56 protein-coding genes (1 of these 56 running past the window's edge) are annotated in these 57,134 nt (G+C 59.1%); 14 read left to right on the top strand and 42 right to left on the bottom strand.

Annotated elements, in window-relative coordinates:
* On the top strand, positions 1-204 hold the 3' end of the coding sequence (gene tsaA, locus BSF44_RS13400) for a tRNA (N6-threonylcarbamoyladenosine(37)-N6)-methyltransferase TrmO (protein WP_095943902.1). Its footprint begins 495 nt before the window's first position; only the last 204 of its 699 coding nucleotides appear in the window; its start codon lies beyond the left edge, outside the window; the stop codon is at positions 202-204.
* A 183-nt stretch (positions 205-387) separates the two neighbouring features.
* On the opposite strand, the gene fpr is transcribed toward tsaA, so the two are convergent.
* A complete protein-coding gene (gene fpr / locus BSF44_RS13395) occupies positions 388-1,167 on the bottom strand; it encodes a ferredoxin-NADP reductase (protein ID WP_008054100.1) in 780 nt (259 codons plus the stop codon).
* Positions 1,168-1,315: 148 nt separating this feature from the next.
* Here fpr and BSF44_RS13390 point away from each other — a divergent pair, with 148 nt between their 5' ends.
* The gene (locus BSF44_RS13390; RefSeq protein ID WP_046041182.1) at positions 1,316-2,242 is read left to right on the top strand and encodes a LysR family transcriptional regulator; all 927 of its coding nucleotides are present in this window, start codon (positions 1,316-1,318) and stop codon (positions 2,240-2,242) included.
* Here BSF44_RS13390 and BSF44_RS13385 read toward each other — a convergent pair.
* From BSF44_RS13385 to BSF44_RS13375, 3 genes are all read right to left on the bottom strand, one after another.
* Positions 2,239-2,601, bottom strand: coding sequence for a diacylglycerol kinase (locus BSF44_RS13385; protein WP_007996906.1), 363 nt, complete (start codon positions 2,599-2,601; stop codon positions 2,239-2,241). The genes BSF44_RS13390 and BSF44_RS13385 overlap by 4 nt on opposite strands.
* Before the next feature lie 75 nt (positions 2,602-2,676).
* Positions 2,677-3,327, bottom strand: coding sequence for a response regulator transcription factor ErdR (gene erdR, locus BSF44_RS13380; RefSeq protein ID WP_095943901.1), 651 nt, complete (start codon positions 3,325-3,327; stop codon positions 2,677-2,679).
* 218 nt (positions 3,328-3,545) lie between these two features.
* On the bottom strand, positions 3,546-4,304 hold the full coding sequence (locus tag BSF44_RS13375; RefSeq protein ID WP_095943900.1) for a tRNA-uridine aminocarboxypropyltransferase: 759 nt from the start codon (positions 4,302-4,304) through the stop codon (positions 3,546-3,548).
* 189 nt (positions 4,305-4,493) lie between these two features.
* Here BSF44_RS13375 and BSF44_RS13370 point away from each other — a divergent pair, with 189 nt between their 5' ends.
* Positions 4,494-4,916, top strand: a complete 423-nt coding sequence (locus BSF44_RS13370; RefSeq protein WP_095943899.1) for a PA3611 family quorum-sensing-regulated virulence factor — start codon at positions 4,494-4,496, stop codon at positions 4,914-4,916.
* Here the strand turns inward: BSF44_RS13370 and BSF44_RS13365 are convergent, their stop codons facing one another.
* Positions 4,917-5,111 (bottom strand): hypothetical protein, encoded by a 195-nt coding sequence (locus tag BSF44_RS13365; protein WP_057716151.1) that lies wholly within the window; start codon positions 5,109-5,111, stop codon positions 4,917-4,919.
* A 479-nt stretch (positions 5,112-5,590) separates the two neighbouring features.
* Between BSF44_RS13365 and BSF44_RS13360 the strand changes: the two genes are divergently transcribed.
* The gene (locus BSF44_RS13360; RefSeq protein ID WP_095943898.1) at positions 5,591-6,709 is read left to right on the top strand and encodes a TIGR00730 family Rossman fold protein; all 1,119 of its coding nucleotides are present in this window, start codon (positions 5,591-5,593) and stop codon (positions 6,707-6,709) included.
* 44 nt (positions 6,710-6,753) lie between these two features.
* On the opposite strand, the gene recX is transcribed toward BSF44_RS13360, so the two are convergent.
* The 5 genes from recX to BSF44_RS13335 form a co-directional block, all read right to left on the bottom strand.
* The gene (recX, locus tag BSF44_RS13355; protein ID WP_095943897.1) at positions 6,754-7,221 is read right to left on the bottom strand and encodes a recombination regulator RecX; all 468 of its coding nucleotides are present in this window, start codon (positions 7,219-7,221) and stop codon (positions 6,754-6,756) included.
* 8 nt (positions 7,222-7,229) lie between these two features.
* Positions 7,230-8,288 carry a recombinase RecA gene (recA, locus tag BSF44_RS13350; RefSeq protein ID WP_046041172.1) on the bottom strand — a complete coding sequence of 353 codons (1,059 nt, stop codon included), beginning with the start codon at positions 8,286-8,288 and terminating at the stop codon, positions 7,230-7,232.
* Positions 8,289-8,371: 83 nt separating this feature from the next.
* Complete coding sequence (locus tag BSF44_RS13345) at positions 8,372-8,872, bottom strand: CinA family protein (RefSeq protein WP_095943939.1); 501 nt, start codon at positions 8,870-8,872, stop codon at positions 8,372-8,374.
* Between the two features lie 118 nt (positions 8,873-8,990).
* Positions 8,991-9,332, bottom strand: coding sequence for a phage holin family protein (locus BSF44_RS13340; protein WP_095943896.1), 342 nt, complete (start codon positions 9,330-9,332; stop codon positions 8,991-8,993).
* 173 nt (positions 9,333-9,505) lie between these two features.
* Entirely contained in the window at positions 9,506-10,240 is a 735-nt protein-coding gene (locus BSF44_RS13335) for an XRE family transcriptional regulator (protein WP_095943938.1), read from the bottom strand.
* 209 nt (positions 10,241-10,449) lie between these two features.
* On the opposite strand from BSF44_RS13335, the gene mutS reads away from it, so the two are divergent.
* Positions 10,450-13,029, top strand: a complete 2,580-nt coding sequence (mutS, locus tag BSF44_RS13330) for a DNA mismatch repair protein MutS (protein ID WP_095943895.1) — start codon at positions 10,450-10,452, stop codon at positions 13,027-13,029.
* A 142-nt stretch (positions 13,030-13,171) separates the two neighbouring features.
* On the top strand, positions 13,172-13,495 hold the full coding sequence (gene fdxA, locus BSF44_RS13325) for a ferredoxin FdxA (protein WP_095943894.1): 324 nt from the start codon (positions 13,172-13,174) through the stop codon (positions 13,493-13,495).
* A 472-nt stretch (positions 13,496-13,967) separates the two neighbouring features.
* Here fdxA and rpoS read toward each other — a convergent pair whose 3' ends face one another.
* From rpoS to BSF44_RS13285, 8 genes are all read right to left on the bottom strand, one after another.
* The gene (rpoS, locus tag BSF44_RS13320) at positions 13,968-14,975 is read right to left on the bottom strand and encodes an RNA polymerase sigma factor RpoS (RefSeq protein WP_007990225.1); all 1,008 of its coding nucleotides are present in this window, start codon (positions 14,973-14,975) and stop codon (positions 13,968-13,970) included.
* A gap of 105 nt (positions 14,976-15,080) precedes the next feature.
* Positions 15,081-15,938: a peptidoglycan DD-metalloendopeptidase family protein gene (locus BSF44_RS13315; protein WP_095943893.1), complete on the bottom strand. Its 858-nt coding sequence runs from the start codon at positions 15,936-15,938 to the stop codon at positions 15,081-15,083.
* Positions 15,939-16,150: 212 nt separating this feature from the next.
* Positions 16,151-16,786: a protein-L-isoaspartate(D-aspartate) O-methyltransferase gene (locus BSF44_RS13310; protein ID WP_172435346.1), complete on the bottom strand. Its 636-nt coding sequence runs from the start codon at positions 16,784-16,786 to the stop codon at positions 16,151-16,153.
* Between the two features lie 41 nt (positions 16,787-16,827).
* Positions 16,828-17,577 (bottom strand): 5'/3'-nucleotidase SurE, encoded by a 750-nt coding sequence (gene surE / locus BSF44_RS13305; protein WP_095943892.1) that lies wholly within the window; start codon positions 17,575-17,577, stop codon positions 16,828-16,830.
* Positions 17,565-18,623 (bottom strand): tRNA pseudouridine(13) synthase TruD, encoded by a 1,059-nt coding sequence (truD, locus tag BSF44_RS13300; RefSeq protein ID WP_095943891.1) that lies wholly within the window; start codon positions 18,621-18,623, stop codon positions 17,565-17,567. The genes surE and truD overlap by 13 nt, the downstream gene beginning before the upstream one ends.
* Positions 18,620-19,093 carry a 2-C-methyl-D-erythritol 2,4-cyclodiphosphate synthase gene (gene ispF / locus BSF44_RS13295; protein ID WP_056720941.1) on the bottom strand — a complete coding sequence of 158 codons (474 nt, stop codon included), beginning with the start codon at positions 19,091-19,093 and terminating at the stop codon, positions 18,620-18,622. The genes truD and ispF overlap by 4 nt, the downstream gene beginning before the upstream one ends.
* Positions 19,094-19,136: 43 nt before the next feature.
* Entirely contained in the window at positions 19,137-19,982 is an 846-nt protein-coding gene (gene fghA, locus BSF44_RS13290) for an S-formylglutathione hydrolase (RefSeq protein ID WP_095943890.1), read from the bottom strand.
* 8 nt (positions 19,983-19,990) lie between these two features.
* Positions 19,991-21,103 (bottom strand): S-(hydroxymethyl)glutathione dehydrogenase/class III alcohol dehydrogenase, encoded by a 1,113-nt coding sequence (locus BSF44_RS13285; RefSeq protein ID WP_095943889.1) that lies wholly within the window; start codon positions 21,101-21,103, stop codon positions 19,991-19,993.
* Between the two features lie 107 nt (positions 21,104-21,210).
* Here BSF44_RS13285 and BSF44_RS13280 point away from each other — a divergent pair, with 107 nt between their 5' ends.
* Positions 21,211-22,107, top strand: a complete 897-nt coding sequence (locus BSF44_RS13280; RefSeq protein ID WP_095943888.1) for a LysR substrate-binding domain-containing protein — start codon at positions 21,211-21,213, stop codon at positions 22,105-22,107.
* Between the two features lie 6 nt (positions 22,108-22,113).
* Here BSF44_RS13280 and ispD read toward each other — a convergent pair whose 3' ends face one another.
* From ispD to rpsB, 23 genes are all read right to left on the bottom strand, one after another.
* Complete coding sequence (gene ispD / locus BSF44_RS13275) at positions 22,114-22,821, bottom strand: 2-C-methyl-D-erythritol 4-phosphate cytidylyltransferase (protein ID WP_095943887.1); 708 nt, start codon at positions 22,819-22,821, stop codon at positions 22,114-22,116.
* Entirely contained in the window at positions 22,818-23,096 is a 279-nt protein-coding gene (gene ftsB, locus BSF44_RS13270; protein ID WP_007970710.1) for a cell division protein FtsB, read from the bottom strand. Before ftsB ends, ispD begins: the two co-directional genes overlap by 4 nt.
* 170 nt (positions 23,097-23,266) lie before the next feature.
* A complete protein-coding gene (gene eno / locus BSF44_RS13265) occupies positions 23,267-24,556 on the bottom strand; it encodes a phosphopyruvate hydratase (RefSeq protein ID WP_056720952.1) in 1,290 nt (429 codons plus the stop codon).
* A 156-nt stretch (positions 24,557-24,712) separates the two neighbouring features.
* Positions 24,713-25,558 carry a 3-deoxy-8-phosphooctulonate synthase gene (kdsA, locus tag BSF44_RS13260; RefSeq protein WP_056720954.1) on the bottom strand — a complete coding sequence of 282 codons (846 nt, stop codon included), beginning with the start codon at positions 25,556-25,558 and terminating at the stop codon, positions 24,713-24,715.
* 5 nt (positions 25,559-25,563) lie between these two features.
* Positions 25,564-27,195: a CTP synthase gene (locus BSF44_RS13255; RefSeq protein WP_095943886.1), complete on the bottom strand. Its 1,632-nt coding sequence runs from the start codon at positions 27,193-27,195 to the stop codon at positions 25,564-25,566.
* Positions 27,196-27,469: 274 nt separating this feature from the next.
* A complete protein-coding gene (gene tilS, locus BSF44_RS13250) occupies positions 27,470-28,798 on the bottom strand; it encodes a tRNA lysidine(34) synthetase TilS (RefSeq protein WP_095943885.1) in 1,329 nt (442 codons plus the stop codon).
* A gap of 133 nt (positions 28,799-28,931) precedes the next feature.
* The gene (locus BSF44_RS13245) at positions 28,932-29,879 is read right to left on the bottom strand and encodes an acetyl-CoA carboxylase carboxyltransferase subunit alpha (RefSeq protein WP_095943884.1); all 948 of its coding nucleotides are present in this window, start codon (positions 29,877-29,879) and stop codon (positions 28,932-28,934) included.
* Positions 29,880-30,018: 139 nt separating this feature from the next.
* Positions 30,019-33,540: a DNA polymerase III subunit alpha gene (dnaE, locus tag BSF44_RS13240; RefSeq protein WP_095943883.1), complete on the bottom strand. Its 3,522-nt coding sequence runs from the start codon at positions 33,538-33,540 to the stop codon at positions 30,019-30,021.
* A gap of 77 nt (positions 33,541-33,617) precedes the next feature.
* Positions 33,618-34,244, bottom strand: coding sequence for a ribonuclease HII (rnhB, locus tag BSF44_RS13235; protein WP_095943882.1), 627 nt, complete (start codon positions 34,242-34,244; stop codon positions 33,618-33,620).
* Positions 34,245-34,255: 11 nt separating this feature from the next.
* Positions 34,256-35,386 (bottom strand): lipid-A-disaccharide synthase, encoded by a 1,131-nt coding sequence (lpxB, locus tag BSF44_RS13230; protein ID WP_095943881.1) that lies wholly within the window; start codon positions 35,384-35,386, stop codon positions 34,256-34,258.
* Between the two features lie 2 nt (positions 35,387-35,388).
* Positions 35,389-36,165, bottom strand: a complete 777-nt coding sequence (lpxA, locus tag BSF44_RS13225; protein ID WP_095943880.1) for an acyl-ACP--UDP-N-acetylglucosamine O-acyltransferase — start codon at positions 36,163-36,165, stop codon at positions 35,389-35,391.
* Positions 36,162-36,602: a 3-hydroxyacyl-ACP dehydratase FabZ gene (gene fabZ, locus BSF44_RS13220; RefSeq protein WP_007978374.1), complete on the bottom strand. Its 441-nt coding sequence runs from the start codon at positions 36,600-36,602 to the stop codon at positions 36,162-36,164. The genes lpxA and fabZ overlap by 4 nt, the downstream gene beginning before the upstream one ends.
* Before the next feature lie 108 nt (positions 36,603-36,710).
* Positions 36,711-37,766, bottom strand: coding sequence for a UDP-3-O-(3-hydroxymyristoyl)glucosamine N-acyltransferase (gene lpxD / locus BSF44_RS13215; RefSeq protein WP_095943879.1), 1,056 nt, complete (start codon positions 37,764-37,766; stop codon positions 36,711-36,713).
* Between the two features lie 3 nt (positions 37,767-37,769).
* Complete coding sequence (locus tag BSF44_RS13210) at positions 37,770-38,273, bottom strand: OmpH family outer membrane protein (protein ID WP_007990260.1); 504 nt, start codon at positions 38,271-38,273, stop codon at positions 37,770-37,772.
* Between the two features lie 45 nt (positions 38,274-38,318).
* Positions 38,319-40,709 (bottom strand): outer membrane protein assembly factor BamA, encoded by a 2,391-nt coding sequence (bamA, locus tag BSF44_RS13205; protein ID WP_095943878.1) that lies wholly within the window; start codon positions 40,707-40,709, stop codon positions 38,319-38,321.
* Between the two features lie 74 nt (positions 40,710-40,783).
* Entirely contained in the window at positions 40,784-42,136 is a 1,353-nt protein-coding gene (gene rseP / locus BSF44_RS13200; RefSeq protein WP_095943877.1) for a sigma E protease regulator RseP, read from the bottom strand.
* Positions 42,137-42,189: 53 nt separating this feature from the next.
* Positions 42,190-43,380 (bottom strand): 1-deoxy-D-xylulose-5-phosphate reductoisomerase, encoded by a 1,191-nt coding sequence (gene ispC / locus BSF44_RS13195; protein ID WP_095943876.1) that lies wholly within the window; start codon positions 43,378-43,380, stop codon positions 42,190-42,192.
* The gene (locus BSF44_RS13190; RefSeq protein WP_095943875.1) at positions 43,377-44,183 is read right to left on the bottom strand and encodes a phosphatidate cytidylyltransferase; all 807 of its coding nucleotides are present in this window, start codon (positions 44,181-44,183) and stop codon (positions 43,377-43,379) included. Before BSF44_RS13190 ends, ispC begins: the two co-directional genes overlap by 4 nt.
* Positions 44,183-44,938 (bottom strand): polyprenyl diphosphate synthase, encoded by a 756-nt coding sequence (uppS, locus tag BSF44_RS13185; RefSeq protein ID WP_095943874.1) that lies wholly within the window; start codon positions 44,936-44,938, stop codon positions 44,183-44,185. Before uppS ends, BSF44_RS13190 begins: the two co-directional genes overlap by 1 nt.
* Positions 44,939-44,952: 14 nt before the next feature.
* Positions 44,953-45,510 (bottom strand): ribosome recycling factor, encoded by a 558-nt coding sequence (gene frr / locus BSF44_RS13180; protein ID WP_042557876.1) that lies wholly within the window; start codon positions 45,508-45,510, stop codon positions 44,953-44,955.
* Positions 45,507-46,250 (bottom strand): UMP kinase, encoded by a 744-nt coding sequence (pyrH, locus tag BSF44_RS13175; protein ID WP_003222124.1) that lies wholly within the window; start codon positions 46,248-46,250, stop codon positions 45,507-45,509. Before pyrH ends, frr begins: the two co-directional genes overlap by 4 nt.
* Before the next feature lie 210 nt (positions 46,251-46,460).
* Complete coding sequence (gene tsf, locus BSF44_RS13170) at positions 46,461-47,324, bottom strand: translation elongation factor Ts (protein ID WP_095943873.1); 864 nt, start codon at positions 47,322-47,324, stop codon at positions 46,461-46,463.
* 189 nt (positions 47,325-47,513) lie between these two features.
* The gene (rpsB, locus tag BSF44_RS13165) at positions 47,514-48,251 is read right to left on the bottom strand and encodes a 30S ribosomal protein S2 (RefSeq protein WP_008052780.1); all 738 of its coding nucleotides are present in this window, start codon (positions 48,249-48,251) and stop codon (positions 47,514-47,516) included.
* A 371-nt stretch (positions 48,252-48,622) separates the two neighbouring features.
* On the opposite strand from rpsB, the gene map reads away from it, so the two are divergent.
* The 7 genes from map (at position 48,623) to BSF44_RS13130 (ending at position 56,828) form a co-directional block, all read left to right on the top strand.
* Positions 48,623-49,405 (top strand): type I methionyl aminopeptidase, encoded by a 783-nt coding sequence (gene map / locus BSF44_RS13160; protein WP_008057306.1) that lies wholly within the window; start codon positions 48,623-48,625, stop codon positions 49,403-49,405.
* A 41-nt stretch (positions 49,406-49,446) separates the two neighbouring features.
* A complete protein-coding gene (locus BSF44_RS13155) occupies positions 49,447-52,149 on the top strand; it encodes a [protein-PII] uridylyltransferase (RefSeq protein WP_095943872.1) in 2,703 nt (900 codons plus the stop codon).
* A gap of 180 nt (positions 52,150-52,329) precedes the next feature.
* A complete protein-coding gene (dapC, locus tag BSF44_RS13150) occupies positions 52,330-53,529 on the top strand; it encodes a succinyldiaminopimelate transaminase (protein WP_095943871.1) in 1,200 nt (399 codons plus the stop codon).
* 102 nt (positions 53,530-53,631) lie between these two features.
* Positions 53,632-53,994 carry an ArsC family reductase gene (locus BSF44_RS13145; protein ID WP_007978403.1) on the top strand — a complete coding sequence of 121 codons (363 nt, stop codon included), beginning with the start codon at positions 53,632-53,634 and terminating at the stop codon, positions 53,992-53,994.
* A 32-nt stretch (positions 53,995-54,026) separates the two neighbouring features.
* Complete coding sequence (gene dapD, locus BSF44_RS13140; protein ID WP_095943870.1) at positions 54,027-55,061, top strand: 2,3,4,5-tetrahydropyridine-2,6-dicarboxylate N-succinyltransferase; 1,035 nt, start codon at positions 54,027-54,029, stop codon at positions 55,059-55,061.
* A 160-nt stretch (positions 55,062-55,221) separates the two neighbouring features.
* A complete protein-coding gene (locus tag BSF44_RS13135) occupies positions 55,222-56,427 on the top strand; it encodes an aminotransferase class V-fold PLP-dependent enzyme (protein ID WP_095943869.1) in 1,206 nt (401 codons plus the stop codon).
* Positions 56,424-56,828: a SufE family protein gene (locus tag BSF44_RS13130; RefSeq protein WP_095943868.1), complete on the top strand. Its 405-nt coding sequence runs from the start codon at positions 56,424-56,426 to the stop codon at positions 56,826-56,828. Before BSF44_RS13135 ends, BSF44_RS13130 begins: the two co-directional genes overlap by 4 nt.
* A 71-nt stretch (positions 56,829-56,899) precedes the next feature.
* Here BSF44_RS13130 and BSF44_RS13125 read toward each other — a convergent pair.
* Positions 56,900-57,134 (bottom strand): transposase (locus BSF44_RS13125; protein WP_141250027.1); only part of this gene is annotated, 235 nt, incomplete at its 5' end.

Here is a 57,134-nt window from a genome sequence, read left to right as displayed (position 1 = left end):
CAGGCTCACGAGCATGCCCAACGCCTTGCAGAGCCTTTGGTCGAGTTGATCGAGCAGTGCCTGGCGCAGGATCCGCGCCCGGCCTATCAAACCCCTGCGCCCGAGCGGGAGTACGGCGCACAGTTCTGGGATGTCGATGTGCGCTGGCATTACCCGACACCGGAACTGATACGCGTGCTGGAAGTCATTCCCGCAAAAGGCTGAACGCCGGAAACGAATAAGCCCGCATGACCTTCCCAAGTCATGCGGGCTTTTCAGTTGCGCTGCAAATCTACTGTAGGAGCGAGCCTGCCCGCGAAAAACCTGAGGACGCCGCTGGGTATCAAGCTTCCCGCGTTATCGTTGACCTCCATCGCGAGCAGGCTCGCTCCTACAAGTGACCTGCGGTCACTTCTCGACGAACGCTCGCTCGATCAGGTAATCACCCGGCTCGCGCATCCGCGGCGAAACCTTCAGGCCGAAGCTGTTCAGCACTTCGCTGGTCTCGTCGAGCATGCTCGGGCTGCCGCACAGCATGGCGCGGTCGTCCTGCGGGTTGATCGGTGGCAGACCGATGTCGCTGAACAGCTTGCCGCTGCGCATCAGGTCGGTCAGGCGACCTTCGTTCTCGAACGGCTCGCGGGTCACGGTCGGGTAGTAGATCAACTTGTCACGCAGCGCGTCACCGAAGAACTCGTTCTGCGGCAGGTGCTCGGTGATGAACTCGCGGTAAGCGACTTCGTTGACGTAACGCACGCCGTGGCACAGGATCACTTTTTCGAAACGCTCGTAGGTTTCCGGGTCCTGGATAACGCTCATGAACGGCGCCAGGCCGGTACCGGTGCTGAGCAGGTACAAATGTTTGCCAGGCTTCAAGTCATCCAGTACCAGCGTGCCGGTAGGCTTCTTGCTGATGATGATCTCGTCGCCTTCCTTCAGATGCTGCAACTGCGAAGTCAGCGGACCATCAGGCACCTTGATGCTGAAGAACTCGAGATGCTCTTCCCAGTTCGGGCTGGCAATCGAGTAAGCGCGCATAAGCGGGCGGCCGTTGGGCTGTTGCAGGCCGATCATCACGAACTGACCGTTCTCGAAGCGCAGGCCCGGATCACGGGTGCACTTGAAGCTGAACAGAGTGTCGTTCCAGTGGTGAACACTGAGGACACGCTCGTGGTTCATGTTGCTCATGTACGTGGGACTCCTGGAGATTGGTCTGCGCGTGTTCGGCGCCTGCTCTGCAAAAAAAGCCAGCTCTGCGCAATTGCATCGCATTCTAAAGGCAGAGACAATATCTGTTAAATGGATTATTAAGATAAGGGTTATCGGTTATATCGATATGCGATTTACTCTCCGTCAACTTCAAGTATTCGTCGCCGTCGCCCAGCAGGAAAGTGTGTCCCGTGCCGCGGGCCTGCTCAACCTCTCGCAATCGGCGGCGAGCACCTCGATCACCGAACTGGAGCGCCAGTGCAGCTGCCAGTTGTTCGACCGTGCCGGCAAACGCCTGAGCCTCAACGCCCTCGGTAAACAGCTGTTACCGCAAGCGGTGGCGCTGCTGGACCAGGCCAAGGAAATCGAAGACCTGCTCAATGGCAAGTCCGGGTTCGGCTCGCTGGCCGTGGGCGCCACCCTGACCATCGGCAATTACCTGGCCACATTGTTGATCGGCAGTTTCATGCAGCGCCACCCGGAAAGCCAGGTGAAGCTGCATGTGCAGAACACTGCCAATATCGTGCAGCAAGTGGCCCACTATGAAATTGATCTGGGTCTAATCGAAGGCGACTGCAGCCACCCGGACATCGAAGTGCAAAGCTGGGTCGAGGACGAACTGGTGGTGTTTTGCGCGCCCCAGCATCCGTTGGCCAAGCGCGGCACGGCCACCATGGACGAGTTGAGCCACGAAGCCTGGATCTTGCGCGAACAGGGCTCGGGCACGCGGTTGACCTTCGACCAAGCCATGCGCCATCACCGCACTTCGTTAAACATCCGCCTCGAGCTTGAGCACACCGAAGCGATCAAACGCGCGGTGGAATCAGGCTTGGGGATTGGCTGCATTTCCAGGCTGGCTTTGCGCGACGCATTCCGCCGCGGCAGCCTGGTGCCTGTCGAGACGCCGGATCTGGATCTGGCGCGACAGTTTTATTTCATCTGGCATAAACAGAAATATCAGACCTCGGCGATGCGCGAGTTCCTCGATCTGTGCCGCGCTTTCACCGCCGGGGTTCAGCGCAGCGACGAGATCGTGCTGCCGACGATCGCTTAAAGCAGGATCACCGCCCACACCAGGGCAATCATGCTCAATGCCACGAACTGGGCGGCACTGCCCATGTCCTTGGCATTCTTGGACAGCGGGTGCCGTTCGAGGGAAATGCGGTCGATGGCCGCTTCCACGGCCGAGTTGAGCAACTCGACGATCAACGCCAGCAGGCAGACCGCGATCAACAACGCCCGTTCGACCCGGCTGACATTCAGGAAGAATGACAAAGGAATCAGGATGACATTGAGCAATACCAATTGCCGAAAGGCGGCTTCACCGGTGAAGGCTGCGCGCAGGCCGTCCAGCGAATAACCGGAAGCATTGAGAATACGTTTCAGGCCGGTCTGGCCTTTGAAAGGTGACATAGAGTGGGCAACTGGCAAAAAAGAAGTGGGAAAGCTAGTTCAACCAAAGTCAAAAAAGCGTGAATTTGCCAGCCTTTAATGGCTGGAAATTGACTCAAGTTGTTGCAGGAGCAGCGCAGCCTGGGTTCGGGTCCGCACATTCAGTTTACGGAAAATCGCGGTCACGTGCGCCTTGATAGTAGCCTCGGAAACGCTCAGTTCGTAGGCGATCTGCTTGTTCAGCAAGCCTTCACAGACCATGGTCAGCACCCGGAATTGTTGCGGGGTGAGGCTGGCAAGACCTTCGCTGGCCGCTTTGGCCTCATCCGAGACACTGACCGCTTCGAACGCCTGCGGCGGCCAGAACACGTCGCCATCGAGGACTGCACGCACGGCCTTCTGGATCACACTCAAGTCGCTGGATTTGGGAATGAAGCCACTGGCGCCGAACTCACGAGACTTGACCATGATGGTCGCCTCTTCCTGGGCCGAGACCATGACCACCGGAATCTGCGGGTACTGGCCGCGCAGCAGGACCAGCCCGGAAAAACCGTAGGCCCCTGGCATGTTCAGGTCCAGCAACACCAGATCCCAATCGGACTTTTCGGTCAGGCGGACTTCCAGTTCGGCGATGCTCGCCACTTCCACCAGACGGACGCCCGGGCCAAGGCCCAGGGTCAGCGCTTGATGCAAGGCACTACGGAAAAGTGGGTGGTCATCGGCAATCAGGATTTCGTATGTGGCCATTTTTCAAATGATCCTGTTTTTCATGGGACGCCCGATGCATTCGGACCTCGCCAAAGCAAGTCAAGACACAGCCACGGAGCTGTACTGACAAGGCGCGCTCAACGCAAAAAACGGCGTCGAAAATTCCGGCCGCACCCTAATCGGCGCCAAGCATGCCCAGCGAAGCCGGGGTGGTCAAGCAGCATGGCCGGTACACTTTATTGCAGTATGCGCGACAATCAGTCCATCAATGGGGTGGCCGGCTGAACATAGGGCATCAACTCGGCGTGCGCCGGGGTCGAAACGTTCATCTCCAACTGGTGTTTGGCGTCGAGGTAATGCTGGCTGAACACATCGAAGTAGGCATCCAGCGCCGACGCCGCGGCGACATCGCCTGCAAGGTCGAGGCACAGCGCCGCCACTTCCGCCGTGCACAAATGCTCACTGCGGGTGGAGCGGCGCAACCTGTAGCGGGAGAGTTTCTCCGGAAGCAGGCTGAGGATCGGCAGTCGGTCGAAATAGGGGCTCTTGCGAAAGATCTTCCGTGCTTCGGTCCAGGTCGCATCCAACAGAATGAACAGCGGGCGCTTCGTGCCATCGACATCCACGCTGTTTGTCACGCGCTCAGGTTCGACGTACTCACCCGGAAACACCAGGTAAGGCTGCCATTGCGGGTCGGACAACAGCGCCAGCAACTTCGGATCGATTTCGGTACGGGACCAGATGAAGGCGTGGTTGTCAGGTACCACGTCGGCGATCAGCCAACCAGTGTTGCTCGGCTTGAACACTTCCTTGTTGGTCATGATCAGGCACACGCCGGAGCGGGTAGCGACCTGCGGACGCCACGCGCACAGGCAGTGACTCTCGATCACCCGGCAGTCACGGCAGCGCGGCGCGCGCCAGCCACGGGCCTGAATCGGCTTGATGCCCTCCTCCTCACGCTGATCGCGCAAGCGGGCTACGGCATTCAAGGCAAAGCGCGCGGGGGTATGACTCATAGTGGGCAACGCCCACACAGAAGGGAAATCGACACGAAAAACACTCGACAGGGTAAAAAGTGCCAGCAGTTTACCAGAGCGCCCGGCGCAAGCCTGTACCGTCCAGCCCGGCTCCCCTATAATTCGCCGCCACTGAACGCACAGCCACGTGACGGGTCCAACCCCGCATCACTGAACCAGGAGAGTTTCATGCTGCGCCTTATCGTTCCTACCGCGGCCATTTTGCTGGCGTCGTCCTTCAGCGCCCAGGCTGCGTCCTTGAAAGACACGGAACTGAACAAAATGCTGCAAAACGTCGCCACCCAGAGCAGCGTCGGCACTCCTCGAGCGATCAACGAAGACATTCTCGATCAAGGCTACACCGTTGACGGCAAACAGCTGATCAACCACCTGAGCGTGCAGAGCAGCCATGCCGACAAAATGCGTGCAGACCCGAAAGCCGTGTACTTCCAGTTGGGGGCTTCTGTCTGCCGAAACGAAGGGTTTCGCAAGCTGATGGCCAAGGGCGCAATCATGCGTTACGACTTCACCGAGGTGAAGACCAACCGCCCGGTCGGCTCCGCAAGCTTCCAGGAATCGGATTGCCTGCAACCGACCAAGAAGAAAAAGTAATCACCTGGAATTGGCGCGCCGCTGTTCATCTTCGGCGCGCAGTTCCGCCAGCAGCGCCTGCAAGTAATGTGAACGACGCTCGCCACCGCGCAAACGTCGGCAGCACTCCTCTTCGAGACTCAAATGATGGGTCTCGGCTGATGACTTCAGCAATCGATACAGTTGCGTATCGATCTCCAGAACGACTCTGGCCATGGTTTCCCGCCTCCCTGCACTTCACTCATGTCTGAGTGATAAATCCTTGAATCGCTTGTACCGTGCGCCTTGCCGTTGACGCAAAGTTGTCGTGTTGCACCTGTAACTTAGTAAATCAGAGTGCAGCACATACGACGTACGTTCAGACGAGCGGTGAAAGCACCTTGCAAATCGTCAATAAGCGGTTGCCAGGAAAGACTTTGTGGCGCAATGATCAAGACAGCGCAAATCACTGTAAGAGTCTGGATTTCAGGGTATCCACATTCACTTTTTCAGGGCTGGAAAGGGGCTGGCCGTCGCTTGTCATGCAGTGCGAACTTTTTTCATCCAAGGGAAAACAGAGCCTGTTTGGATGATCCGATGCCTTTCGGGTCAAGTAGATCGCCCTGGCATGGGCCTGGGCAGACGGCGACACATGAAGTGTCGTGGCACCGGCTTACGTTGTCGGGCCGAGGGTTCTGTGCAGAAGGAGAAGCTGAATGCCTTACCAACCGAATGACCTCCTGAGCCGTCATTTCGAAGAAAGCGGCCACGACCTCATCAGCAAGGTTGAAGAACAACTCAAGCTGATTTCACCCAACAGCCCGAACACCCCGATCTACCGCGACATGATCCTGACCGTGCTGCGCATGGCCCAGGAAGACCACAACCGCTGGAATGCCAAAATCACCCTTCAAGCCCTGCGCGAACTGGAACAGGCTTTCCGCGTGCTCGAACAATTCAAGGGGCGGCGCAAGGTCACTGTTTTCGGCTCGGCCCGTACCCCCGTGGAACATCCGCTCTACAGCATGGCCCGGGAACTCGGCGCTGCGCTGGTGCGCTCGGACATGATGGTCATTACCGGTGCCGGTGGCGGCATCATGGCCGCCGCCCACGAGGGTGCCGGCCTGACACATAGCCTGGGCTTCAACATCACCCTGCCCTTCGAGCAGCATGCCAATCCCACTGTCGACGGCACGACCAACCTGCTGCCCTTCCACTTCTTCTTCACCCGCAAGTTGTTCTTCGTCAAGGAAGCCGATGCCCTGGTGCTGTGCCCGGGTGGTTTCGGTACGCTGGATGAAGCGCTGGAAGTGCTGACGTTGATCCAGACCGGCAAGAGTCCATTGGTGCCCGTGGTGCTGCTCGACGCGCCGGGCGGCAAATTCTGGAAAGGCGCACTGGACTTCATTCACCAGCAACTGGAGGAAAACCACTACATCCTGCCCACTGACATGAAGTTGGTGAAACTGGTCTACAACGTCGAAGAAGCGGTAGAGCACATCAACCAGTTCTACAGCAACTTCCACTCCAGTCGCTGGCTCAAGCATCAGTTCCTGATTCGCATGAATCACACACTCAGCGACCACGCACTCGAACACATGCAGGAGGCTTTCGCCGACCTGTGCCTGAGTGATCATTTCCATCAGTGCACTTACAGCGGCGAGGAACACGACGAAGCCGAATTCAGCCATCTGGCGCGGCTGGTCTTCAACTTCAACGCCCGCAATCATGGCCGTCTGCGCGAGCTTGTGGACTACATCAACCTGCCGGAAAACTGGGCACATTCAACCCCCCAAGTGCAGCAACGCACGCGGGAGCCGTCAAAGGTTACGTGAGGCATAAAAAACGGCCCGTTATCGAAATAGCAGGCCGTTTCAGTTCAATCGTCCATCCCTCGACCGCTGAACAGGCGGTTGATCATTTCCATGGAGTATCCCCGATACGCCAGGAACCGGCCTTGTTTGGCTCGCTCCCGGGCGTCTGCCGGCAATTGCCCAGAGAACTTGCGCCGCCAGGTATCGATCAATTGCTCCTGCCAGTCGATACCACTCTCACGAAGGGCGAGTTCAATATCGGCACGCTGCAGACCACGCTGGCCCAACTCTTCACGAATGCGTAAAGGGCCATAACCGGAACGGGCGCGGTAGGAAACGAAACTTTCGAGATAACGGGTTTCGGACAACAACCCCTCTTCCGTCAATCGGTCGAGGGCTGTTTCGATCATTTCAGGGAGGGCGCCGCGCTGACGCAGTTTACGTGTCAGCTCGACACGACCGTGCTCGCGTCGTGCGAGCAGGTCCATTGCGGTTCGCCGCACCGCGACGAGTGTATCTAGTACGGCGGTCATTGCTTCGATCAGATATCAGCGTCAGCCAGGTCGTCTTCGGTCTCTTTGACCGCAGAAGCTTTGGCGTCGGCTACCGACGAAGGGGACAGCAGCTTGTCACGCAGTTGCTTCTCCAGCTTTGCCGCGACTTCCGGGTTGTCTGCCAGGAACTTGGCCGAGTTGGCCTTGCCCTGACCGATCTTGGTGCCTTCATAGGCATACCAGGCACCGGACTTCTCGACGAAACCGTGCAGAACACCCAGGTCGATCATCTCACCGTTGAGGTAGATGCCCTTGCCGTAAAGAATCTGGAACTCGGCCTGACGGAACGGCGAAGCCACCTTGTTCTTCACAACCTTGACGCGGGTTTCGCTACCGACGACCTCATCACCTTCTTTCACCGCGCCGGTACGACGGATGTCCAGACGAACCGATGCGTAGAACTTCAGTGCGTTACCACCGGTGGTGGTTTCCGGGCTACCGAACATCACACCGATTTTCATACGGATCTGGTTGATGAAGATCACCAGGCAGTTGGCGTTCTTGATGTTACCGGTGATTTTACGCAGCGCCTGGGACATCAGACGGGCTTGCAGGCCCACGTGCATATCACCCATTTCACCTTCGATTTCAGCCTTTGGTACCAGGGCGGCCACGGAGTCGACAATGATCACGTCAACCGCGTTGGAACGCACCAGCATGTCGGTGATTTCCAGAGCCTGTTCACCGGTGTCCGGCTGGGAAACCAGCAGGTCGTCGACGTTGACGCCCAGCTTGCCGGCGTATTCAGGGTCGAGGGCGTGCTCGGCGTCGACGAATGCGCAGGTCGCACCGGCTTTTTGAGCCTGGGCGATCACGGACAAGGTCAGCGTGGTTTTACCGGAAGATTCAGGACCGTAGATTTCAACAATACGGCCTTTTGGCAGGCCGCCGATGCCAAGAGCGATGTCCAGACCCAGAGAGCCAGTGGAGATGGCCGGGATCGCCTGACGATCCTGATCGCCCATACGCATTACGGCACCCTTGCCGAATTGACGTTCGATCTGACCCAGGGCCGCAGCCAAGGCTTTCTTCTTGTTGTCGTCCATTAAAGTCCTCACGTAATCAATAAGGCCTGACGGCCAACACCTGTATAAGTAGCCAGTATTATTCCACAGCGATTCCGGATCGCCTACCCCTGATTTGAGATTTCTGCCGCGGCATACCGCAGCAGCCCCTCTAGCGCGGCCTTCACCGTTTGTCGGCGGACGTCGTCGCGATTACCCGGGAAGTGCTGCTGCTCACAGAACACTTGGTCTCCAACGCCCCAGGCCAGCCAGACCGTGCCAACCGGCTTGTTCGCCGTTCCACCATCCGGCCCGGCGATACCACTGACCGCCACGGAGAAATACGCGCTGTTTTTCTTCTGTGCCCCCCGGACCATGGCCTCGACCACCTCGCGGCTGACCGCGCCCACGGTGGTGAACAACTCCACCGGGACATCCAGTTGCAGGGTTTTCTGCCGGTTGGAGTAGGTGACATAACCGGCCTCGAACCAGGCCGAACTCCCCGGGATACGGGTGATTGCCTCGGCGATGCCACCGCCGGTGCAGGACTCCGCCGTGGTGACATGGGCATTGAGAACCTGCAGGCGTCTGCCAAGTTCGGCGGCGAGCTGGGTGATTTCGTTCACGGTCATCTCCTGATCGGGCGGGATGAGGTTAAACGTACACGAGCAGACCGCACTTGCAAGCGACAGGAGCGATCAAAATGTAAGGAATCGAAGGCTCTGGAAAGGGACTGTCGGAGAATCAATCGTCCACGTCACCAGACGGAACATGACCGATCCCCATACGCTTGGCCACCCAACGCTCATACAACCCTAAAACGACGTCTGTCCCGGCCATCGCCGCCAAGCAACCACCCGCACAGGCAGCCCAGATGGAAACATTGGCGGCGTGCAGCAGCATGATGACCGAAGCGCCACAGATCATGCTGGAGCCAGACCGCAGGCCCAGGCGCCGGACAAGGGGCCAGCCGCGAACGCCCTCTTTATCGGCACGCCACATTTCACCGGTAACGCCACCGAGTATCGGCAAGCTGATGACCAGCCACAGAGGCATGTCCAGCAACGCATATTGCTCAGCGGTCATTTCATGCCTCCTTGAGTGAACGATCACACCGCGCTCTTGAATGGACAGGCAATCAGATTATGCATTAATGCATATACAGTCAATGCATTAACGCATTGAATAGGTGATCCAATGTTTTCAGCACGCGAAAAAAACCCGCTCCGGAAAGCTGGTTTTATCTGAGCGCAGGGGTGTTAACGGGCGTACATGCCCCACCAAAAGACATGCCCGAGGATAACGATCGGCTCCTCCTGGACTTCCTGAAAGGTGTAATCCTCGTCTGGATGCTCGTCTCGATTGAAGCTACGCAAACGAATCCCGGACGGCAGCCGATACAACTGCTTCACCCGCAACTGGCCGTTGTGATTGATTGCATAAAGGTCGCCGTCAACGATATCGCCAATACCGCATTTGCCGGCATTGACCCCGACCGTGGCGCCGTCGCGCAGCACCGGCAACATACTGTTGCCCCGTACTGTCACGCATTTGGCCTGGTCGAACTGCACACCGTTATGGCGCAGGCTTCGCTTGCCGAAACGCAGGCTAGAGCGCTCGCTTTCTTCGATGACGAATCTTCCTGATCCAGCAGCCAATTCAACCTCGCGAAGAAAGGGGACCGACACCTCGTCGTCATCGACAGGGGTATCGTCATCCCACAGACTTATATCCTTGAGTTCCGAATGCACGGGAGCCCGCCCGGCATTAGCGGCAGACGAGACGTCCGTGCGGCCACGCAACTGGTCGGTGCTCAAGGAAAAATACTCGGCGATCTTCGAAATATGTTTATCCGAAGGATCGACGATCTTCCCGCTGAGAATGCGCGAGAGCGTGGATTGAGGCACGCCGGTTCGACGGTGAAGCTCCGTGGGGGAGATCCCGTGCTGATCGAGCAATGCCCTTAATACGGTAGATACGTTGCGTTTATGCATAACCCACATACTGCTTGCTCTTCTCGAAGAAGACAATGCCGATTTGCATAATCGATGCATAACACGATTTTTGCATCGTAAAAGATGTCACCCGGCCGTGGTGCCTGCGTCGGGCAGACCGCCCATGGTAACCTTGCGCCCATCGCGGAAAAGCCCGGCCATTGCCTCGCTTTTGCCCCACCTCTTTCAATGAGCTTCCTGACAATCCGATGAATAAAGCCGTCTCCGACCTGTCCTCCCACACCCCGATGATGCAGCAGTACTGGCGCCTGAAAAACCAGCACCCGGACCAGCTGATGTTCTACCGCATGGGCGACTTCTACGAAATCTTCTATGAAGACGCGAAGAAGGCCGCCAAGTTGCTGGACATCACCCTGACGGCCCGAGGGCAGTCGGCTGGCCAGGCGATTCCGATGTGCGGGATTCCTTACCACGCCGCCGAGGGTTACCTGGCAAAGCTGGTGAAGCTTGGCGAATCGGTGGTGATCTGCGAGCAGGTCGGCGACCCGGCCACCAGCAAAGGGCCGGTGGAGCGGCAGGTTGTGCGCATCATCACGCCGGGGACGGTGAGTGACGAGGCGCTGCTGGATGAGCGCCGGGACAATCTGATCGCTGCCGTTCTGGGTGATGAACGCCTGTTCGGCCTGGCAGTGCTGGACATCACCAGTGGCAACTTCAGTGTGCTGGAGATCAAGGGTTGGGAAAACCTGCTCGCGGAACTGGAGCGGGTCAACCCGGTGGAACTGCTGATTCCGGATGACTGGCCCAAGGACTTGCCGGCGGAAAAACGCCGTGGCGTGCGTCGTCGTGCGCCGTGGGATTTCGAGCGCGATTCGGCGCTCAAAAGCCTGTGCCAGCAATTCTCGACCCAGGATCTGAAGGGCTTTGGTTGCGAAAACCTGACCCTGGCGATTGGCGCCGCCGGTTGCCTGCTGGCCTACGCCAAGGAAACCCAGCGCACCGCCCTACCCCATTTGCGCAGCCTGCGTCATGAACGCCTGGACGACACCGTGGTGCTCGATGGCGCCAGCCGTCGCAACCTGGAGCTCGACACCAACCTGGCCGGGGGCCGCGACAACACCCTGCAATCGGTGGTGGACCGCTGCCAGACCGCCATGGGCAGCCGCTTGCTGACCCGCTGGCTGAATCGCCCGTTGCGCGATCTGACGGTGCTGTTGGCGCGTCAGACTTCGATCACTTGCCTGCTCGACGGCTACCGATTCGAAAGACTGCAACCGCAGCTCAAGGAAATTGGCGACATCGAGCGGATTCTTGCGCGGATCGGCCTGCGCAATGCCCGCCCCCGCGACCTCGCCCGCCTGCGTGACGCCCTCGGCGCCCTGCCGGAACTGCAAGTGGCAATGACGGAGCTCGAAGCCCCGCACCTCCAGCAACTCGCCACCATCACCAGCACCTACCCGGAACTGGCGGCACTCCTGGAAAAAGCCATCATCGACAACCCGCCCGCCGTCATTCGTGATGGCGGCGTGCTGAAAACCGGCTACGACAGCGAACTGGACGAACTGCAGTCGCTGAGCGAAAACGCCGGGCAATTCCTGATCGACCTCGAGACGCGGGAAAAGGCCCGCACCGGCCTGTCGCACCTGAAGGTCGGTTACAACCGCATTCACGGTTACTTCATCGAGCTGCCAAGCAAGCAGGCGGAATCGGCACCGGCCGACTATATCCGCCGCCAGACCCTCAAAGGCGCCGAGCGTTTCATTACGCCGGAACTCAAGGCATTCGAAGACAAGGCATTGTCAGCCAAGAGCCGCGCCCTGGCCCGCGAGAAGATGCTGTACGAAGCGCTGCTCGAAGACCTGATCAGCCAGCTGCCACCGCTGCAGGACACCGCCGGCGCCCTGGCCGAGCTGGACGTCTTGAGCAACCTGGCCGAACGCGCGCTGAACCTCGACCTGAACTGCCCGCGCTTCGTCAGCGAGCCGTGCATGCGCATCACCCAGGGTCGTCACCCGGTGGTCGAACAAGTGCTGACCACGCCATTCGTGGCCAACGACCTGAGCCTGGACGACAACACCCGCATGCTGGTGATCACCGGTCCGAACATGGGCGGTAAATCCACCTACATGCGTCAGACCGCCTTGATCGTCCTCCTGGCGCACATCGGCAGCTTCGTGCCGGCAGCCAGTTGCGAACTGTCGCTGGTCGACCGCATCTTCACCCGGATCGGCTCCAGCGATGACCTGGCCGGCGGGCGCTCGACCTTCATGGTGGAAATGAGCGAAACCGCGAACATCCTGCACAACGCCACCGAGCGCAGCCTGGTACTGATGGACGAAGTCGGGCGCGGTACCAGCACCTTCGACGGCCTGTCCCTGGCATGGGCGGCGGCAGAACGCCTGGCGCATTTGCGTGCCTACACGCTGTTCGCCACCCACTACTTTGAACTGACCGTCCTGCCGGAAGCCCAGCCGCTGGTGGCCAACGTGCACCTCAATGCTACCGAGCACAACGAGCGCATCGTGTTCCTGCACCATGTGCTGCCCGGGCCGGCCAGCCAGAGTTATGGCCTGGCCGTTGCGCAGCTGGCAGGCGTTCCGAGCGAAGTCATCACCCGTGCTCGCGAGCACTTGAGCCGTCTGGAAGACACCGCCCTGCCCCATGAAACACCGGCACCGGCCAAAGGCAAACCGGCCGCACCACAGCAAAGCGACCTGTTCGCCAGCCTGCCGCATCCGGTGCTGGATGACCTGGCCAAGCTCGACCTGGACAACATGACACCACGTCGTGCGCTCGAAATGCTCTATACACTAAAGACACGGATCTAACGCAGCGGCTTGCAAGCTGTTAGAATCTCGCGCGGTTTGGGATGCTGCTGGCTAATAGCCTGGCCAGCAGACTATCGCTCCCAAACCTGGCGACCCCTACGAGAAGGGGCGCAGCAAGCCGCGCCTGAGGAGAAAATTAGAAATGACCTTCGTCGTCACCGACAACTGCATCAAGTGCAAGTACACCGACTGCGTAGAAGTCTGTCCGGTGGACTGCTTTTACGAAGGCCCGAATTTCCTGGTGATTCACCCGGATGAGTGCATCGATTGCGCGCTGTGCGAACCTGAATGCCCTGCCGTGGCTATCTTCTCCGAAGATGAAGTTCCGGCCGGCATGGAAAACTTCATCGCGCTGAACGCTGAGCTGGCCGATATCTGGCCGAACATCACCGAGAAGAAAGATTCGATGCCCGACGCTGAAGAGTGGGACGGCAAGCCAGGCAAGATCGCAGAACTCGAACGCTGATTACCCCCGCGTTCGCGAAAAAGGCCCCACAAGGGCCTTTTTGCTTTTCTGCAGGCGAAAAAAGGGGCGGTTTGACCCGCCCACATTTTTTCCCTATTCCCTGTGTTCCTTTTCATCGTCCTGATGAATCGCGTCCTGCGATATCCCTATCCCCTCATCCTTGAAGGACGTGTCTGTCCGTCGACACAACCTCAATACTAGAGTGTTCCCCTGCGGGATCAATCGCCCCTTGGCGCTAAACCCAGCTGTCACACGTCATTAATAATAAAAAATAGTTATATAAATCAAAACGATAGAGGCAAGAAGCGTTCAGCATGGACAATTGCCAGGGTGTAAAAATAACGAACACTTACGCAAGTGTAAGCCTGGACTTACAGCACGAAACCAAAATTCCGAGGGGATTCGGTCTGCTGGCCAGGCAATAAAAAACCCCGAGCCAGTCGGGGTTTTTCATGCCATCGCAGTGAGTGCTTTATTGGAACAGCGACTCGCTCGACAGACCATTTTTTTCCAGGATCTCGCGCAGCCGCTTCAAGCCTTCCACCTGAATCTGTCTGACCCGTTCCCGGGTCAGGCCGATTTCCAGGCCTACGTCTTCAAGGGTGCTGCTTTCATGGCCGCGCAGGCCGAAGCGGCGTACAACCACTTCGCGTTGCTTGTCGGTCAGTTCCGAGAGCCATTGATCGATGCTTTGGGACAGGTCATCGTCCTGCAACAGTTCGCATGGATCGGTTGGACGGTCGTCAGTCAGAGTATCGAGCAGGGTTTTATCCGAATCCGGACCCAGCGAGACGTCGACCGACGAAACCCGTTCGTTAAGGCCGAGCATGCGCTTGACCTCTCCCACCGGTTTTTCCAGCAGGTTGGCGATTTCTTCGGGTGAGGGTTCATGGTCGAGTTTTTGCGTCAGCTCCCGCGCGGCCCGCAGGTACACATTCAGCTCCTTGACCACATGGATCGGCAGCCGGATGGTCCGGGTCTGATTCATGATTGCGCGTTCGATGGTCTGGCGAATCCACCAGGTCGCGTAGGTCGAGAAGCGGAAACCGCGCTCCGGATCGAACTTCTCCACCGCCCGGATCAAGCCGAGGTTACCCTCTTCGATCAGGTCCAGCAGCGACAGCCCACGATTGACGTAACGCCGAGCGATTTTCACCACCAGCCGCAGGTTACTTTCAATCATGCGTTTGCGCCCGGCCGGATCGCCACTTTGCGACAGGCGCGCAAAATGAACTTCTTCTTCGGGTGAAAGCAGGGGAGAGAAACCAATTTCATTGAGATACAGCTGCGTGGCATCGAGTGCCCGCGTGTAGTCAATGTACTTGTGCTGTTTCAAGGATGCGGAGTGTTTGGATTTGGCACGAACGGAAGGTGGAGCCGCCCCTTCATCATTCGACATCGAATCCGTATCGATGCTGCTCTCCATCAGGAGAACCTCATCGTCGATGTCAAACTCCGGCACTTCTTTACTGAGAGCCATTGTTATAGTCCTTTGGTGAGTTCGACCTCAAGCTCAAGCGGCGCCTTTATCCCTGGCAACGCTGGAGCCTGTCCCCTCTACGCGACGGAACAGGCTGGTTAGCGATCAACGACGCGGCAGGAATTGCAGCGGATCTACAGGTTTACCCTGGCGGCGAATCTCAAAATGCAGTTTCACCCGGTCTGTACCCGTTGACCCCATTTCGGCAATTGTCTGTCCGACCTTGACCTGCTGCCCCTCCCGAACCAACAGCCTGCGGTTGTGTCCGTAGGCGCTTACGTAGGTTTCACTGTGTTTGATGATTACTAATTCGCCGTAGCCCCTTAAGCCACTCCCGGCGTATACCACCGTCCCATCAGACGCAGCTAAAACAGGCTGTCCCAAATCTCCGGCGATATCAATTCCTTTATTCAAACTACCGTTTGAAGAGAATTTCCCAATCAGAATGCCATTAGATGGCCATCCCCAGCCGGTCGGGGCTGGCCCGGGAGGGGGCAATGGAGCGGGTGCAGACTTGCTCGCGACGGACGGTACAACTGTCGTTGTGCTGGTGGTCGTACCGTTTGCCGAACGACGAATGACCGTGGTTTTACTCGACGACGAAGGCGTTGAACTGGACGAACTGACCACCGCCGTCGACGTTGAATCGGTACGACCATCAAAGCGAATCGTCTGACCCGGACGAATGGTGTAAGGCGCAGGAATGTTGTTGCGTGCCGCCAGGGCCTTGTAGTCCCAGCCGTAACGGAAGGCGATGGAGAACAGGGTGTCCTTGGGTCGAACGACGTATTGCCCGGTGGTCACGGCTGGACGCTGAGCCGCGGCATTGTTGCGGTCCACGACGCGAACATCGCTGGACTTGTTGCTGGAACAACCGACCAGCAAGGTGCTCAAGACAAGGCCAGTCACCAGGCGCTGAAAGCTCGTTTTACTCATACGCTGCGCAATGACTGTGAGACTCACCCGCCGCTCCCTCTGTGGTGGCTGAAAATGTGAAATACCGGAGTCCGGCAATGAACTGTCGCAAGTATAACGGGGTGTGCACGCTTTACCTTTAATGTGGCGAATCGGTGTCGCGCACACGTTTGCTGCCTGACGATGAATCCCGTTCAACCAAACGATGCCGCTGTAAGACAAAGGCAATCGAAGAGAATTCAGCGTCCCGAAACAAATGCTCAGGCCAGTGGCCCATTGAGCAACGGTACGAAGCGCACAGCCCCAAGGACATGCCTGGAAAAACCTTGCTCCTCGCGGATGATCAGCATCAATTGCTGGACTTCGCCGGCCCCGACCGGAATCACCATTCGGCCTCCCGGTGCCAACTGGTCAAGCAGTGCCTGGGGTACGTCGGTCGCCACTGCGGTGACGATAATCCCGTTATACGGCGCCAGTGCCGGCCAGCCTTCCCAGCCATCGCCCCAGCGGAACACCACGTTGCGCAGGTTCAGTTCGACCAGACGCTCCTTTGCCCGATCCTGCAGAACCTTGATGCGTTCGACCGAGAACACACGCTCGACCAGTTGCGACAGCACCGCCGTCTGATAACCCGACCCGGTGCCGATCTCCAGCACCTTGTCGAGGGGACCGGCCTCCAGCAGCAGCTCGCTCATGCGTGCCACCATATAAGGCTGGGAGATGGTCTGGTTGTTACCTATCGGCAGCGCAGTGTCTTCATAGGCACGGTGTGCCAGCGCTTCGTCGACGAACAGGTGGCGCGGGGTCCGGCGAATGACCTCCAGCACCCTGGCGTTGGAGATGCCTTCTTCGTACAGGCGCTGGATCAGCCGCTCCCGGGTTCGCTGGGAGGTCATGCCAATGCCGCGGCGCAGCATATCGTCTTGTTCGCGACCCATCAGCGCAGCCCCTCCAGCCAGCCGTCCAGACTTCTGAAGGCATCATTGAAGGTGCGATCCAGTTGCAGCGGCGTGATCGAAACATAACCCTGCATCACTGCATGGAAATCGGTACCCGGGCCACCGTCTTCGGCATCCCCGGCCGCCGCGATCCAGTAACCGGACTTGCCCCGCGGATCCACCACTTTCATCGGTGCCGCGGCCCGGGCGCGATGGCCCAGGCGGGTCAACTGAATACCGCGGATACGATCCAGCGGCAAATTGGGAATGTTCACGTTCAGTACCGTACGCGGTGGCAGATCCAGGTCAGCATGGGCTTCAACCAGTTTGCGCGCGAAATGGGCAGCTGTGGGAAGGTTATCTATCTGGCGTGAGACCAGCGAAAAGGCAAACGAAGGGTGTTTCAGGAAACGCCCCTCGAGGGCCGCCGCCACCGTACCGGAATACAGGACATCGTCCCCCAGGTTCGCCCCCAGGTTGATCCCGGAAACAACCATGTCCGCTTCGCGCTCCAGCAGGCCATTGAGGCCCAGGTGCACACAATCGGTTGGCGTGCCGTTGAGGCTGATAAAGCCGTTGGCCAGGGTTTGCGGGTGCAGCGGACGGTCGAGCGTCAGCGAACTGCTGGCGCCGCTCTTGTCCTGGTCCGGGGCGATAACCACGCACTCGGTGTAATCCGCCAGCGCAGCATAAAGCGCGGCGAGACCGGGTGCTGTTACCCCATCGTCGTTAGAAATCAGAATACGCATGGGCTGTCCGTCTGTCCCACCGGCACCAGATCAACAAGCTCGCGCACCAATACGGTGGCGAAGCATCCGGCCGGCAGGACGAATTCCAGTTGCAGAATGTCCAGCGAGGGATAATGCCACGTCAACCCGGCAATGGGCAGCCGCAGGATGCGACGTTCGTGGCTCATTCCGGCGTTGATCAACCAATCGCGAAGGTCTGCTTCGCGCGCGGCAATCGCCTGCTCCAGTTCATGGACAGCGCCCGTGGCCGGCGAGTCACCTTCGCCCCACTGCGGACCGGTCGGGTGCAGATCGAGAATCGCCAGGCGCGGGTCGCTGCACTCGGCTTCGCCTGCCGGGAAAAAGCTGCGGCTGTCGGTGAACGCCAGCAGATCGCCCACCTGGGCACGCTGCCAGGTGCCATCGGCGACACGTGCGGCCAATACCTGATTGAACAGAAAACTGCGCGCCGTGGAGAGCAAACGCGAGCGCACGTTTCGCTGCTCCGGCAGCGCCTTGCGCGCGGCCCAGGCACGAGCATCAACGACGTTGCCGCCGTCATGACCGAAACGCTGGGCACCGAAATAATTGGGGACGCCTTGTTTGGCGATCAGTTGCAGACGCTCTTCAAGCGCAGCCTTGTCGCCGGCGAATTGCGTCAGGCGCAACGTAAAACCGTTGGCCGAGTGGGCACCGCGTTGCAGTTTGCGCTTGTGGCGGGCGGTCTTGAGGATCTTCAGCGTATCGTTTTGCGCAGCCGACAGATCAGGGTCTGCCTTGCCCGGCAATTGCACGCTGAACCATTGGCGAGTCAACGCCTGACGGTCCTTGAGCCCGGCATAACTGACGGTGCGCAATGGCACGCCGGCAGCCTTGGCAATCCGTCGCGCCGCTTCTTCAGTATTCAGGCCGCGCTTTTCCACCCAGATCCACAGGTGCTCGCCTTCGCCGCTGAGGGGAATGTCGAGGACTTCGTCGACCTGGAAATCTTCCGCGATCGCTTTCAGGACCGCCGTGCCGAGGGCTTCACCGTAAGCCCGCGGGCCGAGCAATTGCGCCTCGTTCATGCGCGCAGCAACAAGGCAACGGAGTGCACGGCAATGCCTTCTTCGCGACCGACAAAGCCGAGCTTTTCGGTGGTGGTAGCTTTCACGTTCACTTGATCCAACTCTACTTGAAGATCCGCGGCAATCAGCGCGCGCATCGATTCGATATGCGGGGCCATTTTCGGCGCCTGGGCGACGATGGTGTTATCGACGTTGCCGACTTTCCAGCCTTTGGCATGGACCAGTGCGACGACGTGACGCAACAGCGCACGGCTGTCGGCGCCCTTGAATTTCGGGTCGGTGTCCGGGAAATGCTTGCCGATGTCTCCCAGCGCCGCGGCGCCGAGCAAGGCATCGCTCAAGGCGTGCAAGAGGACGTCACCGTCAGAGTGAGCGAGCAACCCGAAGCTGTGCGCAATGCGCACGCCGCCCAGAGTGATGAAATCGCCTTCAGCGAAACGGTGCACATCATAGCCGTGGCCAATACGCATAAAAAAACGCCCCGATTTTTGTCAGGGCGTGATTCTACCTGCATTAGCCAACCAGAGCATGCGCGTGATGCCGCAAGTGCTCATCGATGAAACTGGCTATGAAGAAATAGCTGTGGTCGTAGCCCGGTTGCAGGCGCAACGTCAGCGGATGACCGGCCAGTTTGGCCGCCTGCTGCAAGGCTTCGGGCTTGAGCTGGTTGGCGAGGAAATCGTCGCGATCACCCTGGTCGACCAGCAGCGGCAGCTTTTCATCGGCCTCGGCAATCAACGCGCAGGCATCCCATTCGCGCCATTTCGAACGGTCCTCTCCCAGATAGCGGGAGAAGGCTTTCTGCCCCCACGGGCAATCCATCGGATTGTTGATCGGCGAGAACGCCGACACCGACAGATAACACCCCGGATTGCGCAAGGCGCAGACCAGCGCACCGTGGCCACCCATGGAATGGCCACTGATGCCGCGCTTGTCCGACGCAGGGAAATGGGCTTCGACCAACGCCGGTAATTCCTGCACGACATAGTCATGCATCCGATAGTGCCGCGACCAAGGCTCCTGGGTGGCATTCAGGTAAAACCCGGCACCGAGGCCGAAGTCCCAGGCGCCATCTGGATCGCCCGGCACTTCAGGGCCGCGAGGGCTGGTGTCCGGGGCGACGATGATCAGCCCCAGTTCGGCGGCCATGCGCATGGCGCCGGCCTTTTGCATGAAATTCTCATCGGTGCAGGTCAGGCCGGACAACCAGTACAACACCGGCAGCTTGCCGCCCTGCTCCGCCTGCGGCGGCAGGTACACGGCGAACACCATGTCGCAGCCAAGCACTTCCGAGCGATGGCGATAGCGTTTGTGCCAGCCGCCGAAGCTTTTCTGGCAGGAGATGTTTTCCAGGCTCATGGCGGACCTCAGAAATGGATGACGGAACGGATGCTTTTTCCTTCATGCATCAGGTCAAACGCCTTGTTGATATCTTCCAGGCCCATTGTGTGGGTGATGAAGGTATCCAGCGGAATCTCACCGGTCTCGGCCATTTCCACATAGCTTGGCAACTCGGTACGGCCGCGCACGCCGCCGAACGCCGAACCCCGCCAGACGCGGCCGGTGACCAACTGGAACGGACGGGTCGAGATTTCCTGGCCGGCACCGGCAACGCCGATGATGACCGACTCGCCCCAGCCCTTGTGGCAGCACTCCAGCGCCGCACGCATCAGTTGCACATTGCCGATGCACTCGAAGGAAAAATCTACGCCGCCATCGGTCATGTCGACGATGACTTCCTGGATCGGGCGATCGAAGTCTTTCGGGTTCACGCAGTCGGTTGCACCCAACTGTTTGGCGATTTCAAATTTCGCCGGGTTGATGTCGATCGCGATGATGCGGGCAGCCTTGGCTTTGACAGCCCCGATGACAGCCGACAGACCGATGCCGCCGAGGCCGAAAATGGCCACGGTGTCACCCGGCTTCACCTTGGCGGTGTTGAGTACCGCGCCGATGCCGGTGGTGACACCGCAGCCCAGCAGGCAGACCTTTTCCAGTGGCGCTTCCTTGGCGATCTTCGCCACGGAAATCTCCGGAAGCACGGTGTACTCGGAGAAGGTGGAAGTACCCATGTAGTGGAAAATCGTTTCGCCCTTGTAGGAAAAACGCGAAGTACCGTCGGGCATCAAGCCTTTGCCCTGGGTCGCGCGAATCGCCTGGCAGAGGTTGGTTTTACCCGACAGGCAGAATTTGCACTGACGGCATTCCGGGGTGTACAGCGGGATCACATGATCGCCGACTGCAACGGAGGTCACGCCCTCGCCAATCGCTTCCACGATCGCACCGCCTTCGTGGCCGAGGATCGACGGGAAGATGCCTTCCGGATCTGCGCCGGACAGTGTGTAGGCATCGGTATGACAAACACCGGAGGCCACCACGCGCAGCAAGACTTCGCCGGCCTTGGGCATGGCGACATCGACTTCAACGATTTCGAGGGGCTTCCTGGCCTCGAAGGCAACGGCGGCGCGCGACTTGATCATGGTGACTCTCCGGTGAATTTAAACGAGACAGGGAGTGTAATACATGGCTCAACGATGAATAATCGATACAAATGCAAAATATTATTGCCGCACAGGGATAATCATCAATGTCCGAAAATCGCTGGGAAGGAATCGACGAGTTTGTCGCCGTCGCCGAATGCAGCCAATTCACCGCTGCTGCGGAGCGCCTGGGGGTTTCTTCCTCCCACATCAGTCGACAAATCGTACGCCTCGAAGAACGCCTGCAAACCCGCCTGCTCTACCGCAGTACTCGCCGGGTCGCGCTGACCGAAGCCGGGCAAACCTTCCTGCAACATTGTCAGCGTTTGCAGGATGGTCGCGAAGAAGCGTTGCGCGCAGTCGGTGACTTGACCAGCGAACCCAAGGGCATGCTGCGCATGACCTGTGCCGTGGCTTACGGTGAGCGCTTCATCGTGCCGCTGGTGACCCGCTTCATGGGGCTGTATCCGCAACTGCGTATCGACATCGAACTTAGCAATCGCCAGCTTGACCTCGTGCACGAAGGCCTGGATCTGGCGATTCGCCTCGGGCGCTTGCAGGACTCACGGCTGGTCGCCACCCGCCTCGCGCCGCGACGCATGTTTCTCTGTGCATCGCCCTCCTACCTTGAACGCTACGGTCGCCCGCACAGCCTGTCGGAGCTGAACCGCCACAACTGCCTCATCGGCAGTTCGGACCTCTGGCAACTGGAACAGAACGGACGGGAATTTTCGCAAAGGGTTCAGGGAAACTGGCGCTGCAACAGTGGGCAAGCGGTATTGGACGCTGCACTGCAAGGCGTCGGGCTGTGTCAGTTGCCGGACTATTACGTGCTGGAACACTTGAAAAGCGGTGCGTTGATTTCGTTGCTGGAGGCGCATCAACCGCCGAACACAGCGGTTTGGGCGCTGTATCCGCAACAGCGGCATTTGTCGCCGAAGGTGCGCAAGTTGGTGGATTTTTTAAAGGAGGGGTTGGCTCAAAGGCCGGAGTACAGGATTTAAGATCTTTTAGCGACGATTGGCCCAACGCTGCCTCAACCATTCAAGGTCTTCAGGACGCGTAACCTTGAGGTTGTCGGACCGCCCTTCGATCAGCCGTGGTGACGAACCGGCCCACTCCATGGCCGAAGCTTCGTCGGTAATAACGGCATCGGCCACCAGGCTGTCAGCCAGTGCCCGATGCAACGCCCCAAGGCGAAACATCTGCGGCGTGTAGGCCTGCCAGATCACACTGCGATCCACGGTTTCGACCACACGACCGTGCTTGTCGACCCGCTTGAGCGTATCCCGCGCCGGAACCGCCAACAGCCCGCCAACAGGATCGTCAGCCAGTTCAGCCAGCAGCTTGTCCAGATCGTCACGACTGAGGTTCGGCCGTGCGGCATCGTGAACCAGTACCCAATCCTCATCGTCGGCACCCTGCGCATGCAAGTGCAGCAAGGCATTGAGCACCGACCCGGAACGTTCGGCACCGCCCTCGACCCGCGCAATACGCGGATCACTGGCACACGCCAGGTTCGGCCAATAAGGATCGTCAACAGCAACGCTGACCACCAGGCCTTTGAGGCATGGATGATCAAGGAAACAGCCAAGGCTGTGTTCGAGAATAGTGCGCCCGCCCAATTGCAAGTATTGCTTGGGACGGTCCGCGGCCATACGGGCACCGACGCCCGCGGCAGGAATCACGGCCCAGAAGGCCGGTAACGAATTAATCATTGGGCCAACTGGTAAAGGGTTTCACCGTCCTTGACCATGCCCAACTCATGACGAGCCCGCTCTTCAACGGTCTCCATGCCTTTTTTCAACTCACTGACTTCGGCGTCCATCACCCGGTTGCGTTCCAGCAATGCCTGGTTCTCAGCCTGCTGATCGGCAATCTGCTGAGTCAACTCGGCCACTTGCGCCAGACTGCCGTTTCCCACCCACAGGCGGTACTGCAAGCCAGCCAGCAGCAAAAGCAGGATGAGGAACAACCAATTGGGACTGCGCATCGAATATCAGGTATCCAGTGAAAAAAGACAGCCATGCCAAAACGTGAAGCTTCTGATAGCACGAAGCCTGGAAGAACCAGGCTTGTGCATATAAGGCATCAGATTAGTGGCAAAAACGTCGCTGTAGCGATTTTTTCGACACAATCCGGTGTCTTTTTATCGATTTCCGCTTAACCGCGGAACTCGCTACGACCGTTGTACTTGGCTTTGCCGTTCAACTGCTCTTCGATACGCAGCAGTTGGTTGTACTTGGAAACGCGGTCGGAACGGCACAGGGAGCCGGTCTTGATCTGGCCAGCCGAAGTGCCCACGGCCAGGTCGGCAATGGTCGAATCTTCGGTTTCGCCGGAGCGGTGCGAGATCACGGCAGTGTAACCGGCAGCCTTGGCCATCTGGATGGCTTCCAGGGTTTCGGTCAGGGTGCCGATCTGGTTGAACTTGATCAGGATCGAGTTGGCGATCTTCTTGTCGATGCCTTCTTTCAGGATCTTGGTGTTGGTCACGAACAGGTCGTCGCCCACCAGCTGGGTCTTCTCGCCGATCTTGTCGGTGAGGATCTTCCAGCCAGCCCAGTCGGACTCGTCCAGGCCATCTTCGATGGAGATGATCGGGTAACGCTCGGTCAGACCTTTCAGGTAATCAGCGAAACCTTCAGCGGTGAACACCTGGCCTTCGCCGGACAGGTTGTACTTGCCGTCTTCGTAGAATTCACTGGCCGCGCAGTCCAGGGCCAGGGTCACGTCGGTGCCCAGCTTGTAACCGGCGTTGGCCACGGCTTCGGAGATCACTTTCAAAGCGTCTTCGTTGGAAGCCAGGTTCGGCGCGAAACCACCTTCGTCACCGACGGCAGTGCTCAGGCCACGGGCCTTCAGCACAGCTTTGAGGTGGTGGAAAATCTCGGTGCCCATGCGCAGGCCTTCCGAGAAAGACTTGGCGCCAACCGGCTGAACCATGAATTCCTGGATGTCGACGTTGTTGTCGGCGTGTTCGCCACCGTTGATGATGTTCATCATCGGAACCGGCATCGAGTAGACACCCGGAGTGCCGTTCAGGTTGGCGATGTGAGCGTACAGCGGCAGGTCCTGGTCCTGTGCTGCTGCCTTGGCCGCGGCCAGGGAAACGGCGAGGATCGCGTTGGCGCCCAGGGAACCTTTGTTTTCAGTACCGTCGAGCTTGATCATTGCCAGATCAAGCGCTTTCTGGTCGCTTGGGTCCATGCCTTTCAACAGGTCGCGGATTGGACCGTTGATGTTGGCTACGGCCTTCAGAACGCCCTTGCCCAGGTAACGGCTCTTGTCGCCATCACGCAGCTCGAGCGCTTCACGCGAGCCAGTGGAAGCACCGGACGGCGCGCAGGCACTGCCGATGATGCCGTTGTCGAGAAGCACGTCCGCTTCCACGGTGGGATTGCCACGGGAGTCGAGAACTTCACGACCTTTGATGTCGACGATTTTAGCCATTGTTGTAAACACTCCAAAGTTGACGAAAACGACGCAGCTGTAGGAAATCTATGATCGTCGGCAAGTGAGGTGCAGCGGGCAGTCTTGCAGACGACAAGGCTCAGGCCCGAGGGCCTGAGCGTTAAATCGTGCGGTACTTTACCGGAGAATTGAGGATTACGCGGTTTCTACCGTCGGAAAACTCTTCACCAGTTCGTCCAAAGCCTTGAGCTGGGCCAGGAATGGCTCCAGTTTGTCCAGGCGCAAGGCGCAAGGACCGTCGCATTTGGCGTTGTCCGGATCCGGGTGGGCTTCCAGGAACAGGCCGGCCAGCGACTGGCTCATGCCGGCCTTCGCCAGATCGAGGACCTGGGCGCGACGACCGCCGGCGGAATCGGAGCGACCACCCGGCATTTGCAGCGCGTGGGTCACGTCGAAGAACACCGGGTATTCGAACTGCTTCATGATGCCGAAGCCGAGCATGTCGACGACCAGGTTGTTGTAGCCGAAGCTCGAACCACGCTCGCAGAGGATCAACTGATCGTTACCCGCTTCCACGCACTTGTTCAGGATGTGCTTCATTTCCTGAGGGGCGAGGAACTGGGCTTTCTTGATGTTGATCACGGCGCCGGTCTTTGCCATTGCGACCACGAGGTCGGTCTGGCGCGACAGGAAGGCCGGCAACTGGATGATGTCGCAGACTTCAGCGACGACCGCGGCCTGATCAGGTTCGTGGACGTCGGTGATGATCGGCACGCCGAAGGCTTGCTTGATGTCCTGGAAGATGCGCATGCCCTCTTCCAGGCCAGGACCACGATAGGAGGTCACAGAAGACCGGTTGGCCTTGTCGAAACTGGCCTTGAACACATAAGGGATACCGAGCTTTTCGGTGACCTTCACATACTCTTCGCAAACCTGCATGGCCATGTCACGGCTTTCCAGCACGTTCATGCCGCCGAACAGCACCATGGGCTTGTCGTTGGCAATCTCGATGTCGCCGACGCGGATGATCTTCTGTGCCATCGGGGTTACGCCTTCTTCTGGTGTTGAGTCAACGCTGCCTTGACGAAACCGCTGAACAGAGGGTGACCGTCGCGTGGCGTCGAGGTGAACTCAGGGTGGAACTGGCAAGCGACGAACCATGGGTGATCCGGCGCTTCAACCACTTCAACCAGTGCGCCATCACCGGAACGACCGGAGATTTTCAAACCGGCTTCCATGATTTGCGGCAGCAGGTTGTTGTTCACTTCATAGCGATGACGATGACGCTCGACAATCACGTCCTTGCCGTAGCAACCGTGGACCAGGGAGCCTGGCTCCAGCAGGCAATCCTGCGCGCCCAGGCGCATGGTGCCGCCCAGGTCGGAGGTTTCGGTACGGGTTTCGACGGCGCCGGTGGCATCTTCCCACTCGGTGATCAGGCCCACGACCGGGTGACCGCTTGCACGATCGAACTCGGTGGAGTTGGCGTCTTTCCAGCCCATCACGTTACGTGCGAACTCGATGACGGCCACTTGCATGCCCAGGCAGATACCCAGGTACGGAACCTTGTTTTCGCGAGCGTATTGAACCGCGGTGATCTTGCCTTCAACGCCACGCAAACCGAAGCCGCCAGGCACAAGGATGGCGTCGACGCCTTCGAGCAGCGCAGTGCCCTGGTTCTCGATGTCTTCGGAATCGATGTAGCGCAGGTTGACCTTGGTACGGTTGCTGATGCCGGCGTGACTCATCGCTTCGATCAGCGACTTGTAGGCGTCCAGCAGCTCCATGTACTTGCCGACCATGGCGATGGTGACTTCGTGCTCAGGGTTGAGCTTGGCGTCGACCACGGCTTCCCACTCGGACAGATCGGCACCGCCGCATTGCAGGCCGAAACGCTCGACGACGAAATCGTCCAGGCCCTGGGAGTGCAGGATGCCCGGGATCTTGTAGATGGTATCGGCGTCTTCCAGGCCGATCACCGCACGCTCTTCAACGTTGGTGAACTGCGCGATCTTGCGACGCGAGGAAATATCGATCGGGTGGTCGGAGCGGCAGACCAGCACGTCCGGTTGCAGGCCGATGGAACGCAGTTCCTTCACCGAGTGCTGGGTTGGCTTGGTCTTGGTTTCGCCGGCAGTGGCGATGTACGGCACCAGTGTCAGGTGCATCAGCATCGCACGCTTGGCGCCGACTTCGAAACGCAACTGGCGGATGGCTTCGAGGAACGGTTGCGATTCGATGTCACCCACGGTGCCACCGATCTCGACCATTGCCACGTCGGCATCGCCTGCACCCTTGATGATGCGGCGCTTGATTTCGTCGGTGATGTGCGGGATCACCTGGATGGTTGCGCCCAGGTAGTCACCACGGCGCTCCTTGCGCAGGACATGCTCGTAAACACGGCCGGTGGTGAAGTTGTTGTTCTGGGTCATGGTCGTGCGGATGAACCGCTCGTAGTGACCCAGGTCCAGGTCGGTCTCGGCGCCGTCGTGGGTGACGAACACTTCACCGTGCTGGAACGGGCTCATGGTGCCCGGGTCGACGTTGATGTACGGGTCCAGCTTCAGCATGGTGACCTTAAGTCCCCGCGCCTCCAGGATGGCCGCCAATGATGCCGATGCAATGCCTTTCCCCAATGAAGAAACAACACCGCCCGTGACGAATATGTAGCGCGTCATGAAAAACCCTAGAAGTCTGCGTTAAAGCGGTCCGAGCCGCCGGGGAAAGCGAAGGAAGGCCGAAGCCCCCGATCACCTGCATTAATCACAGTGCACCTTTCAAAAAAACCGCCGCGTTGGGACAGACCGGAAGATGAAACACCGGTTCGTTGCTCGCTACACATTTTTTGGAATCGCCCAGCAAAGACTGCTTGGTAATCGGCAACTCCTGCAATTCAGGCGAATCCACAGAAGTTGTATCAAGAAGGGAGCGTAGTCTACCGGAAAGCCCCTTTCAGCTCAAACCTTGATCTTCGTTCAGTGGCTGCCAATGCAAATGCCAGTCGCCGAGCGCACTACCATCGAGCCCCTTGAGGTTCGCTACCGCCAGCAGTTGCCCGTCTTTGTAGAGCAGCGGCAATCTGCCGCGTACGAAGGACGGTACAGCGCTTTCATTGAGCAAACGTTTCAGGTCCCGATGGCCCCGGCCTGGCAAGGCCATGATCTCTCCCCCTTCACGATAGCGGATATGCAGCGGGCCATCGGGGATTTGACCGGTGAGCGAAAGCACGCCGTTGCCCGCAATAGCCAGCGCAGAAGCCGGATCCAGCCACACCCCGGCGCCGGGCAAAGGCCGCAGCCAGTGGCCGGACAGCCACCAGATCCGCCCCCCCGCCCGATGCAGTTCGCCATCGGCCAGCCGCCACACCGGGCAGGCATCACCGGTGGCGTCGCGCAAATCCTTCCAACCCGACCAATGGTCAGTGTCCGGCAAACGGGTCAGCGGTTCGAGCCAATGACTCAAGGCATTGCGCTGCCGGGCATCAGACAGTTGCGCAAGAGGCGCCAGTTCAAGAGATCGCAATCCCAGCCAGGCGAATTCGCCGGCAGAGCTGGCCTCACGCAAATCCATGTCCGCCAGCTCTTCGAGCAACCCCTGCGCTTCAGTCAAATGCGCCGCGCTGCGGGCCATGGTCGCCACCGCTTGTGGCCAGCGCTGGATCAGCACGGGCAAGACTTGATGCCTGAGGTAATTGCGCGAGTACTGCCGGTCCTGGTTCGAGGGATCTTCTATCCAGCTCAAGCCATGCGCACTGGCATAAGCCTCCAGTTCAGCCCGCGTGACATCAAGCAATGGCCGCAGTAAGTGCCCCTTGCCCAACGGGCGCTGACGCGGCATGGCAGACAATCCGCGCACGCCCGCGCCGCGCAACAAGCGAAACAGCAGGGTTTCCGCCTGATCGTCGCGGTGCTGGGCCGTCAGCAGCACTTCGTTGGCCTGAACGGTTTGAGTGAAGGCCTGATAACGCGCATCCCGGGCTGCACGTTCAAGGCTGGCACCCGGCTGCACCTGCACGCGAACCACTTGCAGTTGCACGCCCAGCGCAGCGCACACGGCACGACAACGTTCCGGCCACGCATCGGCCACGGCTTGAAGGCCGTGATGGACATGGATGGCGCTCAGGGCGGGGAGGGATTCGGTTTTTGCGAGGTGTGCAAGAAGGTGCAGCAGGACGGTGGAGTCCAGGCCGCCGGAGAAGGCGATGTGCCAATGGGCCGCATTGCGCCACGAGGCAAGATTCAACAAGAGTCTGGCGGGCAGATCAATATTGGACCGACTCATATCCATCACCTTGCACAAATCAAATGTGGGAGCGAGCCTGCTCGCGAAGACGGTGCAACATTCAACACATTCGTTGGTTGTCATACCGCTTTCGCGAGCAGGCTCGCTCCCACATGGGCACTGCGTGTTCGACTTAGAGACCGTAGCTCATCAGTCGATCGTAGCGGCGCTTGAGCAGCGCATCGTTGTCGAACTTCTTCAGCATCGACAGTTGCGAGCTCAGCTCGGCGCGGATCGATGCGGCGGCGGCGGCCGGGTCACGGTGCGCGCCACCCAGTGGCTCGCCAATCACCTTGTCCACGATGCCCAGGCCTTTAAGGCGCTCGGCGGTGATGCCCATCGCTTCTGCGGCATCCGGTGCTTTCTCGGCGGTTTTCCACAGAATCGAAGCGCAACCTTCCGGCGAGATCACCGCGTAGGTCGAGTATTGCAGCATGTTCAACTGGTCGCAGACACCGATCGCCAGTGCACCACCGGAACCACCCTCACCGATCACGGTGGCGATGATTGGGGTTTTCAGGCGAGCCATGACACGCAGGTTCCAGGCAATCGCCTCGCTCTGGTTGCGCTCTTCAGCGTCGATGCCAGGGTAAGCGCCCGGGGTGTCGATGAAGGTCAGGATCGGCATTTTGAAACGCTCGGCCATTTCCATCAAGCGGCAAGCCTTGCGGTAGCCTTCCGGACGCGGCATGCCGAAGTTGCGGCGAACCTTCTCGCGCACTTCACGGCCTTTCTGGTGACCGATGATCATCACCGGCTTGTCGTCCAGACGGGCAATACCGCCAACGATCGCGGCGTCGTCCGAGAAGTGACGGTCACCGTGCAGTTCGTCGAACTCGGTGAAGATGTGTTCGATGTAGTCCAGGGTATACGGACGTTTCGGGTGACGCGCCAGACGTGCGATCTGCCAGCTGGTCAGCTTGCCGAAGATGTCTTCGGTCAGCGTTTTGCTCTTGTCCTGCAGGCGGGAGATCTCATCGCCGATATTCAGCGAATTGTCATTACCGACCAAGCGCAACTCTTCGATCTTGGCTTGCAGGTCGGCGATCGGCTGTTCGAAATCTAGAAAATTCGGGTTCATAGGCGTCCGTCTTGGGTCGAGTCCCAAGGGTTCTTGGGCCGGCCGGTTGTCTATTCGCGCCCTACCTTAAGGGACAGGCGCGTTGAGGTCGAGATTAAAAATTCAGGTCAAGGTCAGGGCATTCTGATAGCACTGACCGTCAACGGTATTGGAGGAAGACGTTGTCTCGCCCGAACTGGTCACGCAGGGCTTGAATCAACGCGTCCGCCGGATCGATTCGCCAGCCTTCGCCGAACTGCAACATGGCCTTCGCATCGGGGCTGGTGTAGTCCATGGTGACCGGGCACGCGCCGCGGTGACGCTTCAACAGCTCACCCAGCCAGCGTAGCTGATCGCCCTTGAGGTCCTTGGCATGCAACTTCAGGCGCAGGCTTTCGGCCAGATTGGTGCGAGCATCCTCCATGCTCATCACCCGCTTGACCCGCAACTTCAGGCCACCGGAGAAGTCGTCGTTGCTGACCTCGCCTTCGACCACCACCATCGCGTCGGTCTGCAACAGCGACTGCGCGGAATGGAACGCCTCGGAAAACAGCGAGGCCTCGATCCGCCCGGAGCGGTCGTCGAGGGTGATGAACCCCATCTTGTCGCCCTTTTTGTTCTTCATCACCCGCAAGGCGATGATCATCCCTGCAACCGTCTGGGTATCACGCGCCGGTTTCAGATCGATGATGCGCTGGCGGGCGAAGCGACGGATTTCACCTTCGTATTCGTCAATCGGGTGACCGGTCAGGTACAGGCCGAGGGTATCTTTCTCCCCTTTCAGGCGCTCCTTGAGGGTCAGCTCCTTGGCCTTGCGGTGGTTGGCGTAGACGTCGGCGTCCTCTTCGACAAACAGACCGCCAAACAGGTCGGAGTGACCGCTGTCCTGAGTGCGCGCGGTCTGTTCGGCCGCCTTGATCGCTTCTTCCATGGCCGTCAGCAGCACCGCGCGATTGCGGTCGATGTTGGCCTGGTAGGCTTTCTGCTCATCGTGGAAATACGGCCCGAGGCGATCCAGGGCACCGCTGCGGATCAAACCGTCGAGGGTGCGCTTGTTGATGCGCTTGAGGTCGACCCGGGCGCAGAAATCGAACAGATCCTTGAACGGACCGGCCAGACGCGCTTCGGTGATCGCCTCGACCGGCCCCTCGCCCACGCCCTTGATGGCGCCCAGGCCGTAAATGATCCGGCCTTCGTCGTTCACCGTGAACTTGAATTCGGACGTGTTCACGTCCGGCGCGTCGAGACGCAGCTTCATGGTCCGCACTTCTTCGATCAAGGTCACGACCTTGTCGGTGTTGTGCATATCCGCCGAGAGTACCGCCGCCATGAACGGCGCCGGGTAGTGTGCCTTCAGCCATGCGGTCTGGTACGACACCAGGCCATAGGCGGCGGAGTGGGATTTGTTGAAGCCGTAACCGGCGAATTTTTCCACCAGGTCGAAAATGTTACCGGCGAGGTCCGCATCGATGTTGTTGGTGGCGCAACCTTCAATGAAGCCACCGCGCTGCTTGGCCATTTCCTCGGGTTTTTTCTTACCCATGGCTCGACGCAGCATGTCCGCACCACCGAGGGTGTAACCGGCCATGACCTGGGCAATCTGCATCACCTGTTCCTGATACAGGATGATGCCGTAAGTCGGTGCCAGTACGGGCTTGAGGCCCTCGTACTGGTAGTCCGAGTGCGGATACGCCAGCTCGGCGCGACCGTGCTTGCGGTTGATGAAGTCGTCCACCATGCCCGATTGCAGCGGACCCGGACGGAACAGCGCCACCAGTGCAATCAAGTCTTCCAGGCAGTCGGGCTTGAGCTTTTTGATCAGCTCCTTCATGCCCCGGGATTCAAGCTGGAACACCGCCGTGGTTTCGGCTTTTTGCAGCAAGGTGTAGGTCGGCTTGTCATCCAGCGGAATGAACGCGATATCCAGCGGCGGCTCGTTGACCTTGGCACGGTCACGGTTGATGGTTTTCAGCGCCCAGTCGATGATCGTCAGGGTCCGTAGACCGAGGAAGTCGAACTTCACCAGGCCCGCCGCCTCGACGTCATCCTTGTCGAACTGGGTTACCAGGCCGTCACCGGCCTCGTCGCAATAGATCGGCGAGAAGTCGGTCAGCTTGGTCGGGGCGATAACCACACCACCGGCGTGCTTGCCGACGTTACGCACAACGCCTTCGAGCTTGCGGGCCATCTCCCAGATTTCCGCGGCCTCTTCATCGACCTTGATGAAGTCGCGCAGGATCTCTTCTTGCTCGTAGGCCTTTTCCAGGGTCATGCCGACTTCGAACGGAATCATCTTCGACAGACGATCCGCCAGGCCATAGGACTTGCCCTGCACCCGCGCCACGTCGCGGACCACAGCCTTTGCCGCCATGGAACCGAAGGTGATGATCTGGCTCACGGCGTTGCGGCCGTACTTCTCGGCTACGTAGTCGATGACCCGGTCACGACCGTCCATGCAGAAGTCGACGTCGAAGTCGGGCATCGATACCCGTTCCGGGTTGAGGAAACGTTCGAACAGCAGGTCATATTCCAGCGGGTCGAGGTCGGTGATCTTCTGTACGTAGGCCACCAGCGACCCGGCACCCGATCCACGGCCAGGGCCCACTGGTACGCCGTTGTTCTTGGCCCACTGGATAAAGTCCATCACGATCAGGAAGTAACCGGGGAACCCCATCTGGATGATGATATCCAGTTCGAAATTCAGTCGGTCGACATAGACCTGACGCTTGGCTTCGTAGTCTTCGGTGGTGTCTTTGGGCAGCAGAACACTAAGGCGCTCTTCCAGGCCGTCGAAGGATACCTTGCGGAAGTACTCGTCGATGGTCATGCCATCGGGGATCGGGAAGTTGGGCAGGAAGTGCGTACCCAGCTTCACTTCGATGTTGCAGCGCTTGGCGATCTCGACGGTGTTTTCCAGCGCCTCGGGAATGTCGCTGAACAGCTCGGCCATTTCCTCGGCGCTTTTGAGGTACTGCTGATCGCTGTAATTCTTCGAACGCCGCGGATCATCGAGGGCGCGGCCCTCACCGATGCAAACGCGGGTTTCGTGGGCGGCGAAGTCTTCCTGCTTGATGAAGCGCACATCGTTGGTCGCGACCAGCGGCGCACCGAGCCTCTCGGCCAGGGCCACGGCGCCGTGCAGTTGCTCTTCATCGTTGGGGCGGTTGGTGCGCTGGATTTCCAGATAAAAACGGTCCGGAAACACTTCCATCCATTCGCGAGCCAGGGTTTCGGCCTCGGCCGGGTTGCCGCCGAGCATGGCCTGGCCGATCTCGCCTTCCTTGGCCGCCGACAGCATGATCAAGCCCGAGTTGGCTTCAGCAACCCATTCGCGTTCGATGATGACCGCACCATTGCGCTGACCGTCGATGAAGCCGCGTGAAATCAGTTCGGTAAGGTTGCGATAGCCTTCGGCGTTCATCACCAGCAGGCTGATCCGGCTCAGCGGGTTGTCCGGATCCTTGTTCGACAGCCACAGGTCGGCACCGCAGATCGGCTTGATCCCGGCACCCATGGCGTTTTTATAGAATTTGACCAGGGAACACATGTTGTTCTGGTCGGTGACCGCCACGGCAGGCATGTTCATGCCGACCAGGGTCTTGACCAGCGGTTTGATCCGCACCAGACCGTCGACCAGGGAGTATTCAGTGTGCAGGCGTAGGTGAACGAATGAAGCCGGCATAGTGATCCTGTCTGTAAGCGTGAAGACAACAAGGCCCGGATTGTACCGGGCCTTGGTAGAAAAAATCAGCCTTGCGACTAACTCTCGATGATGATTTCCAACGCTTCATACGCCATCCGGACCGGAGCAAACGAACGCCGGTGAATCGGGGTAGGACCAAGACGGGCGAGCGCTTCCAGATGAACGGGGGTCGGGTAGCCTTTGTGCCCGCCAATACCGTAACCCGGGTAGATCAATTCGAACGCAGCCATTTCCCGGTCGCGACTGACCTTGGCCAGAATCGATGCGGCGGCGATGGCGGGGACCTTGCTATCGCCTTTGACCACAGCCTCGGAGCGCATCGGCAGTTTCGGGCAACGGTTGCCGTCGATCATCGCCAGTTTTGGCTGAACGTGCAGCCCGGCGACCGCGCGCTGCATGGCCAACATGGTGGCGTGCAGGATATTCAGCTCGTCGATTTCTTCGACTTCGGCGCGAGCGATGCACCAGCTCAGGGCTTTTTCGCAGATTTCGTCGAAGAGCTTTTCACGGCGGGCTTCGGTGAGTTTCTTCGAATCGTTCAGGCCGAGAATCGGGCGGTTTGGATCAAGGATCACTGCCGCCGTCACCACCGCGCCACAGAGCGGGCCGCGCCCCACTTCATCGACACCGGCAACCAACTCTTCGATTTCAGCGACCAAGGTGAAATCCAGCCCCATCTGCATATTCGTTTTACTCATTTTACTTGGCCGATCAGGTTCAGCACTGCGTCCGCAGCCTGGTTGGAGGCATCCAGACGCAGGGTCCGGTGAATCTCGTCGAAACCGCGGGTCTGTTCTTCCCCACCTTCGATCAGCGGCGACAAGGTCTGGGCCAGCGCTTCGACCGTGGCATCGTCCTGCAACAACTCGGGTACCAACAGACGCTGGGCCAACAGGTTCGGCAACGAAATGTAGGGGCTTTTCACCATGCGCTTGAGAATCCAGAACGTCAGCGGCGCCAGGCGATAGGCGACCACCATCGGTCGCTTGTACAGCAGCGCTTCAAGCGTTGCGGTGCCCGAGGCAATCAACACCGCATCGCACGCTGCCAGGGCCAGATGAGACTGGCCGTCGAGCAGGGTCAGGGGCAGATCGCGACCGGCCAACAGTTCTTCAAGCTGTGCGCGACGTTGCGCACTGGCGCATGGCATGACAAACCGCACACCCGGGCGCAACGCTCGCAAGCGCTGGGCCGTGTCGAGGAACAACGCACCGAGCCGGCCAACTTCACCACCGCGGCTGCCGGGCATCAACGCCACCAGCGGCCCGTCGGGCAAACCGAGTTCGGCCCGGGCAGCCGCGCGATCGGCCTGCAGTGGAATGGCATCGGCCAGGGTATGGCCGACGAACCGCACCGGCACGCCCTTCTCTTCGTAGAACCTGGCTTCGAACGGGAACAGCGTGAGCATCAGGTCGCAGCCTTCGCGAATCTTCAGCACGCGTTTCTGCCGCCAGGCCCAGACCGACGGGCTGACGTAATGCACGGTCTTGATTCCGGCCTGACGCAGCTTGAGTTCGATATTGAGGTTGAAGTCCGGCGCGTCGATACCGATGAACACATCGGGTTTCGCGTCGATCAGGTCGGCGACCAGCTTCTTGCGCCGCGCCAGCAGTTCGCGCAACCGGCCCAGCACTTCCACCAGGCCCATGACGGACAGACGTTCCATCGGAAAATACGAGGTCAGGCCTTCAGACTGCATCAACGGACCACCGACACCGATGAACTCGACAGCCGGGTGACGAGCCTTGAGCGCGCGCATGAGGCCCGCACCCAGAATGTCGCCGGAAGCTTCACCCGCTACCAGCGCAATACGCAGATTGGCCATGGTCAGCGAGTGATGCCGCGAGTCGAAGACTGGATGGAGTCACGGAACACCGCTACTTCCGGGAACTGCGCAGAAGGCTCGGCCAGTTCGGCGAGTGCCTGCTCCACGGTCAGGCCCTGGCGGTACACCACCTTGTAGGCACGACGCAGCGCATGGATCGCATCTTCGCTGAAGCCCCGACGGCGCATGCCCTCGAAGTTCATGCTGCGGGCTTCGGCAGGATTGCCGAACACCGTGACATACGCAGGAACATCCTTGCCGATCGCCGTACCCATGCCTGAAAAGCTGTGGGCGCCAATGTGGCAATACTGGTGAACCAGCGTAAAACCGGAGAGGATCGCCCAATCTTCCACGTGCACATGGCCCGCCAGTGCGGTGTTGTTCACCAGGATGCAGTGGTTGCCGATAACGCTGTCGTGGCCGATGTGGGCATAGGCCATGATCAGGTTGTGATCGCCCAGGGTCGTTTCCGAACGGTCCTGGACAGTGCCACGGTGAATCGTCACGCCTTCACGGATGACGTTGTGATCACCGATCACCAGGCGGGTTTCCTCGCCCTTGTACTTCAGGTCGGGTGTGTCTTCGCCCACCGAGGAAAACTGGTAGATGCGATTGTACTTACCGATTCGGGTCGGGCCCTTGAGAATCACGTGTGGCCCGATGACTGTCCCCTCGCCGATTTCCACACCTGCGCCGACGATCGACCACGGGCCGACCTCGACGCCGTCAGCCAGAACAGCCGACGGATCGATGATTGCACGAGGGTCAATCAAACTCATAGCTTGCGTTCCGCACAGATGATTTCAGCAGAGCAGACCGGTTTGCCATCGACCGAAGCCTGGCATTCGAACTTCCAGATCTGACGCTTGCAGCTGATGAACTTGGCTTCAAGGATCAACTGATCGCCCGGCAGCACAGGCTGGCGGAAACGCAGTTTGTCGGAACCGACGAAGTAGTAGAGCGTGCCATCGGCCGGCTTCACGTCGAGCATTTTGAAACCAAGGATCCCGGCAGCCTGAGCCATTGCCTCGATGATCAATACGCCCGGCATGATTGGATGCGCAGGGAAGTGACCATTGAAGAACGGTTCGTTGATGCTGACATTCTTGTAGGCGCGAATGCGCTTGCCTTCAACATCCAGCTCCACTACCCGGTCCACCAGCAGGAACGGGTAACGGTGAGGCAGGTATTCGCGAATCTCGTTGATGTCCATCATTTCGGGGGGAAGCCTATGTAAAGATTGGGGGCGCGCGACTGGCGCGCGCTCCTCTAGCAAATCAAGGACGCAGTCTAGCGGCTGTGCACACTTGATATGGAAATGGTATCAGCCATCTGATGAAGCTTTACCGCCAGGGGTCACTTCCCCTGCCTGCTTTTCCAGCTGTCGCAAACGTCGCGCGATGTCATCGAGCTGACGCAGACGTGCCGCGCTTTTGCGCCATTCGGCCGCTGGTTGCATCGCCGTACCGGATGAATAAGCGCCCGGCTCGGTGATCGAGTGAGTCACCATGGTCATCCCGGTGATGAACACGTTGTCGCAAATATCGATATGCCCCACCAGCCCTACGCCACCGGCAAGCATGCAGTGCTTGCCGATTTTGGTGCTGCCGGAAATCCCCACGCACGCGGCCATGGCGGTGTGATCACCGACCTGGACGTTGTGGGCGATCTGAATCTGGTTGTCGAGCTTCACACCGTTACCAATGATGGTGTCGGCCAGTGCGCCACGGTCAATGGCGGTATTCACGCCGATTTCCACATCGTCGCCGATCAAAACGCCACCAATCTGGGCGATTTTCTGCCAGATGCCTTTCTCGTTGGCAAAACCGAAACCTTCACCACCGAGTACGGCACCGGACTGAATCACCACACGCTTGCCGACGCGCACGTCGTGATACAAGGTCACGCGCGGAGCGAGCCAGCCACCTTCGCCGATCACACAACGGGCACCGATGAAACAGTGCGCACCAACGGTGGTATCGGCAGCAATATGCACCCCGCTTTCGATGACTGCAAAAGCACCGATACTCGCCGTCGGGTCAACCACCGCATCCGCCGCGATCACCGCCGTCGGATGAACACCGGCAGCCGTTTTGGGCTTGGGATCGAACAAGTGAGAAATACGGGCGTAGGCTGCGTACGGGTCAGGCACCACCAACGCATTACCGGAAAAGCCTTCGGCATCAGCAGCTTTGAGCAACAGGGCTGCAGCCTGACTGCCTGCCAGGTATTTACGATACTGGGGGTTTGCGAGAAAGCTCAACTGAGCTGGGCCAGCCTCCTGCAAGGTGGCTAGCCCAGTAATTGCTTTCTCGGGGTCGCCACGTAGTGTAGCGCCGAGGAACTCGGCCAACTGGCCGAGCTTAATGGTCACGGTCATGGGTTACTTCAGCTGATTCATGCGCTCGATAACCTGGCGGGTGATGTCGTACTGAGGCTTGACATCAATCACTGCGCCACGCTCGAAGACCAGGTCAAAAGCACCTTTCTTGATGACTTCTTCCACAGCGCTGTCCAGTTTCGGCTTGAGCTGCTTCAGCATTTCACGGTCGGCAACGGCTTTGGCTTCGTTCAGTTCCTTGGACTGGAACTGGAAGTCACGGGCCTTTTGCTTGAACTCAAGCTCTAGACGCTCGCGCTCGCCCTGCTGCATTTTGTCGCCACCGGCCATCAGGCGATCCTGAATGCCCTTGGCGCTGCTTTCCAGTGTCTTGAGCTTGGTCAGCTGAGGACCGAACTTCTTCTCGGCATCCACGGCGTATTTCTTGGCCGCGTCGGACTCCAGCAGAGCCATCTGATAGTTCAGAACAGCAATTTTCATGTCGGCGAACGCCGGACCAGCGACCAGTACGCTGGCCAGGAGAACCAATTGAGTCAACTTACGCACGATGCACTCCTACAAAATTCATTGTCGTTATCCTGGGTCAGACGCTTAGAACGTCTGGCCGAGAGAGAATTGGAACACTTGGGTTTCAGCGTCATCCGGTTTCTTGACTGGCATGGCCAGGGCGAAACTCAGAGGCCCCAGCGCGGTGACCCAGGTCACTCCCACACCGACGGAACTGGCCATATTGCTCAGACTGACATCGTTACACTGCGTATTGGACTTCGACGCAGGGTTGGTATTGGTCGTCTGCTCGCACTTGGAGTCGAATACGTTACCCACATCCCAGAATACCGAGGTACGCAGGGATCGTTGATCCTTGACGAACGGCAGCGGGAACAGAACTTCCACACCACCCTGGATCAGGACGTTACCACCGAACGGCAGTGGATCCTGGTCCGGGTCAGCCTGCGTTCCGGCATTGCCCGTTTCGAGTACGCCGCGGCTCGGAGTACTACGCGGCCCCAGTGTACTGTCCTTGAAGCCACGAACCGAGTTGAAACCACCAGCATAGTAGTTTTCATAGAATGGCAAGCTTTCGGTCGAACCGTAGCCGTCGCCATAACCCAATTCGGTGTGCAGGCGCATGGTGTAGTTTTCGCTCAGCGGCTGGAACAACTGACCACGGTAATCGAGTTTGAAGAACGACAAGTCGCTTCCCGGCACGGTGACTTCCGCCGTCAAGCTTTGGGAGTGACCACGAGTCGCCAAAACGCCTTTGTTCAGGGTGGACTCGGACCAACCGGCCGAAGCCTTGAAGTTCAGGTACTTGTCGCCTTCCTGGTTAACGAAGTCGAAGATTTCATCGACGGTGTAAACGCCAGTCTTGATCGTGTCCTGTTGCGCATTCAGGCCGAAGGTCAGACGCGAAGTCTCGCTGATTGGATAACCGACACTCACACCGGCACCCAGGCTGTCCACGGCGTAGCTGGCGACGTCGGTATCGAGCTCATCGTAGTCAGTCGTGCGGTAGAACGCGTTGTAACCCAGGCTCACGCCGTCGGCGGTCCAGTAGGGGTCGACAAAGCCGAAGTTATAGCGGGTCTGGTATTCGCTTTTGGTCAGGCCGACGCTGACCTTGTTACCGGTACCCAGGAAGTTGTTCTGGGTGATCGAACCACCGAGGATCAGACCGGCGCTCTGGGCAAAACCGACGCTGGCGGTAATCGAACCGGAGGCTTGTTCTTCAACGCTGTAGTTGACGTCCACCTGGTCATCGACACCTGGCACGGCCGGGGTCTCGACGTTGACTTCCTTGAAGAAGCCCAGACGCTCCAGACGGGTCTTGGATTGGTCGATCAGGTAGGTCGAAGCCCAGCCGCCTTCCATCTGACGCATTTCACGACGCAGCACTTCGTCTTCGGACTTGGTGTTGCCACGGAAGTTGATGCGGTTCACGTAGGCACGCTTGCCCGGATCGACCGCGAACAGGATGTCTACGGTGTGATCTTCATCGTGGGGTTGAGGCACGCCGTTGACGTTGGCGAAGGTGTAACCCTCGTTACCCAGGCGACGGGTGATCAGCTCGGAGGTGGTGGTCATCAGCTTGCGCGAGAACACCTGGCCTTTTTGCACCAGCAGCAGGGACTTGACCTGGTCTTCAGGGACTTTCAGGTCACCGCTGAGTTTGACGTCACGAACGGTGTACTTCTCGCCTTCGTTGACGTTGACGGTGATGTAGACGTGCTTCTTGTCTGGCGTAATGGAGACCTGGGTCGAAGCGATATCCATGTTGATATAGCCACGGTCCAGGTAGTAGGAACGCAGGCGCTCCAGGTCACCGGACAGTTTTTCACGGGCGTACTTGTCGTCGTTCTTGAAAAACGACAACCAGTTGGTGGTCTTGAGCTCGAACAGGTCGATCAGGTCTTCATCAGGGAAGACCGTGTTGCCCACCACGTTGATGTGCTGGATAGCCGCAACGGTGCCTTCGTTGATGTTGACCTTCAGGCCGACGCGGTTACGCGGCTGTGGCACCACTTCGGTGTCGACGGTAGCCGAGTAGCGACCCTGGGCGACGTACTGGCGTTGCAGTTCGTTACGCACACCTTCAAGGGTGGCACGCTGGAAGATCTCGCCTTCGGCCAGACCGGATTGCTTGAGGCCTTTCATCAGGTCTTCGGTAGAGATCGCCTTGTTGCCTTCGATCTCGATACTGGCGACCGACGGGCGCTCGACTACCGTGATGACCAGGACGTTGCCATCGCGGCCCAGCTGGATATCTTGAAAGAAACCGGTTTTGAACAACGCACGAGTGGATTCCACCAGGCGACGATCGTCCGCCTGTTCACCGACGTTCAACGGCAAAGCACCAAAGACGCTACCCGCGGAGACCCGCTGGAGGCCATTGACGCGAATATCAGAGATAGTGAAGGACTCGGCGTGAACTTCGGCGATCATCAATACGGTGAGAACCGCAGTTAGCAGCAGACGTTTCATGAAGTCCTTTCTTATTCCAACTGGCAATAAACAAACTGCCGCAAAATGCGGCAGATTCGCAATTCAGCGAAGCGTTACAGTCGACCCAGATCATTGACCAGAGCAAGCAACATCACCCCGATCACCAAACTGATGCCGATCTGTATCCCCCAACCTTGCACCCGATCTGACAAGGGACGACCACGCACCCACTCGATCAGATAAAACAACAAATGCCCCCCATCCAGTACTGGAATGGGCAACAAATTCAGAACCCCCAGGCTAATACTCAGATAAGCAAGGAAATTCAGGAAATCAGCGACACCCGACTGGGCCGAAGCGCCCGCCACTTTAGCAATGGTTATCGGTCCACTCAAGTTTTTTACCGAGAGCTCGCCGAACAACATTTTCTTCAGTGAATCGAGGGTCAGCACACTCATGGTCCAGGTGCGTCGAGCCCCCTCGCCAATTGCTGCCAATGGCCCGTAACTGACCTCGCGGATCATCTCCGGCGGCCAGTCGATCGCCTTCACCCCTGCCCCCAAATAGCCGCTGGGTGATTTACTCTCGCCGCGAGCGGCAAGCGTTACCGGGACGTCGATTTGAGCACCGTCGCGCTCAACCCGCAGCATGATTTTGGTATCAGGATGCATACGGACGGTATCGACAACCTGCTGCCAGTCATCCAGCCCACGACCATCTAGCGCCAGCAACCGGTCACCGGTCTTCAGGCCGGCAGCCTTGGCCGGCCCCTTCGGATCGAGTTCAGCCAGGACTGGTGGCAATGCCGGGCGCCACGGACGAATCCCCAACGACTGGATAGGATCAGGCTCATCGGCCCCTTTGAGCCATTTGTCCAGTACAAGTTCACGAGGAGAATCGGTGGTGGAACCCTGTTCGCGCACCATTATCTGCAACTGACCGCTTTCGCCCAGGCGACGCACCAACTGCAGGTTCACCGCCGCCCAGCCGGAAGTCGCCTCACCATCAATCGCCACGATTTCCTGGCCGGGGCTCAAACCTGCCTTGGCCGCAATACTGCCGGACTCGACAGCGCCGATGACCGGACGCACCTGCTCGCTGCCGAGCATTGCCAACACCCAGAAGAACGCCAATGCCAGCAGGAAGTTGGCAATCGGCCCCGCCGCTACGATGGCAATGCGCTGCCGAACGGACTTGCGATTGAAGGATTGATCAAGCTGATCGAGCGGTACTTCACCTTCGCGCTCGTCGAGCATTTTGACGTAGCCGCCCAACGGAATGGCGGCGACGACAAATTCGGTGCCCTGCTTGTCGTGCCAGCGCAGCAAAGGCATGCCGAAGCCTACGGAGAAGCGCAGCACCTTGACCCCACAGCGACGCGCGACCCAAAAATGGCCGAACTCGTGGAAGGTAACCAGCACACCCAGAGCGACCAGGGTGCCGACAATCATATAGAGCGCGCTCATCTACTTTCTCCGCAATCCTATCCGCTGCTGCCTCGGCCAACTATCCGCAGCATTTACCGCCCGTGACGGCTCAACCATTGTCCGGCCAGCAATCGCGCCTTCGCGTCTGCCGTGAACACTGCATCGAGATCATCCACAGCCACTACGGGCTCCAGATTCAGTACTTCCTCGATGATACTCGCGATTTCCAGGTAACGAACCCGCTCGTCGAGAAATGCCGCCACCGCCACTTCGTTCGCCGCATTGAGCATGGCCGGCGCGCTGTTACCCGCTTCGGCCGCCTGACGGGCCAGACGCAAGCAAGGGAAACGCTCTTCATCGGGCGCCTGGAAGTCCAGCCGCGCAATGGCAAACAGATCCAGCGGCGCCACACCCGAATCGATCCGCTCAGGCCACGCCAGGGCATTGGCGATGGGCGTGCGCATGTCAGGATTTCCCAACTGTGCCAGGACAGAACCATCGACATAGTCGACCAGCGAATGAATCACGCTTTGCGGGTGAATCACCACCTCGACCTGCGAAGGTCTGGCATCGAACAACCAGCAGGCTTCGATCAGCTCAAGCCCCTTGTTCATCATGCTGGCCGAGTCAACGGAGATTTTTCGCCCCATGGACCAGTTCGGGTGAGCACACGCCTGATCGGGAGAAACATGCGCCAGCTCGGCCATTGGCGTCTGTCGGAACGGACCACCGGAAGCCGTCAGCAAAATCCGGCGTACGCCGACCGCCTCAAGACCACGGGCATAATCCAGCGGCATGCACTGGAAAATGGCGTTGTGCTCGCTATCGATCGGCAGCAACACCGAACCGCTCTTGCGCACGGCCTGCATGAACAGCGCGCCGGACATGACCAGCGCTTCTTTATTGGCCAGAAGGATTTTCTTTCCGGCCTCGACCGCCGCCAGTGTCGGACGCAATCCGGCCGCACCGACGATGGCCGCCATGACCGTATCGACTTCCGGATCGGAAGCGACCTGACACAAACCCTCTTCACCCGCCAGAACACGGGTCGAAAGGCCTGCCGCATGCAGATCATCCTGCAAGGCGCGGGCAGCTGCGACTTCAGGCACCACGGCAAATCGCGGCACATGGCGCACGCAGAGCGCCAGCAATTCGCTCAAGCGAGTGAAGCCAGTCAAGGCAAAGACTTGATATCGATCGGGGTGACGAGCGATGACGTCGAGCGTACTCAGGCCAATCGAACCGGTCGCGCCCAGAACGGTAATCTGTTGCGGACGGCTCATGGCGCCGCCATCCACAGCAGTACCGCGAACACTGGAATCGCTGCCGTCAGGCTGTCGATACGATCCAGCACGCCGCCGTGCCCCGGAAGCAGGTTACTGCTGTCCTTGATCCCGGATTGTCGCTTGAACATGCTTTCAGTGAGATCACCCACCACCGAAATGAACACGATCAGCGCGGCACCGATCAAGCCCTTGAACAGCTCGGCCACCGTCCAGTCGCGCACCAGAGCAACGATTGTGGTAATCACCAGGCTTAGCGCCAGACCACCGTACACGCCTTCCCAGCTTTTGCCCGGACTGACCTGCGGTGCGAGCTTGCGCTTGCCGAAAGCACGACCGGAGAAGTAGGCGCCAATATCGGCACCCCAGACCAGCACCATCACCGCCATGATCAGCCAGTTACCCAATGGGTATTGCTTGATCTGCACCAGACCTTGCCAGGCTGGCAGGAGAATCAACAGGCCGATCACCAATTTGGTGGCCGCAGCGGACCAGTGCTCGCTCGAACGCGGATAGGTCAGCACCAGATACGTCGCCACAGCCCACCACAGCACTGACGCGCCCAACACCCAAGGCGCGAGGCCTGGCAGGATGTACATGAGGAACAGCGCCAGAGCGACCACGGCGGCATAGCCAACGCGGAATGCCTGACCGGCGAAACCCGCCAGACGTGCCCACTCCCAGGCACCAAGGGTCACGACCAGCCCGATAAACAGTGCAAAACCGGAACCCTCAAGCAGGAAAAACCCGCCCAGGGCAATCGGCAGCAGGATCAGTGCGGTGATGATTCGTTGTTTAAGCATTAAACCCGGGCTCCAGCCTCGACCTGCTCGCTCGTTTTACCGAAGCGGCGCTGGCGGGAAGCGAAATCGGCCAGCGCATTGCGCATGGCATCGTGTTTGAAGTCCGGCCAGAACAGGTCGGAGAAATACAGCTCGGCATAGGCCAGCTGCCAGAGCAGGAAGTTGCTGATGCGGTGCTCGCCACCGGTGCGGATACACAGGTCCGGCAGCGGCAGGTCGCCCGTGGCCAGGCAGGTCTGCAGCAGATCAGGCGTGATGTCTTCCGGACGCAGGTGTCCGGCCTGGACCTCTCGCGCCAGTCGTTGCGCAGCTTGCGCGATATCCCACTGACCGCCGTAATTGGCGGCGATCTGCAGGACGAATCGATTGGCGCCGGCCGTCATGGACTCGGCTTCACGCATGGCAGCCTGCAACTCGGGATGAAAGCGCGAGCGATCGCCAATGATCCGCAGGCTGATGTTGTTGTCGTTGAGGCGTTTGGCCTCACGACGCAGCGCCTTGAAGAACAGATCCATCAAAGCGCTGACCTCATCGGCCGGACGCTGCCAGTTCTCGCTGGAAAAGGCGAACAGGGTCAGCACTTCGACCTTGGCCTCGGCACAAACTTCAATGACGGCACGTACCGCATCCACGCCCGCTTTATGCCCGGCGACACCCGGCATAAAGCGTTTTTTCGCCCAACGATTGTTGCCATCCATGATGATCGCGACATGGCGCGGCACCGCGGACGGCGCAGTCTGCTTGGTCTTGTCCATTAAAAACTCGACCCTTATACGGCCATCAGATCCGCTTCTTTCTGCTTGGTAGCCGCGTCGATATCGGCTTCAGCCTTGTCGGTGAGCTTCTGGATATCGGCAGCGGCACGACGCTCCTCGTCTTCGCTGATCTCTTTGTCTTTAACCAGTTTCTTCAGGTCGCCCAAGGCATCGCGACGAATGTTGCGCACGGCAACACGAGCGTCTTCGGCAGCACTGCGCGCCTGTTTGGTGAAGCCCTTGCGGGTTTCTTCGGTCAGGGCAGGCATGGAGATCAACAACAACTCGCCCAGGTTGGTCGGGTTGAGGTTCAGGCCAGCGCTCTGGATCGCTTTGTCGACCGCCGCGAGCATGTTGCGCTCGAACGCCACGACTTGCAGGGTGCGCGAGTCCTTAACAGTGATGTTGGCCACTTGAGTGATGGAGGTGTCAGCACCGTAGTACGGCACCATCACGCTGCCCAGAATGCTTGGGTGGGCCTTGCCGGTACGAATCTGACCAAAAGCATGGGCCAGAGAGTCCAGGGATTTCTGCATGCGCTCTTGAGCGTCTTTCTTGATTTCGTTGATCATTGTTGACCTTCCTCGATCAGGGTCCCTTCAGCGCCGCCGTGCACAATGTTCAGCAGGGCGCCGGGCTTGTTCATGTTAAAGACACGCAACGGCATCTTGTGGTCGCGGCACAGGCAAATGGCCGTCAGATCCATCACGCCCAACTTGCGATCCAGCACTTCATCGTAAGTCAGATGATCGAACTTCTCGGCATGCGGGTCTTTGAACGGATCAGCGGTGTAGACACCATCGACCTTGGTCGCCTTGAGCACGACGTCGGCATCGATTTCGATTGCACGCAGGCAGGCTGCCGAATCCGTCGTAAAGAACGGGTTGCCGGTACCGGCCGCGAAAATCACCACGTCCTTGGAGTTCAGGTGACGCATGGCCTTGCGACGATCATAGTGATCGGTCACGCCAACCATGGAAATAGCGGACATCACGATGGCCGAAATGTTGGCGCGCTCGAGGGCGTCGCGCATGGCCAGGGCGTTCATCACAGTGGCCAGCATGCCCATGTGGTCGCCGGTGACACGGTCCATGCCAGCCTTGCTCAGCGCTTCACCGCGGAACAGGTTGCCACCACCGATGACCAGACCGACCTGAACACCGATGCCGACCAGTTGGCCAACTTCCAATGCCATGCGATCCAGGACCTTCGGATCGATCCCGAACTCTTCCGAGCCCATCAGGGCCTCGCCGCTGAGCTTGAGTAGAATGCGTTTATAGCGAGCCTGATAACCACTGCCCTGCTGAGCCATTGCGAATCTCTCCTGCGGCGTATTTTAAAAATTCTTTGCGAGCTGTTTACAGCTGGCGTTCACTCTAGCTTGGCGCTGCTTCAGCGCCATCGGAACACGGCTTTGTAAGCCAGTTCCAAAGGGAAACCAAATAAAAATTGATACCCCATCTGAAAAGAGGCTGCGCGCGTGAGCGGGCAGCCTCTTCTGGGCGACAGTTAAAAAACCGTCTTATTGCTTGGCGGCAGCCAGCTGGGCAGCAACTTCTTCTGCGAAGTTGTCCACTGGCTTCTCGATGCCTTCGCCTACTTTGAAGTAAGTAAAGGAAACGATTTCAGCGCCGGCTTTCTTGGCCAGTTCGCCGACCTTGATTTCAGGGTTCTTGACGAAAGCCTGCTCAACCAGGCTGGCTTCGGCCAGGAACTTGCTGATACGGCCTTTGACCATGTTTTCAACGATATTTTCCGGCTTGCCGGCGATCTTGTCAGCGTTCAGCGTCAGGAACACGCCTTTCTCGCGCTCGATCGCTTCAGCGGAAACTTCCGATGGCAGCAGGAATTCAGGATTGGTAGCCGCTACGTGCATAGCGATGTCCTTGGCCAGCTCAACACTGCCGCCTTTCAGGACAACTGCAACACCGATCTTGTTGCCGTGCAGGTAGCCACCGACAACGTCACCTTCAACGCGTACCAGACGACGGATGTTGACGTTTTCGCCAACCTTGCCGACCAGTACCAGGCGAGCAGTTTCTTGAGCTTCGATCAGCGGAGCAACTTCAGTCATCTTGTCGGCGAACGCTTTTTCAACGCTTGCTGCAACAAATTCCTTGAAGTCGTCCTGCAGGGCCAAGAAGTCGGTCTGCGAGTTCACTTCCAGCAAAACGGCGGATTTACCGTCTTCCTTCAGAGCGATAGCGCCTTCAGCGGCAACGTTGCCGGCTTTCTTGGCAGCCTTGATGGCGCCCGAAGCACGCATGTCATCAATGGCTTTCTCGATGTCGCCGCCAGCCTTGGTCAAGGCCTTTTTGCAATCCATCATGCCTTCGCCAGTACGCTCGCGCAGTTCTTTGACCAACGCTGCAGTAATCTCTGCCATTTCAAAATCCTCTTGGATAGGTTTTCAACCATTCCACCCGATCGAACGGGCGATCAATTCTTCCCGAACCACCCTTGTTAGCTGCCACACGTTACAGATAGAGCAGTGGGCGCCGACAAATGGTTTTCGAGGTGGCAAAAAGGGGGCCAAGCCCCCTTTTTGCTTACTGAGTCAACGCCAGGGCGTCAATTACTCAGCTGCAGCCTGAGTTTCTTCAGCTGCGAACTCTACAGTGCCGCCGGCAACATTGTTGCGACCACGGATGACAGCGTCAGCCATCGAACCCATGTACAGCTGGATAGCGCGGATTGCGTCATCGTTGCCTGGGATGATGTAGTCAACGCCTTCCGGGCTGCTGTTGGTATCGACTACGCCGATAACCGGGATGCCCAGCTTGTTGGCTTCAGTGATCGCGATGCGCTCGTGATCAACGTCGATAACGAACAGAGCGTCTGGCAGACCGCCCATGTCCTTGATACCACCCAGGGAACGATCCAGCTTTTCCAGGTCACGAGTGCGCATCAGCGCTTCTTTCTTGGTCAGCTTGGCGAAAGTACCGTCTTCGGCTTGCACTTCAAGGTCACGCAGACGCTTGATGGAAGCACGGATGGTTTTGAAGTTGGTCAGCATGCCGCCCAACCAGCGGTGATCGACGTACGGCGAACCGCAACGTGCTGCTTCTTCAGCAACGATCTTGCCAGCGGAACGCTTGGTGCCGACGAACAGAATCTTGTTTTTGCCCTGGGCCAGACGCTCTACGAAAGTCAGAGCTTCGTTGAACATTGGCAGGGTTTTTTCAAGGTTGATGATGTGGATCTTGTTACGCGCGCCGAAAATGTACTTGCCCATTTTCGGGTTCCAGTAACGGGTCTGGTGACCGAAGTGCACACCGGCCTTCAGCATATCGCGCATGTTGACTTGGGACATGATAGTTCCTTAATAAGTCGGGTTTGGCCTCCACGTATCCCAATGACCAACCAGCAGCATCAGCTGAAGGCACCCAGGTCATCGTGTCGACACGTGTGTGGATTTAGGCTTTACGGGACATCCCCGGAAAGCGGCGCATTTTATATCACAAGACAGGGCAAAACGGAACCCGGATTCTGAAATCCTGGCGAGCGCTTCGCTCCTGCCCTTGGAATCCGCCAAGAATGCACCATTCTATAGAGAGAAGCGATGCACACAGGCGCAGATTTGCGCTGATCGTCTGGTAGAATCGCATTTTTCAGGGCCGCGAAGTTCCATCACGCAATGCCCTTTCCGTTTAGAAAGCGCCGCCTGGCGCAGAGAGAGCCTGTATGACCGTCACCCTCAAAACCCCCGAGGATATCGCCAAAATGCGTATCGCCGGCAAACTGGCCGCCGATGTGCTGGAAATGATTGCCGAATACGTCAAGCCGGGCGTTACCACCGATCAACTGAACCAGATCTGCCACGACTACATCGTCAATGAGCAGAAGGCCATCCCTGCCCCGCTCAACTACAAGGGCTATCCGAAGTCGATCTGCACATCGATCAACCATGTGGTCTGCCATGGAATCCCGAACGACAAGCCGCTCAAGGATGGCGACACCCTGAACATCGACGTCACCGTCATCAAGGACGGTTACCACGGCGACACCAGCCGCATGTTCCACGTCGGCACCGTGCCGGTCTGGGCCGAGCGTCTGTCCCAGGTGACCCAGGAATGCATGTACAAGGCGATCGAAATCGTCAAACCCGGCTGCCGCCTGGGCGACATCGGCGAAATCATTCAGAAGCACGCGGAAAAGAACGGCTTCTCGGTGGTTCGTGAATTCTGCGGCCATGGTATCGGCAAGGTGTTCCACGAAGAGCCGCAGATCCTGCACTACGGCCGCGCGGGCACCGGCATGGAACTCAAGGCCGGCATGACCTTCACCATCGAGCCGATGATCAACCAGGGCCGTGCCGACACCAAGGTACTGGGCGACGGCTGGACCGCGATCACCAAGGACCGCAAGCTCTCGGCGCAGTGGGAACATACCCTGCTGGTGACCGAAACCGGTTACGAGATCTTCACCCTGCGCAGCGATGACACCATCCCTCGCGTTTCGGCCTGATCCCACCACCGAACCTCGCCTATAGAAAGGAAAGCCAATCGATGCCGCAGGTGGATCCCGAACTCTTCGACCGCGGCCAGTTCCAGGCTGAACTGGCCCTGAAGGCAAGCCCGATTTCGGCCTTCAAGAAGGCGATCCGCCAGGCCCGTGAGGTGCTCGATACGCGCTTTCGCGATGGCCGGGACATTCGCCGATTGATCGAGGATCGTGCCTGGTTCGTCGATAACATCCTGCAAAAGGCCTGGGAGCAGTTCAGCTGGAGTGAGGACGCCGACATCGCGCTGGTCGCGGTCGGCGGCTACGGCCGTGGCGAATTGCACCCTTATTCCGATATCGACTTGCTGATCCTGCTGGACAGTGCCGACCACGAGGTTTTCCGCGATTCCATCGAGCGTTTTCTGACGCTGTTGTGGGACATCGGCCTGGAGGTCGGTCAGAGCGTTCGCTCGGTCGACGAATGCGCCGTCGAGGCCCGCGCCGACCTGACGGTCGTCACCAACCTGATGGAAAGCCGCACCATCGCCGGCCCCGAGCGTTTGCGCCAGCGCATGCTGGACGTCACCAGCACCGGACACATGTGGCCGAGCAAGGACTTCTTCCTGGCCAAGCGCGCCGAACAAAAGGCTCGCCACCACAAGTACAACGACACCGAATACAACCTGGAACCCAACGTCAAAGGCTCACCCGGCGGCCTGCGGGATATCCAGACGATTCTGTGGGTGGCCCGTCGCGAGTACGGCACCCTGAACCTGCGGGCACTGGCTGGCGAAGGATTCCTGGTCGAGAGTGAAAACGCCCTGCTCGCCTCCTCCCAGGAGTTCCTGTGGAAGGTTCGCTATGCCCTGCACATGCTGGCTGGCCGCTCCGAAGATCGCCTGCTGTTCGATCACCAGCGCACCATTGCCGGGCTGCTGGGCTTCAAGGGCGACGACGCCAAGCAAGCCATCGAAAACTTCATGCAGCAGTATTACCGGGTGGTCATGAGCATCGCCCAGCTCAGCGACCTGATCATCCAGCACTTCGAGGAAGTCATCCTCGCACCGGAAGACGAATCACCACCGCAGCCGATCAACTCGCGCTTCCAGTTGCATGACGGCTACATCGAGGCACGCAACGACAACGTTTTCCGACGCACGCCGTTCGCCATGCTCGAAATCTTCGTGCTGATGGCCCAGCAGCCGGAAATCAAGGGCGTACGCGCCGACACCATTCGTCTACTGCGGGAAAACCGTCACCTGATCGACGACGACTTCCGCAACGACATTCGCAACACCAGCCTGTTTATCGAGCTGTTCAAGTGCAAGATCGGCATCCACCGTAACCTGCGGCGGATGAACCGTTACGGCATTCTGGGGCGCTATCTGCCCGAATTCGGCTTTATCGTCGGGCAGATGCAGCATGACCTGTTCCACATCTATACGGTCGATGCCCATACCCTGAACCTGATCAAGCACCTGCGTAAGTTGCAGTACACCCAGGTGTCGGAAAAATTCCCGCTGGCCAGCAAGCTCATGGGCAAACTGCCCAAACCCGAGCTGATCTACATGGCCGGCCTGTACCACGACATAGGCAAAGGCCGGCATGGCGACCACTCGGACATCGGAGCGGTCGATGCCGAGGCGTTTTGCCAGCGCCATCAGCTGCCAGTGTGGGACAGCCGCCTGATCGTGTGGCTGGTGCAGAACCACTTGGTGATGTCGACCACCGCCCAGCGCAAGGACTTGTCCGACCCGCAGGTGATCCACGATTTTGCCCAGATCGTCGGCGACGAAACCCGCCTCGACTACCTGTATGTGCTGACCGTCGCCGACATCAACGCCACCAACCCGACCCTGTGGAACTCCTGGCGCGCCAGCCTGCTGCGCCAGCTCTACACCGAAACCAAGCGCGCCCTGCGTCGAGGCCTGGAAAACCCGGTGGACCGCGAAGAGCAGATCCGCCAGACCCAGAGCGCCGCCCTGGATATCCTGGTGCGCGGCGGCACCGACCCGGACGATGTCGAGCAACTGTGGGCGCAACTGGGCGATGACTATTTCCTGCGCCACACAGCCGGCGATGTGGCCTGGCACAGCGACGCGATCCTCCAGCAACCGACCGACGGCGGGCCTCTGGTACTGATCAAGGAAACCACCCAGCGCGAGTTCGAAGGCGGAACGCAGATCTTCATCTACGCCCCGGACCAGCACGACTTCTTTGCCGTGACCGTGGCCGCGATGGACCAGCTCAACCTGAACATTCACGACGCCCGGGTCATCACCTCCAGCAGCCAGTTCACCCTCGACACCTATATCGTGCTCGACGCCGACGGCGACTCGATTGGCGACAACCCGGCACGGATCAAACAAATCCGCGATGGCCTGACCGAAGCCCTGCGCAACCCGGACGACTACCCGACCATCATCCAGCGCCGGGTGCCACGTCAGCTCAAGCATTTCGCCTTTGCACCTCAGGTGACGATCCACAATGACGCCCAGCGTCCGGTGACGGTGCTGGAACTGACCGCACCCGACCGCCCGGGCCTGCTGGCGCGGATTGGCACGATCTTCCTGGAGTTCGACCTGTCGCTGCAGAACGCCAAGATCGCCACCCTCGGCGAGCGCGTGGAAGACGTGTTCTTCATCACCGACGCCAACAATCAGCCGTTGTCCGACCCGCTGCTGTGCAGCCGCCTGCAGGATGCCATCGTCGAACAACTGAGCGTCAATCAGGAACCTGATATCAAACTGTCGCGCATCAGCATCTGAATCAACCGACCCCTATCCGGGGGGCGAACCTGCCCTTTGTAGGAGCCGGCTTGCCAGCGAAGGAATCAAAAGCGCCACGTTTACCCGGTAAGCAAGCGTTTTCGTTGACGCCCATCGCTGGCAAGCCAGCTCCTACAGGAACCAGGGTTTGCCCGCTCCTACACCGAACGAGATACATCGATGAACAACGCTCTGTCCCAGCTCCAGCCCTACCCGTTCGAGAAACTCCGTGCCCTGCTCGGCAGCGTGACGCCCAATCCGGACAAGCGTCCGATCGCGCTGTCCATCGGCGAGCCGAAACACCGTTCGCCAAGCTTTGTCGCCGAGGCCCTGGCCAACAATCTGGAAAAAATGGCGGTGTACCCGACCACACTCGGCATCCCGGAGCTGCGTGAAGCCATTGCGGCATGGTGCGAGCGTCGCTTCGGTGTTCCGAGCGGCTGGATCGACCCGGCGCGCAACGTGCTGCCGGTCAACGGCACCCGCGAGGCCCTGTTTGCCTTCACCCAGACTGTGGTCAACCGTGGCGATGACGCGCTGGTGGTCAGCCCGAACCCGTTCTACCAGATCTACGAAGGCGCGGCGTTCCTCGCCGGGGCCAAGCCGCATTACCTGCCATGCCTGGACGAAAACGGCTTCAACCCGGATTTCGACGCCGTATCGCCGGACATCTGGAAACGCTGCCAGATCCTGTTCCTGTGCTCGCCCGGCAACCCGACCGGCGCCCTGATCCCGGTCGAGACCCTGAAAAAGCTGATTGCCCTGGCCGATGAACACGATTTCGTGATCGCCGCGGACGAGTGCTACAGCGAACTGTATTTCGACGAACAAACCCCGCCGCCTGGCCTGCTCAGCGCCTGCGCGGAACTGGATCGCAAGGACTTCAAGCGTTGCGTGGTGTTCCACAGTTTGTCCAAGCGCTCCAACCTGCCGGGCTTGCGCTCAGGTTTTGTCGCGGGCGATGCCGACATCCTCAAAGGCTTCCTGCTTTACCGCACCTACCACGGCTGCGCGATGCCGGTTCAAACACAACTGGCCAGTGTTGCTGCGTGGAATGACGAGGTGCACGTGCGCGCCAACCGGGCGCTGTATCGCGAGAAGTTCGATGCGGTACTGGAAATCCTCAGCCCGGTCATGGACGTACAGCGGCCGGATGGCAGCTTCTACCTGTGGCCAAATGTAGCCGGTGACGACGCCGCCTTCTGCCGTGACCTGTTCGAGCAGGAGCACGTGACCGTGGTGCCAGGTTCTTATCTGTCGCGGGATGTCGATGGCGTCAACCCGGGTGCCGGGCGTGTACGCATGGCACTGGTGGCGCCGCTTGCCGAATGTGTCGAAGCTGCCGAGCGGATTCGCGCATTCATCCAGCGCCGCAAATAACCCCGCCGCCGCTCAGGTCCAGGTGTTGCTTCACCTGGCCGGGTTTGGCCATGGCATAATCCGACACCGTTTAAACCCAGCACCTGTAAAGGGGGCGATTCCTTGACCGTTTCAAGCAAAACGTTGCACCTTTTCGGCATCAAAGCCTGCGACACCATGAAAAAGGCGCGCACCTGGCTCGATGAACACGCTGTCAGCTATGACTTTCATGATTACAAGGCGGTCGGTATCGACCGTGAACACCTGACCCAATGGTGCAGCGAGCACGGCTGGGAAGTGGTGTTGAACCGTGCAGGCACGACCTTTCGCAAGCTCGACGACGAACGCAAAGCCGATCTCGACCAGACGAAAGCCATCGAACTGATGCTTGCACAACCCTCGATGATCAAGCGCCCGGTGCTCGATCTCGGTGACCGAACCCTGATTGGCTTCAAGCCAGATATCTACGCGGCCGCGCTCAAGTAAGCAGCCCGTTCAATTTTGTTAGAGGTATACACATGTCCACTACCCTGTTCAGCCTGGCCTTCGGCGTCGGCACTCAAAACCGTCAAGGCGCATGGCTGGAAGTGTTCTACGCCGCCCCGGTACTCAAGCCTTCGGCTGAAGTCCTGGCCGCTATCGCACCGATCCTGGGCTACACCGAAGGCAATCAGGCTATCGCGTTCAGCACCGCCCAGGCCTCGCAACTGGCTGAAGCGCTCAAAGGCGTCGACGCTGCCCAGGCTGCCCTGCTGACCCGCCTGGCCGAGAGCCACAAGCCGCTGGTTGCCACCTTGCTGGCTGAAGACACCCAGTTGTCGTCCACCCCTGAGGCCTACCTCAAGCTGCACCTGCTGAGCCATCGCCTGGTCAAGCCACACGGCCTGAACCTGGCCGGGATCTTCCCGTTGCTGCCAAACGTGGCCTGGACCAGCCAGGGCGCGGTCGACCTGAGCGAGCTGGCCGAACTGCAACTCGAAGCCCGCCTGCGCGGCGAGCTGCTGGAAGTGTTCTCGGTGGACAAGTTCCCGAAAATGACCGACTACGTGGTTCCGGCCGGCGTGCGTATCGCTGACGCTGCGCGTCTGCGCCTGGGCGCTTACGTGGGCGAAGGCACCACCGTGATGCACGAAGGTTTCATCAACTTCAACGCCGGCACCGAAGGCCCGGGCATGATCGAAGGCCGCGTATCCGCTGGCGTATTCGTCGGCAAGGGTTCGGACCTGGGCGGTGGCTGCTCGACCATGGGCACCCTGTCGGGCGGCGGCAACATCGTGATCAAGGTCGGCGAAGGCTGCCTGATCGGCGCCAACGCCGGTATCGGTATCCCGTTGGGCGATCGCAACACCGTCGAGTCGGGCCTGTACGTGACCGCTGGTACCAAAGTGGCGCTGCTGGACGAGAACAATCAACTGGTCAAAGTGGTCAAGGCCCGTGACCTGGCCGGCCAGCCGGACCTGCTGTTCCGTCGCAATTCGCAGACCGGTGCCGTGGAATGCAAAACCCACAAATCGGCCATCGAACTGAACGAAGCGCTGCACGCTCACAACTAAGCAGCACACGAGTTCACCTGTAGGAGCGAGCCTGCTCGCGAAAAACGTAAGGGCAACGCGTTTAGCCAAATAATGCGCGTTATCGTTCACGTCCATCGCGAGCAGGCTCGCTCCTACAGGGGTCCGGTGTACACCCGCCCAAGTTCACAGGGCTGAACACATGATGATTCTCTCTCCCTGGCGTGCCGATTTTCCGGCCATCGCCGCCCTGCAACGGCAAGACCAGACCTATCTGGACAATGCCGCCACCACGCAAAAACCTCAAGCCCTGCTCGATGCCCTGGCGCACTACTACGCCAACGGCGCGGCCAACGTGCATCGGGCGCAGCATTTGCCCGGCGCCCACGCCACCCAGGCGTTCGAGGACAGCCGCCGCAAAGTCGCGCAATGGCTCAATGCGGGCGATTGCGGGCAAATCATCTTTACCCACGGCGCGACGTCCGCGCTGAATCTCCTGGCCTATGGCCTGGAACATCTTTTCAATCCAGGCGACGAGATTGTCATCAGCGCCCTGGAGCATCACGCCAACCTGCTGCCATGGCAGCAACTGGCGCACCGTCGCGAGCTGAAACTGGTAATCCTGCCGCTGGATGCCGACGGCGTGATCGACCTGGAAGCCGCGGCTGGTCTGATCGGCCCGCGCACACGTCTGTTGGCCGTCAGCCAGTTGTCCAACGTGATTGGCGCGTGGCAGCCGCTGCCAGAGTTAATGGCACTGGCCAAGGCACACAACGCCCTGACCGTGATCGACGGCGCCCAGGGCGTGGTCCATGGCCGCCACGACGTGCAAGCGCTGGGCTGCGATTTTTATGTATTTTCCAGCCACAAGCTTTATGGCCCCGATGGCCTGGGCGTGCTGTTCGGGCGCAATGCAGCGCTGCAACAGCTACGTCCCTGGCAGTTTGGCGGCGAAATGGTGCTGGATGCCAATTACCACGACGCACGCTTTCGCCCGGCACCGCTGGGCTTCGAGGCCGGGACGCCGCCGATTGCCAGTGTGATCGGCCTGGGAGCGACCCTGGATTACCTTGCCGGGCTCGATCAGGACGCGGTGTCCGCCCATGAAGCGGCGTTGCATGCCACTCTGTTAAAGGGCCTTGAGGCGCGAAATGGCATTCGCCTTCTGGGCAAGCCGCAAGTGGCGCTGGCCAGTTTTACCGTCGAGGGTGTGCATAACTCCGATCTCGCGCATTTGCTGACCGAACAAGGGATCGCGGTGCGTGCCGGCCATCATTGCGCCATGCCACTACTCAAACGCTTCGAACTGGCCGGAGCGATTCGGGTGTCGTTGGCGCTGTACAACGATTCCGAAGACCTGGAGCGGTTCTTTGAAGCCCTGGATCAGGCGCTGGAGCTCTTGCGATGAACTTGCCCGCCGATGCCGTGACGGCACTGGACACCTTTCAGAAAGCGGCCGGCTGGGAACAACGCGCACGCCTGTTGATGCAATGGGGCGAGCGTCTGCCGGCCTTGAGTGATGCGCAGATGTGCGATGCCAATCGGGTGCACGGCTGTGAAAGCCAGGTGTGGCTGGTGGGTGAATTGCGCGACGGCCATTGGCAGTTCAACGCCAACAGCGATGCACGCTTGATTCGCGGGTTGGTGGCATTGCTGCTGGCGCGGGTCAACGGGTTGTCGGCGGCTGAGTTGCAGCAGGTGGATTTGCCGGACTGGTTCAATCAACTGGGGTTGGGGCGGCAGTTGTCCGAGTCTCGTAGCAATGGTTTGAATGCAGTGCTACAGCGGATGCGGGAGTTGGCTCAATAGAGGGGCTGCTTGGGACTGTCAGATATTTTGTGTGCGGGCCGGTAACGGCCTGCCGTTAGGCAGGCCGTGCTTTACCAGGTCGGCCTGATAAATCGATCTCCGTACAGAATCGCGAATTGATTCATCGCACTTTTCCAGTCATGGGCCGCTGAGCCCCAGTTTGCTGTGATATTGCGCAACCCAAGCCAGATCAGTTTTGTCGCCGCATCGTCGGTCGGGAAGTGACCTCGGGTCTTGATGATCTTGCGCAGTTGAGCGTTGATGCTCTCAATGGCGTTGGTCGTGTAGATCACTTTTCGGATCGCC

This window comes from Pseudomonas sp. ACN8, assembly GCF_002303925.1.
Lineage (GTDB): Bacteria > Pseudomonadota > Gammaproteobacteria > Pseudomonadales > Pseudomonadaceae > Aquipseudomonas.
The sequence above is the reverse complement of the archived record's forward strand: the minus strand, read 5'-3'. Positions and strand labels throughout refer to the sequence as shown.

Bases quoted from the DNA above. Each gene is read 5' to 3' on its own strand.
- fpr (WP_008054100.1), bottom strand. From the start codon at position 1,167: ATGAGCAACATGAACCACGAGCGTGTCCTCAGTGTTCACCACTGGAAC.
- BSF44_RS13390 (WP_046041182.1), top strand. From the start codon at position 1,316: ATGCGATTTACTCTCCGTCAACTTCAAGTATTCGTCGCCGTCGCCCAG.
- BSF44_RS13385 (WP_007996906.1), bottom strand. From the start codon at position 2,601: ATGTCACCTTTCAAAGGCCAGACCGGCCTGAAACGTATTCTCAATGCT.
- erdR (WP_095943901.1), bottom strand. From the start codon at position 3,327: ATGGCCACATACGAAATCCTGATTGCCGATGACCACCCACTTTTCCGT.
- BSF44_RS13375 (WP_095943900.1), bottom strand. From the start codon at position 4,304: ATGAGTCATACCCCCGCGCGCTTTGCCTTGAATGCCGTAGCCCGCTTG.
- BSF44_RS13370 (WP_095943899.1), top strand. From the start codon at position 4,494: ATGCTGCGCCTTATCGTTCCTACCGCGGCCATTTTGCTGGCGTCGTCC.
- BSF44_RS13365 (WP_057716151.1), bottom strand. From the start codon at position 5,111: ATGGCCAGAGTCGTTCTGGAGATCGATACGCAACTGTATCGATTGCTG.
- BSF44_RS13360 (WP_095943898.1), top strand. From the start codon at position 5,591: ATGCCTTACCAACCGAATGACCTCCTGAGCCGTCATTTCGAAGAAAGC.
- recX (WP_095943897.1), bottom strand. From the start codon at position 7,221: ATGACCGCCGTACTAGATACACTCGTCGCGGTGCGGCGAACCGCAATG.
- recA (WP_046041172.1), bottom strand. From the start codon at position 8,288: ATGGACGACAACAAGAAGAAAGCCTTGGCTGCGGCCCTGGGTCAGATC.
- BSF44_RS13340 (WP_095943896.1), bottom strand. From the start codon at position 9,332: ATGACCGCTGAGCAATATGCGTTGCTGGACATGCCTCTGTGGCTGGTC.
- BSF44_RS13335 (WP_095943938.1), bottom strand. From the start codon at position 10,240: ATGCATAAACGCAACGTATCTACCGTATTAAGGGCATTGCTCGATCAG.
- mutS (WP_095943895.1), top strand. From the start codon at position 10,450: ATGAATAAAGCCGTCTCCGACCTGTCCTCCCACACCCCGATGATGCAG.
- fdxA (WP_095943894.1), top strand. From the start codon at position 13,172: ATGACCTTCGTCGTCACCGACAACTGCATCAAGTGCAAGTACACCGAC.
- rpoS (WP_007990225.1), bottom strand. From the start codon at position 14,975: ATGGCTCTCAGTAAAGAAGTGCCGGAGTTTGACATCGACGATGAGGTT.
- BSF44_RS13310 (WP_172435346.1), bottom strand. From the start codon at position 16,786: ATGACCTCCCAGCGAACCCGGGAGCGGCTGATCCAGCGCCTGTACGAA.
- surE (WP_095943892.1), bottom strand. From the start codon at position 17,577: ATGCGTATTCTGATTTCTAACGACGATGGGGTAACAGCACCCGGTCTC.
- truD (WP_095943891.1), bottom strand. From the start codon at position 18,623: ATGAACGAGGCGCAATTGCTCGGCCCGCGGGCTTACGGTGAAGCCCTC.
- ispF (WP_056720941.1), bottom strand. From the start codon at position 19,093: ATGCGTATTGGCCACGGCTATGATGTGCACCGTTTCGCTGAAGGCGAT.
- fghA (WP_095943890.1), bottom strand. From the start codon at position 19,982: ATGAGCCTGGAAAACATCTCCTGCCAGAAAAGCTTCGGCGGCTGGCAC.
- BSF44_RS13285 (WP_095943889.1), bottom strand. From the start codon at position 21,103: ATGATCAAGTCGCGCGCCGCCGTTGCCTTCGAGGCCAGGAAGCCCCTC.
- BSF44_RS13280 (WP_095943888.1), top strand. From the start codon at position 21,211: ATGTCCGAAAATCGCTGGGAAGGAATCGACGAGTTTGTCGCCGTCGCC.
- ispD (WP_095943887.1), bottom strand. From the start codon at position 22,821: ATGATTAATTCGTTACCGGCCTTCTGGGCCGTGATTCCTGCCGCGGGC.
- ftsB (WP_007970710.1), bottom strand. From the start codon at position 23,096: ATGCGCAGTCCCAATTGGTTGTTCCTCATCCTGCTTTTGCTGCTGGCT.
- eno (WP_056720952.1), bottom strand. From the start codon at position 24,556: ATGGCTAAAATCGTCGACATCAAAGGTCGTGAAGTTCTCGACTCCCGT.
- kdsA (WP_056720954.1), bottom strand. From the start codon at position 25,558: ATGGCACAGAAGATCATCCGCGTCGGCGACATCGAGATTGCCAACGAC.
- BSF44_RS13255 (WP_095943886.1), bottom strand. From the start codon at position 27,195: ATGACGCGCTACATATTCGTCACGGGCGGTGTTGTTTCTTCATTGGGG.
- tilS (WP_095943885.1), bottom strand. From the start codon at position 28,798: ATGAGTCGGTCCAATATTGATCTGCCCGCCAGACTCTTGTTGAATCTT.
- BSF44_RS13245 (WP_095943884.1), bottom strand. From the start codon at position 29,879: ATGAACCCGAATTTTCTAGATTTCGAACAGCCGATCGCCGACCTGCAA.
- dnaE (WP_095943883.1), bottom strand. From the start codon at position 33,540: ATGCCGGCTTCATTCGTTCACCTACGCCTGCACACTGAATACTCCCTG.
- rnhB (WP_095943882.1), bottom strand. From the start codon at position 34,244: ATGCAGATGGGGCTGGATTTCACCTTGGTCGCTGAAATCGAAGAGTTG.
- lpxB (WP_095943881.1), bottom strand. From the start codon at position 35,386: ATGGCCAATCTGCGTATTGCGCTGGTAGCGGGTGAAGCTTCCGGCGAC.
- lpxA (WP_095943880.1), bottom strand. From the start codon at position 36,165: ATGAGTTTGATTGACCCTCGTGCAATCATCGATCCGTCGGCTGTTCTG.
- fabZ (WP_007978374.1), bottom strand. From the start codon at position 36,602: ATGATGGACATCAACGAGATTCGCGAATACCTGCCTCACCGTTACCCG.
- lpxD (WP_095943879.1), bottom strand. From the start codon at position 37,766: ATGACCGTGACCATTAAGCTCGGCCAGTTGGCCGAGTTCCTCGGCGCT.
- bamA (WP_095943878.1), bottom strand. From the start codon at position 40,709: ATGAAACGTCTGCTGCTAACTGCGGTTCTCACCGTATTGATGATCGCC.
- rseP (WP_095943877.1), bottom strand. From the start codon at position 42,136: ATGAGCGCGCTCTATATGATTGTCGGCACCCTGGTCGCTCTGGGTGTG.
- ispC (WP_095943876.1), bottom strand. From the start codon at position 43,380: ATGAGCCGTCCGCAACAGATTACCGTTCTGGGCGCGACCGGTTCGATT.
- BSF44_RS13190 (WP_095943875.1), bottom strand. From the start codon at position 44,183: ATGCTTAAACAACGAATCATCACCGCACTGATCCTGCTGCCGATTGCC.
- uppS (WP_095943874.1), bottom strand. From the start codon at position 44,938: ATGGACAAGACCAAGCAGACTGCGCCGTCCGCGGTGCCGCGCCATGTC.
- frr (WP_042557876.1), bottom strand. From the start codon at position 45,510: ATGATCAACGAAATCAAGAAAGACGCTCAAGAGCGCATGCAGAAATCC.
- pyrH (WP_003222124.1), bottom strand. From the start codon at position 46,250: ATGGCTCAGCAGGGCAGTGGTTATCAGGCTCGCTATAAACGCATTCTA.
- tsf (WP_095943873.1), bottom strand. From the start codon at position 47,324: ATGGCAGAGATTACTGCAGCGTTGGTCAAAGAACTGCGCGAGCGTACT.
- rpsB (WP_008052780.1), bottom strand. From the start codon at position 48,251: ATGTCCCAAGTCAACATGCGCGATATGCTGAAGGCCGGTGTGCACTTC.
- map (WP_008057306.1), top strand. From the start codon at position 48,623: ATGACCGTCACCCTCAAAACCCCCGAGGATATCGCCAAAATGCGTATC.
- BSF44_RS13155 (WP_095943872.1), top strand. From the start codon at position 49,447: ATGCCGCAGGTGGATCCCGAACTCTTCGACCGCGGCCAGTTCCAGGCT.
- dapC (WP_095943871.1), top strand. From the start codon at position 52,330: ATGAACAACGCTCTGTCCCAGCTCCAGCCCTACCCGTTCGAGAAACTC.
- dapD (WP_095943870.1), top strand. From the start codon at position 54,027: ATGTCCACTACCCTGTTCAGCCTGGCCTTCGGCGTCGGCACTCAAAAC.
- BSF44_RS13135 (WP_095943869.1), top strand. From the start codon at position 55,222: ATGATGATTCTCTCTCCCTGGCGTGCCGATTTTCCGGCCATCGCCGCC.
- BSF44_RS13130 (WP_095943868.1), top strand. From the start codon at position 56,424: ATGAACTTGCCCGCCGATGCCGTGACGGCACTGGACACCTTTCAGAAA.